Origin of the sequence: Saccharopolyspora terrae, assembly GCF_004348435.1 — a bacterium.
GTDB lineage: Bacteria > Actinomycetota > Actinomycetes > Mycobacteriales > Pseudonocardiaceae > Saccharopolyspora > Saccharopolyspora endophytica.
The window spans coordinates 1-56,804 of the sequence record NZ_SMKS01000020.1; the positions used below are offsets into that span (position 1 = coordinate 1).

General features: G+C 69.5%; 57 protein-coding genes (1 of these 57 running past the window's edge). 37 read left to right on the forward strand and 20 right to left on the reverse strand.

The window, feature by feature from the left end; translation table 11 throughout:
- Positions 1–163 precede the first annotated feature (163 nt).
- Both E1181_RS13775 and E1181_RS13780 read left to right on the forward strand, forming a co-directional pair.
- Positions 164–1,909 carry a proline--tRNA ligase gene (locus E1181_RS13775; protein WP_132674729.1) on the forward strand — a complete coding sequence of 582 codons (1,746 nt, stop codon included), beginning with the start codon at positions 164–166 and terminating at the stop codon, positions 1,907–1,909.
- An 81-nt stretch (positions 1,910–1,990) separates the two neighbouring features.
- Positions 1,991–2,824, forward strand: a complete 834-nt coding sequence (locus E1181_RS13780) for a phosphatidylinositol-specific phospholipase C/glycerophosphodiester phosphodiesterase family protein (protein ID WP_132674731.1) — start codon at positions 1,991–1,993, stop codon at positions 2,822–2,824.
- A 77-nt stretch (positions 2,825–2,901) separates the two neighbouring features.
- Here E1181_RS13780 and E1181_RS13785 read toward each other — a convergent pair whose 3' ends face one another.
- On the reverse strand, positions 2,902–3,312 hold the full coding sequence (locus E1181_RS13785; RefSeq protein ID WP_132674733.1) for a YjbQ family protein: 411 nt from the start codon (positions 3,310–3,312) through the stop codon (positions 2,902–2,904).
- Positions 3,313–3,369: 57 nt separating this feature from the next.
- Here E1181_RS13785 and E1181_RS13790 point away from each other — a divergent pair, with 57 nt between their 5' ends.
- Together E1181_RS13790 and E1181_RS13795 are read left to right on the forward strand one after the other, a co-directional pair.
- Positions 3,370–4,395, forward strand: coding sequence for an aminotransferase class V-fold PLP-dependent enzyme (locus E1181_RS13790; protein WP_132674735.1), 1,026 nt, complete (start codon positions 3,370–3,372; stop codon positions 4,393–4,395).
- A gap of 61 nt (positions 4,396–4,456) precedes the next feature.
- The gene (locus E1181_RS13795) at positions 4,457–5,299 is read left to right on the forward strand and encodes a hypothetical protein (RefSeq protein WP_235876750.1); all 843 of its coding nucleotides are present in this window, start codon (positions 4,457–4,459) and stop codon (positions 5,297–5,299) included.
- A 29-nt stretch (positions 5,300–5,328) separates the two neighbouring features.
- Here E1181_RS13795 and E1181_RS13800 read toward each other — a convergent pair whose 3' ends face one another.
- Entirely contained in the window at positions 5,329–5,778 is a 450-nt protein-coding gene (locus E1181_RS13800; RefSeq protein WP_132674737.1) for a ferritin-like domain-containing protein, read from the reverse strand.
- On the reverse strand, positions 5,775–6,263 hold the full coding sequence (locus E1181_RS13805) for a hypothetical protein (RefSeq protein ID WP_132674739.1): 489 nt from the start codon (positions 6,261–6,263) through the stop codon (positions 5,775–5,777). The genes E1181_RS13800 and E1181_RS13805 overlap by 4 nt, the downstream gene beginning before the upstream one ends.
- 266 nt (positions 6,264–6,529) lie before the next feature.
- Here E1181_RS13805 and rimP point away from each other — a divergent pair, with 266 nt between their 5' ends.
- The 7 genes from rimP to E1181_RS13840 all read left to right on the forward strand — a co-directional run bounded on the left by rimP (position 6,530) and on the right by E1181_RS13840 (position 13,915).
- Positions 6,530–7,087 (forward strand): ribosome maturation factor RimP, encoded by a 558-nt coding sequence (rimP, locus tag E1181_RS13810; RefSeq protein ID WP_132620751.1) that lies wholly within the window; start codon positions 6,530–6,532, stop codon positions 7,085–7,087.
- A complete protein-coding gene (gene nusA / locus E1181_RS13815; RefSeq protein WP_132674741.1) occupies positions 7,084–8,154 on the forward strand; it encodes a transcription termination factor NusA in 1,071 nt (356 codons plus the stop codon). The genes rimP and nusA overlap by 4 nt, the downstream gene beginning before the upstream one ends.
- A 149-nt stretch (positions 8,155–8,303) precedes the next feature.
- On the forward strand, positions 8,304–8,582 hold the full coding sequence (locus tag E1181_RS13820) for a YlxR family protein (RefSeq protein WP_235876758.1): 279 nt from the start codon (positions 8,304–8,306) through the stop codon (positions 8,580–8,582).
- A gap of 92 nt (positions 8,583–8,674) precedes the next feature.
- Complete coding sequence (gene infB / locus E1181_RS13825; RefSeq protein WP_132674743.1) at positions 8,675–11,656, forward strand: translation initiation factor IF-2; 2,982 nt, start codon at positions 8,675–8,677, stop codon at positions 11,654–11,656.
- Positions 11,657–11,720: 64 nt separating this feature from the next.
- A complete protein-coding gene (locus tag E1181_RS13830) occupies positions 11,721–12,014 on the forward strand; it encodes a DUF503 domain-containing protein (RefSeq protein ID WP_132674745.1) in 294 nt (97 codons plus the stop codon).
- Positions 12,015–12,286: 272 nt separating this feature from the next.
- Entirely contained in the window at positions 12,287–12,793 is a 507-nt protein-coding gene (gene rbfA / locus E1181_RS13835) for a 30S ribosome-binding factor RbfA (RefSeq protein ID WP_132674747.1), read from the forward strand.
- Positions 12,794–12,922: 129 nt separating this feature from the next.
- Positions 12,923–13,915 (forward strand): DHH family phosphoesterase, encoded by a 993-nt coding sequence (locus E1181_RS13840; protein ID WP_132674861.1) that lies wholly within the window; start codon positions 12,923–12,925, stop codon positions 13,913–13,915.
- A 116-nt stretch (positions 13,916–14,031) separates the two neighbouring features.
- Here the strand turns inward: E1181_RS13840 and E1181_RS13845 are convergent, their stop codons facing one another.
- Positions 14,032–14,571, reverse strand: a complete 540-nt coding sequence (locus E1181_RS13845; RefSeq protein ID WP_132674749.1) for a CGNR zinc finger domain-containing protein — start codon at positions 14,569–14,571, stop codon at positions 14,032–14,034.
- Between the two features lie 67 nt (positions 14,572–14,638).
- Here E1181_RS13845 and E1181_RS13850 point away from each other — a divergent pair, with 67 nt between their 5' ends.
- The 10 genes from E1181_RS13850 to E1181_RS13895 all read left to right on the forward strand — a co-directional run bounded on the left by E1181_RS13850 (position 14,639) and on the right by E1181_RS13895 (position 25,206).
- Complete coding sequence (locus E1181_RS13850) at positions 14,639–15,964, forward strand: MATE family efflux transporter (protein WP_132674751.1); 1,326 nt, start codon at positions 14,639–14,641, stop codon at positions 15,962–15,964.
- A 45-nt stretch (positions 15,965–16,009) separates the two neighbouring features.
- Positions 16,010–16,918: a tRNA pseudouridine(55) synthase TruB gene (gene truB, locus E1181_RS13855; protein WP_132674753.1), complete on the forward strand. Its 909-nt coding sequence runs from the start codon at positions 16,010–16,012 to the stop codon at positions 16,916–16,918.
- 187 nt (positions 16,919–17,105) lie between these two features.
- A complete protein-coding gene (locus E1181_RS13860) occupies positions 17,106–18,092 on the forward strand; it encodes a bifunctional riboflavin kinase/FAD synthetase (RefSeq protein WP_132674755.1) in 987 nt (328 codons plus the stop codon).
- Positions 18,093–18,214: 122 nt separating this feature from the next.
- Positions 18,215–18,697, forward strand: coding sequence for a helix-turn-helix domain-containing protein (locus E1181_RS13865; protein ID WP_132674757.1), 483 nt, complete (start codon positions 18,215–18,217; stop codon positions 18,695–18,697).
- 18 nt (positions 18,698–18,715) lie between these two features.
- On the forward strand, positions 18,716–19,276 hold the full coding sequence (gene thpR / locus E1181_RS13870; RefSeq protein ID WP_132674759.1) for an RNA 2',3'-cyclic phosphodiesterase: 561 nt from the start codon (positions 18,716–18,718) through the stop codon (positions 19,274–19,276).
- Positions 19,277–19,407: 131 nt separating this feature from the next.
- Positions 19,408–19,695, forward strand: coding sequence for a 30S ribosomal protein S15 (gene rpsO, locus E1181_RS13875; RefSeq protein ID WP_246537959.1), 288 nt, complete (start codon positions 19,408–19,410; stop codon positions 19,693–19,695).
- A 254-nt stretch (positions 19,696–19,949) separates the two neighbouring features.
- Positions 19,950–22,193 carry a polyribonucleotide nucleotidyltransferase gene (locus E1181_RS13880; RefSeq protein WP_132674761.1) on the forward strand — a complete coding sequence of 748 codons (2,244 nt, stop codon included), beginning with the start codon at positions 19,950–19,952 and terminating at the stop codon, positions 22,191–22,193.
- Positions 22,194–22,296: 103 nt separating this feature from the next.
- The gene (locus E1181_RS13885; protein ID WP_132674763.1) at positions 22,297–23,637 is read left to right on the forward strand and encodes a M16 family metallopeptidase; all 1,341 of its coding nucleotides are present in this window, start codon (positions 22,297–22,299) and stop codon (positions 23,635–23,637) included.
- 359 nt (positions 23,638–23,996) lie between these two features.
- Positions 23,997–24,740, forward strand: coding sequence for a 4-hydroxy-tetrahydrodipicolinate reductase (gene dapB, locus E1181_RS13890; RefSeq protein WP_268952462.1), 744 nt, complete (start codon positions 23,997–23,999; stop codon positions 24,738–24,740).
- Positions 24,741–24,756: 16 nt separating this feature from the next.
- Complete coding sequence (locus tag E1181_RS13895; RefSeq protein WP_132674867.1) at positions 24,757–25,206, forward strand: hypothetical protein; 450 nt, start codon at positions 24,757–24,759, stop codon at positions 25,204–25,206.
- A 14-nt stretch (positions 25,207–25,220) separates the two neighbouring features.
- Here E1181_RS13895 and E1181_RS13900 read toward each other — a convergent pair whose 3' ends face one another.
- Positions 25,221–26,396, reverse strand: coding sequence for an FAD-dependent monooxygenase (locus E1181_RS13900; protein ID WP_132674765.1), 1,176 nt, complete (start codon positions 26,394–26,396; stop codon positions 25,221–25,223).
- 87 nt (positions 26,397–26,483) lie between these two features.
- Between E1181_RS13900 and E1181_RS13905 the strand changes: the two genes are divergently transcribed.
- The 6 genes from E1181_RS13905 to E1181_RS13935 all read left to right on the forward strand — a co-directional run bounded on the left by E1181_RS13905 (position 26,484) and on the right by E1181_RS13935 (position 32,931).
- The gene (locus E1181_RS13905; protein WP_207922143.1) at positions 26,484–27,050 is read left to right on the forward strand and encodes a TetR/AcrR family transcriptional regulator; all 567 of its coding nucleotides are present in this window, start codon (positions 26,484–26,486) and stop codon (positions 27,048–27,050) included.
- Between the two features lie 412 nt (positions 27,051–27,462).
- The gene (locus tag E1181_RS13915) at positions 27,463–29,283 is read left to right on the forward strand and encodes a hypothetical protein (protein WP_235876751.1); all 1,821 of its coding nucleotides are present in this window, start codon (positions 27,463–27,465) and stop codon (positions 29,281–29,283) included.
- A 215-nt stretch (positions 29,284–29,498) separates the two neighbouring features.
- Positions 29,499–31,112, forward strand: a complete 1,614-nt coding sequence (locus E1181_RS13920) for a hypothetical protein (protein ID WP_235876752.1) — start codon at positions 29,499–29,501, stop codon at positions 31,110–31,112.
- Between the two features lie 8 nt (positions 31,113–31,120).
- Complete coding sequence (locus tag E1181_RS13925) at positions 31,121–32,359, forward strand: YeeE/YedE family protein (RefSeq protein ID WP_132674771.1); 1,239 nt, start codon at positions 31,121–31,123, stop codon at positions 32,357–32,359.
- Positions 32,360–32,403: 44 nt separating this feature from the next.
- Positions 32,404–32,595: a hypothetical protein gene (locus E1181_RS13930; protein ID WP_132674773.1), complete on the forward strand. Its 192-nt coding sequence runs from the start codon at positions 32,404–32,406 to the stop codon at positions 32,593–32,595.
- 69 nt (positions 32,596–32,664) lie between these two features.
- Positions 32,665–32,931, forward strand: a complete 267-nt coding sequence (locus tag E1181_RS13935; protein ID WP_132674775.1) for a hypothetical protein — start codon at positions 32,665–32,667, stop codon at positions 32,929–32,931.
- Positions 32,932–33,240: 309 nt separating this feature from the next.
- On the opposite strand, the gene E1181_RS13940 is transcribed toward E1181_RS13935, so the two are convergent.
- Positions 33,241–33,735, reverse strand: a complete 495-nt coding sequence (locus tag E1181_RS13940; protein WP_235876753.1) for a VTT domain-containing protein — start codon at positions 33,733–33,735, stop codon at positions 33,241–33,243.
- Positions 33,736–33,760: 25 nt separating this feature from the next.
- Positions 33,761–34,324: a GNAT family N-acetyltransferase gene (locus E1181_RS13945; protein WP_132674777.1), complete on the reverse strand. Its 564-nt coding sequence runs from the start codon at positions 34,322–34,324 to the stop codon at positions 33,761–33,763.
- Positions 34,325–34,402: 78 nt separating this feature from the next.
- Between E1181_RS13945 and E1181_RS13950 the strand changes: the two genes are divergently transcribed.
- Positions 34,403–35,626 carry a winged helix-turn-helix domain-containing protein gene (locus E1181_RS13950; RefSeq protein ID WP_132674779.1) on the forward strand — a complete coding sequence of 408 codons (1,224 nt, stop codon included), beginning with the start codon at positions 34,403–34,405 and terminating at the stop codon, positions 35,624–35,626.
- Between the two features lie 266 nt (positions 35,627–35,892).
- Here the strand turns inward: E1181_RS13950 and E1181_RS13955 are convergent, their stop codons facing one another.
- Entirely contained in the window at positions 35,893–36,861 is a 969-nt protein-coding gene (locus E1181_RS13955; protein ID WP_165944622.1) for a DUF4097 family beta strand repeat-containing protein, read from the reverse strand.
- A 30-nt stretch (positions 36,862–36,891) separates the two neighbouring features.
- Positions 36,892–37,497, reverse strand: a complete 606-nt coding sequence (locus E1181_RS13960) for a toxin-antitoxin system HicB family antitoxin (RefSeq protein ID WP_132674781.1) — start codon at positions 37,495–37,497, stop codon at positions 36,892–36,894.
- Positions 37,498–37,639: 142 nt separating this feature from the next.
- On the opposite strand from E1181_RS13960, the gene thyX reads away from it, so the two are divergent.
- From thyX to E1181_RS13985, 5 genes are all read left to right on the forward strand, one after another.
- Positions 37,640–38,392, forward strand: a complete 753-nt coding sequence (thyX, locus tag E1181_RS13965) for an FAD-dependent thymidylate synthase (RefSeq protein WP_132674783.1) — start codon at positions 37,640–37,642, stop codon at positions 38,390–38,392.
- Between the two features lie 304 nt (positions 38,393–38,696).
- Positions 38,697–39,323: a TIGR03085 family metal-binding protein gene (locus tag E1181_RS13970; protein ID WP_132674785.1), complete on the forward strand. Its 627-nt coding sequence runs from the start codon at positions 38,697–38,699 to the stop codon at positions 39,321–39,323.
- A gap of 136 nt (positions 39,324–39,459) precedes the next feature.
- Entirely contained in the window at positions 39,460–40,392 is a 933-nt protein-coding gene (gene dapA, locus E1181_RS13975) for a 4-hydroxy-tetrahydrodipicolinate synthase (protein WP_132674787.1), read from the forward strand.
- A gap of 7 nt (positions 40,393–40,399) precedes the next feature.
- On the forward strand, positions 40,400–42,124 hold the full coding sequence (locus E1181_RS13980) for a ribonuclease J (protein WP_235876754.1): 1,725 nt from the start codon (positions 40,400–40,402) through the stop codon (positions 42,122–42,124).
- 379 nt (positions 42,125–42,503) lie between these two features.
- Positions 42,504–42,692, forward strand: coding sequence for a hypothetical protein (locus tag E1181_RS13985; RefSeq protein WP_132674789.1), 189 nt, complete (start codon positions 42,504–42,506; stop codon positions 42,690–42,692).
- 61 nt (positions 42,693–42,753) lie between these two features.
- Here E1181_RS13985 and E1181_RS13990 read toward each other — a convergent pair whose 3' ends face one another.
- From E1181_RS13990 to E1181_RS14015, 6 genes are all read right to left on the reverse strand, one after another.
- Positions 42,754–43,578, reverse strand: coding sequence for an ESX secretion-associated protein EspG (locus E1181_RS13990; protein WP_132674791.1), 825 nt, complete (start codon positions 43,576–43,578; stop codon positions 42,754–42,756).
- 3 nt (positions 43,579–43,581) lie between these two features.
- Complete coding sequence (locus tag E1181_RS13995; protein ID WP_207922144.1) at positions 43,582–44,742, reverse strand: hypothetical protein; 1,161 nt, start codon at positions 44,740–44,742, stop codon at positions 43,582–43,584.
- Positions 44,743–44,809: 67 nt separating this feature from the next.
- Positions 44,810–45,385: a DUF3558 family protein gene (locus E1181_RS14000; protein WP_165944623.1), complete on the reverse strand. Its 576-nt coding sequence runs from the start codon at positions 45,383–45,385 to the stop codon at positions 44,810–44,812.
- A gap of 40 nt (positions 45,386–45,425) precedes the next feature.
- On the reverse strand, positions 45,426–45,746 hold the full coding sequence (locus E1181_RS14005) for a hypothetical protein (RefSeq protein WP_132674797.1): 321 nt from the start codon (positions 45,744–45,746) through the stop codon (positions 45,426–45,428).
- Between the two features lie 268 nt (positions 45,747–46,014).
- A complete protein-coding gene (locus E1181_RS14010; RefSeq protein ID WP_132674799.1) occupies positions 46,015–46,215 on the reverse strand; it encodes a DUF397 domain-containing protein in 201 nt (66 codons plus the stop codon).
- Positions 46,216–46,230: 15 nt separating this feature from the next.
- Positions 46,231–47,091 carry a helix-turn-helix domain-containing protein gene (locus E1181_RS14015; RefSeq protein WP_132674801.1) on the reverse strand — a complete coding sequence of 287 codons (861 nt, stop codon included), beginning with the start codon at positions 47,089–47,091 and terminating at the stop codon, positions 46,231–46,233.
- Positions 47,092–47,237: 146 nt separating this feature from the next.
- Between E1181_RS14015 and E1181_RS14020 the strand changes: the two genes are divergently transcribed.
- Positions 47,238–47,468, forward strand: coding sequence for a hypothetical protein (locus E1181_RS14020; RefSeq protein WP_132674803.1), 231 nt, complete (start codon positions 47,238–47,240; stop codon positions 47,466–47,468).
- A 109-nt stretch (positions 47,469–47,577) separates the two neighbouring features.
- On the opposite strand, the gene E1181_RS14025 is transcribed toward E1181_RS14020, so the two are convergent.
- A complete protein-coding gene (locus E1181_RS14025) occupies positions 47,578–49,113 on the reverse strand; it encodes an acyl-CoA synthetase (protein ID WP_132674805.1) in 1,536 nt (511 codons plus the stop codon).
- Positions 49,114–49,171: 58 nt separating this feature from the next.
- Entirely contained in the window at positions 49,172–50,299 is a 1,128-nt protein-coding gene (locus E1181_RS14030) for a DUF5938 domain-containing protein (protein WP_132674807.1), read from the reverse strand.
- Positions 50,300–50,463: 164 nt separating this feature from the next.
- Here E1181_RS14030 and E1181_RS14035 point away from each other — a divergent pair, with 164 nt between their 5' ends.
- Complete coding sequence (locus tag E1181_RS14035) at positions 50,464–51,726, forward strand: RNA-guided endonuclease InsQ/TnpB family protein (RefSeq protein WP_132674809.1); 1,263 nt, start codon at positions 50,464–50,466, stop codon at positions 51,724–51,726.
- A gap of 12 nt (positions 51,727–51,738) precedes the next feature.
- On the opposite strand, the gene E1181_RS14040 is transcribed toward E1181_RS14035, so the two are convergent.
- Positions 51,739–52,542, reverse strand: a complete 804-nt coding sequence (locus E1181_RS14040) for an SDR family NAD(P)-dependent oxidoreductase (protein ID WP_132674811.1) — start codon at positions 52,540–52,542, stop codon at positions 51,739–51,741.
- A 188-nt stretch (positions 52,543–52,730) separates the two neighbouring features.
- Between E1181_RS14040 and E1181_RS14045 the strand changes: the two genes are divergently transcribed.
- Positions 52,731–53,363, forward strand: a complete 633-nt coding sequence (locus tag E1181_RS14045; RefSeq protein WP_132674813.1) for a TetR/AcrR family transcriptional regulator — start codon at positions 52,731–52,733, stop codon at positions 53,361–53,363.
- 590 nt (positions 53,364–53,953) lie between these two features.
- On the opposite strand, the gene E1181_RS14050 is transcribed toward E1181_RS14045, so the two are convergent.
- Both E1181_RS14050 and E1181_RS14055 read right to left on the reverse strand, forming a co-directional pair.
- Positions 53,954–55,528, reverse strand: a complete 1,575-nt coding sequence (locus tag E1181_RS14050) for an alpha/beta hydrolase (protein WP_132674815.1) — start codon at positions 55,526–55,528, stop codon at positions 53,954–53,956.
- Positions 55,529–55,654: 126 nt separating this feature from the next.
- The gene (locus E1181_RS14055; RefSeq protein WP_408009830.1) at positions 55,655–56,491 is read right to left on the reverse strand and encodes a lysophospholipid acyltransferase family protein; all 837 of its coding nucleotides are present in this window, start codon (positions 56,489–56,491) and stop codon (positions 55,655–55,657) included.
- A gap of 93 nt (positions 56,492–56,584) precedes the next feature.
- Between E1181_RS14055 and E1181_RS14060 the strand changes: the two genes are divergently transcribed.
- A protein-coding gene (locus E1181_RS14060) for an FtsK/SpoIIIE family DNA translocase (RefSeq protein WP_207922146.1) crosses the window boundary here: on the forward strand, positions 56,585–56,804 show its beginning. 2,270 nt of this gene lie beyond the right edge of the window; the window shows 220 of its 2,490 coding nt (coding positions 1–220); it begins with the start codon at positions 56,585–56,587; its stop codon lies off the right edge, out of view.

Genomic DNA, 56,804 nt, shown 5'->3' on the forward strand with positions numbered 1-56,804 from the left:
GGCTCGGGTGGGGTTCTGGTGGGAGTGGGTATTCGTTTGACCTGGTTGTTTGGGGTGCGGGAGCATGGGGACTCCGCTTCATCCGCAACCGCGCACCACTGCGAGTCGGCGTGGTCGCTACCCTGCCTGTATTCCCATTGGGCCGAACTAGGAGCCAGTAGCCGTGATCACGAGGATGTCGACGTTGTTCCTGCGTACGCTGCGCGAGGATCCGGCCGACGCCGAGGTGCCGAGCCACAAGCTGCTCGTGCGGGCCGGCTACGTGCGGCGCATCGCGCCGGGCATCTACTCGTGGCTGCCGCTGGGTCTGCGCGTGCTGCGCCGGGTCGAAGAGGTCGTGCGCCAGGAGATGGACGCCATCGGCGCGCAGGAGATCCACTTCCCCGCGCTGCTGCCCAAGGAGCCCTACGAGGCGTCCAACCGCTGGACCGAGTACGGGCCGAACCTGTTCCGGCTCAAGGACCGCAAGAACGCCGACTACCTGCTCGGGCCCACCCACGAGGAGCTGTTCACCCTCACCGTCAAGGGCGAGTACAGCTCCTACAAGGACTACCCGGTCATGCTGTACCAGATCCAGACCAAGTACCGGGACGAGGAGCGCCCCCGCGCCGGCATCCTGCGCGGCCGCGAGTTCGTCATGAAGGACTCCTACTCCTTCGACATCGACGACGAGGGCCTGTCGACGTCCTACCAGCGGCACCGCGACGCCTACATCAAGCTCTTCGACCGGGTGGGTCTGCGCTACGTGATCGTGGCGGCCACCTCCGGTGCGATGGGCGGTTCGGCGTCGGAGGAGTTCCTCGCCGAGAGCCCCACGGGTGAGGACACCTTCGTCCGCAGCACCGAATCCGGTTTCGCCGCCAACGTCGAGGCCGTGGTCACCCCCGCGCCGCCCGCGGAGTCCATTGAGGACAAGCCCGCCGCGGAGGTGCACCACACCCCGAGCACGCCGACCATCGAGTCGCTGGTCGACTTCCTCAACACCAACACCGACCGCAAGTTCACCGCTGCGGACACCCTGAAGAACGTGCTGGTCAAGACGCGCCAGCCGGGTTCGGACGAGTGGCAGCTGCTGGCGATCGGCGTGCCCGGCGACCGCGAGGTCGACATGAAGCGCCTCGAAGCCTCGCTGGAGCCGACCGAGGTCGCGCTGCTCGAAGAGCCCGACTTCACCGCCAACCCGTTCCTGGTCAAGGGCTACATCGGCCCGAAGGCGCTGCAGGAGAACGGCGTTCGCTACGTCGTCGACCCGCGCGTGGTCACCGGCACGGCTTGGGTCACCGGTGCGGACAAGACCGACCACCACGTGCTGGACCTGGTGTGCGGCCGGGACTTCACGCCGGACGGCACGATCGAGGCCGCCGAGGTCCGCGAGGGCGACCCGTCGCCCGACGGCAAGGGAACCCTGGTCGCCGCGCGCGGCATCGAGATCGGCCACATCTTCCAGCTCGGCCGCAAGTACGCCGACGCCTTCTCGCTGGACGCGCTCGGTCAGGACGGCAAGCCCAAGCGGATCACCATGGGCTCCTACGGCATCGGCGTGTCCCGCCTGGTCGCGGCCATCGCCGAGCAGAGCCACGACGACATGGGCCTGGCCTGGCCGCGCGAGGTGGCCCCGGCCGACGTGCACGTGGTCATCGCGGGCAAGGACGAGACCGTCCGGGCCCGCGCCGAGGAGATGGCGGCCGAGCTCGACGCGGCCGGCGTGCAGGTGATCCTCGACGACCGCACGGTCTCGCCGGGCGTGAAGTTCGCCGACGCCGAGCTGGTCGGCATCCCGTCGATCCTGGTGGTCGGCAAGGGCCTGGCCAACGGTGTCGTGGAGGTCCGCGACCGGCTCTCCGGCGAGCGCACCGAGGTCGCCGCCGACGACGCGGTGGCGCACCTGATCGACGTCGTGCGTGGCTGAATCTCGTCAGCGCACGCCCTGACCAGGGCGATCGCACTAGCCTCCGGTGGTGATCAACTGATCATCACCGGAGGCTTTGTCATGCGGTCCCTCTCACGTTTCCTCCTGCCCGCGCTGGCGGCGCTGACACTGGTCGCGCCCGTCGCGGCCCACGCCGCACCGGCCGCCGACGTCGCACCGTTGGCCCAGGCCCACGCGCACAACGACTACCTGCACGAACGTCCGCTGCTGGACGCGCTGGACCACGGGTTCACCAGCGTCGAGGCCGACATCTACCCGCTGGGCGACTCGCTGCTGATCGGCCACGACCCCTTCCAGCTCAACCCCGACCGGACCATCGAGTCGCTGTACCTGGACCCGCTGGTGGAGCGGCTCAACGCCGGAGGCGGCAGCATCTACCCGGGCCACGACACCGACTTCCAGCTGCTGGTCGACTTCAAGACCTTCGGCGAGGACGGCTACAAGCGGCTCGACGAGATCATGCGCGACCCCGAGTACGCGGGCCTGTTCACCCACTACGAGAACGGCACCGTCACCGAAGGACCGGTGACGGTGGTGATCTCCGGTGAGAAGCCGACCGAGTTCATCGAGGGCCAGACCGACCGCTACGCGTTCCTCGACGGCGGCACCGGCGGCTCGATCGGCGCCGATCCCCAGCTCGTTCCGCTGGTCTCCGACGACTGGACGCAGGTGTTCACCTGGAACGGCTCCGGCGACATGCCCGCCGAGGAGCGCGACGAGCTGGAGCGCATCGTCAACGACGCGCACGCCGCCGGTCAGCGCGTCCGCTTCTGGGCCACGCCGGACAGCGCGGGGACCGAGCGCGACGCGGTGTGGACCGTGCTCAAGGAGGTCGGCGTCGACCACATCAACACCGACGACCTCGCCGGACTCCAGGAGTTCCTGACCAGCTGAGAGTCTCTGCCGGAGTCGAATTTCACGCGAAATTCGGGACCGAGGTCTCGGGGTCGAATTTCGCGCGAAATTCGACCTCACCCGGCCAGGAAGCTCAGCCGCACCTTCCGGACCGGGTTGTCGACGTTGGTGTCCACCAGGCACACCGACTGCCAGGTGCCCAGCGCCATCTGCCCGCCCAGCACCGGGATCGTCGCGTAGGGCGGCACGAACGCGGGCATCACGTGGTCGCGGCCGTGACCGGGCGAGCCGTGGCGGTGCCGCCATCGGTCGTCGCCGGGCAGCAGGTCGCGCAGGGCGGTGAGCAGGTCGTCGTCGCTGCCCGCACCGGTCTCGATGATCGCCAGTCCCGCGGTCGCGTGCGGCACCCACACGTTGAGCAAACCGTCGCCGGCCCCGGCCGAGCTGAGGAACCGCCGGCACTCGTCGCGCAGATCGCGGACCACTTCGCTGCTACCGGTGCGGATCTCGATCTCTTCGCTGTGCATGCCCCAACCGTAGGCAGAGATCACCGCCGAGGCCTGATCGGTGCGAGGATGGTGGTCATGCGGAAGGCTTTCGACGCGAGTTTCGACGTCCCCGACGGCTACCTCAACACCGCGAGCATCGGCATCCCGCCGACCGACGCCGTCCGCAAGGTCTCCGAGGCGGTGGAGCGCTGGGGCCGCGGCTCGGACCGGCCGGGCGACTTCGACGAGCACGTGGCCACCGCCCGCGACGCCTTCGGCCGCCTCATCGGCGTCCCCGCCGACCGGGTCGCCATCGGCGCCAGCGCTTCTCAGGTGATCGGCCTGGTCGCGGCCAGCCTGCCCGACGACGCGCGGGTGCTGGTGGCCACCGACGACTTCACCAGCGTGCTGTTCCCGTTCGCCGCCCAGGCCGACCGCGGCGTCACCGTCACCGAGGTCGACCTGGACGAAATCGGCGAGCGCGCACCGGAATTCGACCTCGTCGCGGTCAGCGCCGTGCAGTCCAAGGACGGCCGCATCGCCGACTTCGAAGGGCTCCAGCTGGCCAAGCAGGAGCACGGCACCCGCGTGCTGCTCGACGTCACGCAGGCCGCCGGTTGGATGCCGCTGCGGCTCGACTGGGCGGACTGGGTGGCAGGCGCCGGGTACAAGTGGCTGATGGCCCCGCGCGGCTCGGCCTGGCTGGCGGTCCACCCCGACGCGCCGCGACCCGTTCCGCACAGCGCCAACTGGTACGCCGCCGAGGACCCGTGGGAGGCCACCTACGGCCTGCCGCTGCGGCTGTCCGGTGACGCGCGCGGGCTGGACATCTCGCCCGTGTGGCTCGCGCAGGTCGGCGCGGCGGCGTCGATGGAGTGGCTGGCCGGTCTGGACCTGGCCGGAGTCGCCGAGCACTGCAGCGGCTTGGCCGACGGGTTCCGGGCGGAGCTCGGGATGCCGGCGGCCGGGTCGGCGATCGTGTCGGTGGCAGGCCAGGATGCCGTGGCCAAGCTCACGGCCGCCGGTGTGGCCTGCGCCAGCCGCGGGGGCCAGGCCAGGGTGTCGTTCCACCTCTACAACACCGCCGAGGACGTCGAAAGGGCGGTCCGCGCACTGCTCTGATCAGCGCAACCGGGTATCGGGTTGTCCATCCCGTAATCCACAACCGCTACCGTAGGCACTCGTGTCAGACCGACAGGGTGTGCCTGAAGACGTGACGGGAGCGCACGGCAACACGCAGCGTGATACCGCGCCGTTGAGGCGGGACAACGCCTACATCAGGCAGGACCGCCAGGTGGCCGCACCGACCCCGGAGCACGCCACCAGGCCGGTGATCACGCATTCGCCGACGCCGCAGCAAGCGCCTCACCCGGCGCCGCAGCAGCCGTACCCGGGCACCAGCAGACAGTCCGCGCCGCCGCCCCCGCCGCCGAGGCAGCAGCGGTCGCAGGGCGTCACGCCGATGGGCTGGGCGCTGCGGGGACTCGTGCTGCTGCTGATCGCGGTCGTGTCCGGACTGATCTGGAGCGCCATCAAGCCCGATGACGAGGTCGCCGCGCCGCCACCGCTGAAGCTGCGCTACGACTTCACCCTGGTCCGCAAGGAGGAGGCGTTCCAGGGCTGCAAGGGCGTCTCGACCGACTCCATCCAGAACTTCTTCAGCAAGCAGGAGTGCGACCACCTCACCCGCGCGCTCTACACGACGACCCTGCCCGACGGCCGCCGCGTCCTCACCTCGGTGATCACCGTGCTGATGCCGACGCCGCAGTTCGCCACCCAGCTCAACGAGCTGACCACCAAGGACGGCACCGGCAACATCCGGGACCTGGTGGACGACGAGCGCGACGGCACCAGCGACATGCCCGACCTCGACGACGCGGCCTACGCCTCGGGGCGGCAGGACCGGCTGGTCGTGATCGGTGACTCGGCGTTCTACGGCAAGTCCTCGAAGAAGGACCCAGCGCTCAGCGACGTCACCAACGAGGCCCTCAAGCTGGGCTGGCCCCAGGACCAGGCGCCCAAGTGACCGGGCCCCTCAGCCGGCACCGCGGCTGACTACGCCCGTTGGCCGGGGAATTTCTCCGCGGCGGGCTGGCGTCCCAGCGTCAGCCGCCAGCGGGTCGCCCTGGTGGCGGAGGTCGTCAGGCCGTCCAGCGCGGCGCTGCGCATCCCGGCGTCCTCGGTGCTGTCGAGCACGGAGCGCCAGCCGACCTGGCAGTCGCTCTCGGTGGTGATCAGCAGCTCGATCGCCTTCGACTGGTCGGCCACGTCGCCGCCGACGTCGTAGGCGGGCTGGGCAGGGGTCGGTGTCAGGCCCGCCTGCCGCATCGCCTGCTCGGCGGTGTCGCGCAGCCGGGTGTGCGCGTCGACGGCCTCCTCGATCGCGCTGCGCACGCGTGCCTCGCCGACGAAGGCGTTGGCCAGCCCGTAGACCCACAGGGCCGCGTGCTCGGCGCCCAGCGCGTCGCCGAGGGCCTTGGCGGCCTGCTCCGAGATCTCGCTCAACCCAGCACCTCCTGCAAGCACGCACAACTCGCGGACACCGACGCCACCATCCCCGCGCGGTAGCCGGACAACCCGGGAACGAGCTTCGCCGCCTGCTCCTGGCCCTCGCGCACGGCCGCGCGCAGCGCGTCGGCGGCGGCTTCGGCGGAGGCGGGCGCCTTCTTCGGGGCCGGATCGGGCACCGACGGCGGGTCCTCGGGGTCGCGCGGCGCGACCCGGTCGATCTCCCGCTGCAACGCGCTGGCGTGCGCCGTTCGCGCCGCGGCGAGCTCGCGCGCCGTCTCGGCCATCCCGGAGTGCCTGCGGGCGATCGCGTTCGCCAGCGCGGCATCGGCCTTCGCGGCGGTCGCCAGCGGCAGCAGCTGATCGGGCTCGTCGGAGCCGGTGCCGCACGCGGCCAGCACGGCCACTGCGGGCGCGGCGGCGAACAGCCGCAGAACACGTCGGCGCTCGATCACCGGCAGGGATGCGCGGGGGAGTTCCACGACGACCTATCCTGCCAGGCACCGCGATCAACGCGCGCACCCTGGGTGCCACCGCAGGGGCGGTGGGACCGGTGATCCATTCAGGGCTGTGCGCAATCCGCCGATCGTTAAGGTCCCGCGTCGCGCTCGGGTGCGGGCGGACGCGATACCCTGGGCGACCGCGGCCGGAGCAGACCGGACGCGGGCGGTTCGTGCCCGCGATTCGGGCCCGGATCGCGATGCATGAGGTCTTCTGAGACCACGAACCGAAACCTAGGAGTGCCAACGTGTCCAGCCCGCCGCGTGGTGAGATCACCGCGCAGCTGGAGCCCGTCGTCGCCGAGGCCGTCGCCGAAAAGGGCTTCGACCTCGAAGAGCTCGACGTGCAGCAGGCCGGTCGTCGCCGGCTGGTCAAGGTCGTCATCGACTCCGATGACGGTGTCGGCCTCGACGACATCACCGAGGTGAGCCGCTCGGTCGCCAAGGTTCTGGACGCGCACGAGCACGTGCTGGCCGGCTCCTACACGCTGGAGGTCACCTCGCCCGGCGTGGACCGGCCGCTGACCAAGCAGCGACACTGGAAGCGCGCCCGCAACCGGCTGGTGAAGATCCGGCTGACCAGCGGCGAGCAGCTGGTGGCGCGGGTCGGCAGCGCGGATGATGAGAGCGTGCAGGTGCTGGTGGGCGCTGAGATCCGCCAGGTGGCCTACCGTGATGTGGAGCGCGCGGTGGTCGAGGTGGAGTTCCAGCAGCCACCGGCGGAAGACCTGGTCAAGCTGGAGCGGGCTGCGAGCGGCGTTTCCCAGCAGGGGGACGACCGGGAAGACACGGAGGAGTCGAGGTGAACGTCGACATCGCGGCGCTGCGGGCGATCGAACGCGACAAGGACATCCCGTTCGAGACGGTCCTTGAAGCGATCGAATCGGCACTGCTCACCGCATACCGTCACACCGAGGGGCACCAGCCGCACGCGCGGGTGGAGGTCGACCGCAAGACCGGCATCGTGCGGGTCATCGCGCACTCCCTCAACGCCGACGGCAGCGTTTCCGAGGAGTGGGACGACACCCCGGAGGGGTTCGGGCGGATCGCGGCGACGACCGCGCGGCAGGTCATCCTGCAGCGGCTGCGCGACGCGGAGCACGAGCGGACCTTCGGCGAGTTCGCCGCCAAGGAAGGCGAGATCATCGGTGGCGTGATCCAGCGCGACGCGCGGGCCAACTCGCGCGGCATGGTGATCGTGCAGATCGGTGACAGCGAAGGCGTCATCCCCGGTGCCGAGCAGGTCCCGGGGGAGAACTACGAGCACGGCACCCGGATCAAGTGCTACGTCTACGGCGTGGCGCGCAGCGCCCGGGGTCCGCAGATCTCGCTGTCGCGCACCCACCCGAACCTGGTCCGCCGGCTGTTCGCGCTGGAGGTCCCGGAGATCGCCGACGGCACCGTGGAGATCCCGGCGGTCGCGCGCGAGGCCGGGCACCGGTCGAAGATCGCGGTGCGGTCCACGGTCAGCGGCGTCAACGCCAAGGGCGCCTGCATCGGCCCGATGGGCGCGCGGGTCCGCAACGTGATGAGCGAGCTGGGCGGCGAGAAGATCGACATCATCGATCACTCGGACGACCCGGCGACCTTCGTCGGCAACGCGCTGTCGCCGGCCAAGGTGGTCTCGGTCGAGGTGGTCGACGAGCGCACCAAGACCGCGCGGGTGATCGTGCCGGACTTCCAGCTCTCGCTGGCGATCGGCAAGGAAGGCCAGAACGCGCGGCTGGCGGCCCGGCTGACCGGCTGGCGGATCGACATCCGCAGCGACGCCGACCCGTCGTCGCCGACCACGACGAGCGGCCAGGCACCCGTCCAGCCGACCGGTCCGGACCCGGCGGTTGAGGGACTGCCCACCGTGGGTTCGGCTGAGTGACGCCCTCGGGTTAGAATCGTTAACGAGGCTCGACGCGAGGGGAGCGATCAATCCACACGAGTGCACCCGGGAATGGCCAGCGCCATGTGCCGGTTCGTACGTGCGTGGGTTGTCGTACTCGGACGTCGGCCGTTGAGCTGCTACGCGTGGTGGCTGAGGTCGGTGGTTCGGGTCCCGTCGCGGTTCCCGATCCGCGGCATCGGCGACCGGGTCGGGGAGCCTGGCTGCACCCTGACCCGGCTTGCCTTCGTCTAGCCGAACGGCGCCGGGCTTTTCCGCGGGCACTTCGAGTGCCGGGATCTCTCGACACCTCAGCCGTGCAACACCACTTGAGTGCCGGGCAACCGCCCGCGGTGGCTCAGGACATGACCGACGCGGGATCCGTCCCGCGCCAGGCAACCGAAGGAAAGCAGGTCGACCCGTCATGAATCAGCCGTGAAGCTGAAGCCATGAACGCGCATCGGCGATAGGACGAGGTCGAGCGGGACTGCCGCCCGGCCTCACCCAGATGAGGAGAGCAGTGGCAGGCAAGGCCCGCGTACATGAGCTCGCTAAAGAGCTCGGTGTCACCAGCAAGGAAGTACTGAACAAGCTCGCCGAGCAGGGCGAGTACGTCAAGTCTGCGTCCTCCACCGTGGAAGCCCCGGTGGCTCGCAGGCTCCGTGACGCATATGTCAAGTCGTCGAAGAAGAGCGGCGACAACGGCAAGCCCTCTCAGAGCGACAAGGCTGTCAGTACCGGAGGGGCGGCTGGATCGTCAGCCCCCAAGCCTGGACCCAAGCCCGGCCCGCGCGCCGAGGCACCCAAGCCCGGCCCGAAGCCGGGTCCGAAACCGACCCCCAAGCCCGAACCGAAGGCCGAAGAGCCGGCCCCGGCCGCTCAGGCGGAGCCGAAGGCCGAGGCTCCCAAGGTCGAAGAGCCCAAGTTCGAGCAGCCCAAGGCCGAGCCCCAGGGCGACAAGCCCAAGGGCGACGCCAAGCCCGGCCCGAAGCCGGGTCCCAAGCCCGCGCCCAAGGCTCCGGGTGGCGACGGCGATGCCGCGCGCCCGAAGGCGCCCAAGCCGGGTCCGAAGCCCCCGCGCGTCGGCAACAACCCGTTCGGCGTCGGCCAGGGTGCTCCTCAGCAGCGCCCGGGTCGTCCCGGTCCGGGTCCGCGTCAGGACCGCGGTGGCCAGCAGGGCCCCGGTCGCGGTCGTGACGACCAGCGCCGTGGCGGTGGCCAGGGTGCCGGAACCGCTCCTGCCGGTGGCGGCAACAACGCCCCGCGCGGCGAAGGCGGCGGCGGTGGCGGCGGCGGTTCGCGCCCGAACCCGGGCATGATGCCTCCGCGTCCGAACCCCGGCATGATGCCTCCGCGTCCGGCCCGCGGTGGGCCCGGCGGTGGCCCTGGCGGCGGTCGTGGCCGTGGCGGTCCCGGCGGCGGTGGCGGCGGCGGTGGCGGCGGTCGTCCCGGTGGCGGTGGCGGTGGCTTCCGTCCCGGTGGCGGTGGCGGCGCTCCGGGTGGAGCTCCGGCCGGCGGTGGTTTCCGCGGTCGTCCCGGCGGCGGTGGCCGTCCGGGCGGTCCCGGTGGTCGCGGCGGCACGGCTGGTGCCTTCGGTCGCCCCGGCGGTCCCGCGAAGCGCGGTCGCAAGTCGAAGCGGCAGAAGCGCCAGGAGTACATGGAGAACATGCAGGCGCCGTCCGTCGGCGGCGTCCGCCTCCCGCGCGGTAACGGCGAGACCCTTCGCCTGCGCCGCGGTGCTTCGCTGACCGACTTCGCCGAGAAGATCAACGCCAACCCGGCTTCGCTGGTGCAGGCGATGTTCCACCTCGGTGAGATGGTCACCGCGACCCAGTCCGTCTCCGACGAGATCCTCGAGCTCCTCGGCCAGGAGATGAACTACAAGGTCGAGATGGTCTCCCCGGAGGACGAGGACCGGGAGCTGCTGCAGTCGTTCGACATCAACTACGGCGACCCGGGCTCCTCCGAGGAGGAGCTGGCCGCCCGTCCGCCGGTCGTGACCGTCATGGGTCACGTCGACCACGGTAAGACGCGGCTGCTGGACACCATCCGGAAGGCGAACGTGCAGGCCGGCGAGGCCGGCGGCATCACGCAGCACATCGGTGCCTACCAGGTCGTCACCGAGCTGGAGGGCAACGAGCGGCCCGTCACCTTCATCGACACCCCTGGTCACGAGGCGTTCACCGCCATGCGTGCCCGCGGTGCGAAGTCGACGGACATCGCCGTGCTGGTGATCGCCGCGGACGACGGCGTCATGCCGCAGACGGTCGAGGCGATCAACCACGCCCAGGCCGCCGGTGTGCCGATCGTGGTCGCGGTCAACAAGATCGACGTCGAGGGTGCGAACCCGGACAAGATCCGCCAGCAGCTCACCGAGTACAACCTGGTGGCCGAGGAGTACGGCGGCGAGACGATGTTCGTCGAGATCTCCGCCAAGCAGGGCACCAACATCGACGGTCTGCTGGAAGCGATCCTGCTGACCGCCGACGCCTCGCTGGATCTTCGGGCCAACCCGAAGATGTCGGCGCAGGGTGTCGCGATCGAGGCGCACCTGGACCGCGGTCGCGGTCCGGTGGCCACCGTGCTGGTGCAGCGAGGCACGCTGCGCGTCGGTGACTCGGTCGTCGCCGGTGACGCGTACGGCCGCGTTCGCCGCATGATCAACGAGAACGACGAGGACGTCACCGAGGCGATGCCGTCTCGTCCGGTCCAGGTCATCGGCTTCACGTCGGTGCCCGGTGCCGGTGACTCCTTCCTGGTGGTCGACGAGGACCGGGTCGCCCGGCAGATCGCCGACCGCCGCGGGGCCCGCATCCGCGAGGCGCAGAACGCCGCCAAGCGCAAGCGGGTCAGCCTCGAGGACCTGGACAAGGTGCTCAAGGAGACCAACCAGCTGAACCTGATCATCAAGGGTGACAACTCGGGTACCGTCGAGGCGCTCGAAGAGTCCCTGATGAAGATCGAGGTCGGCGAAGAGGTCGAGCTGCGGGTCATCCACCGCGGCGTCGGTGGCATCAACGAGTCCGACATCAATCTCGCCACCGCGGAGAACACCATCGTCCTGGGCTTCAACGTCCGGGCCGAGGGCAAGGCGGCCGAGGTCGCCAACCGCGAGGGCGTCGAGATCCGGTACTACTCGGTGATCTACCGCGCCATCGAGGACATCGAGCAGGCCCTCAAGGGCATGCTCAAGCCCGAGTACGAGGAAGTCGAGCTCGGTCGCGCCGAGATCCGCGAGGTCTTCAAGTCCTCGAAGGTCGGCACGATCGCCGGTTGCATGGTCACCGACGGCATCGTCAAGCGGAACGCGAAGGCGCGTCTGCTGCGGGACAACGTGGTGGTCGCCGAGAACCTCAGCATCAACTCGCTGAAGCGGTTCAAGGAAGACGCCACCGAGGTCCGCGACGGTTTCGAGTGCGGTCTGACCCTGGGGTCGTACAACGACCTCAAGGTGGGCGACATCATCGAGCCGTACGAGATGCGCGAGAAGCCTCGCGACTGACACCGCACCTGCGCAGGGGGTCCGCAACGGACCCCCTGCGCGGGCTCGGGGGAAGATTCCGCCCATGTACGTCGGTGCGCTCGAACTGGACGTGCTCTTCGGTGACGTCCACTCGTTGAAGCAGAAGCGGGCCGTGGTCCGGCCGGTCCTGGCCGAACTCCGCCGCCGCTTCGAGGTCGCCGTCTCCGAAGCAGGCGACCAAGACCTCCACCGCCGCGCTCAGCTCGGAGTGGCGGCGGTCTCCGGCGACGCCGCGCACGTGCGCGAAGTCCTGGAGGCGTGCGAGCGGTTGGTAGCCGCCCGCCCCGAGCTGGAGCTCCTCTCCGCCCGCCATCGCATGCTGGGACCGGAGGACTAGGTTCATCGGTGGTGCCTGTGCTCAGCGCGGGTGGGGGAACCTGAGCGGCTCCGTGGTCTCCGCGCCACTGCTTGTGCATTCCGCTTACCCGAGGGGTGGACAACGGCGTCGCGGCGTGCTCGCCACGAAACCGCTCAGAAACCCCCGGCGGTGCGAGCTGCTCAGGTGCTCACCAGAAGGGGAAAGTGGCTCCGCCACTTCGAGAACGATGTTGGACCCACCCGCCGGAGCACCGCGGGTGTCGAAGCTTTCTTGCAAGAAGGAGGTGCGTCGTGGCTGATACGGCGCGCGCCCGCAGGCTGGCCAAGCGCATCGCGCAGATCGTCGCGTCCGGGCTGGAGCACGAGGTCAAGGACCCGCGACTGGCGATGGTGACGATCACCGATGCGCGAGTCACCCCGGATCTGCGGGACGCCACGGTCTACTACACCGTCTTCGGCGACGACGCCGACTACGCCTCGACGGCGGCCGCGCTCAACAGCGCCACCGGCGTGCTGCGCTCCCGGGTCGGCGACCAGACCGGGGTCCGGTTCACGCCGACCCTGACGTTCGTCGCGGACACCGTCCCGGACCAGGCCCGCCGGATGGAGGAGCTGCTCGCCAAGGCCAAGGAGGCCGACGACGAGGTCGCACGACTGGCCTCCGGTGCGGTCCCGGCCGGCGACGCGGACCCCTACCGCACGAGCGCTGACACCGAGGATGATGATGACGACACCGACGGTGTCGATGACGAGGACTTTTCCGACGCCGATGTGCGTCGTGGCCCACAAGGTGGTTGAGTCGCGGCGCCGAATCGGGTGCGTTGGTCATCGGTGGCTCTGACAGGGCCGCCGATGACGTGGAGGTGACGTGTGCGCGGGCAACCCGAGACCGCCGGCCAGCAGGGCGACCCGGAGACGGGCGAGTCCCTGCGAGAGGCCGTCGCGGCAGCTGCGGGCAAGCTCGCGGCAGCACCGGACGTGACCCTGTTCGGGCACGTCAACCCCGATGCCGACGCCCTGGGCAGCGCGCTCGCGCTGGGCAGGGCGCTGAAGAAGCGCGGTAGCGAGGTCCGGGTGTCCTTCGGGCATCCGGACAAGCCCGCGCACTCGCTGCGCGACCTCGACGTCGACGGGCTCATCGTGCCCCCGTCGGAGGTTCCCCCCGCGCCGCCGCTGCTGGTCGTGTGCGACTCGGGCAGCCTCGGTCGGCTGGGCAGGCTCGCCGACCGCGTCAAGGGCACCATCGCCGCGGGTGGTGAGGTGATCGTCCTCGACCACCACATCGCCAACACCCGCTACGGCACCCTGCACGTCCTCGACGAGTCCGCCGAGGCCACGGTGCTGCTGGTGCTGCGGCTGCTCGACGAGCTCGGCGCGGAACTGGACCTGCCGACCGCCCGCTGCCTGTACGCCGGGCTGGTCACCGACACCCGCTCGTTCCGGCACGCCAGCGCCGAGGTGCACCGGGTCGCGGCCCGGCTGCTCGATGCGGGCGTCGATCCCGAGGCGACCACCAAGCCGCTGCTCGACACCCACCCGTTCGGGTTCCTGGGCATGCTCGCCGGTGTGCTGTCGAAGGCCGAGCTGGAGCCGTCCGCGGCCCAGGGCCTGGGCTTCGTGCACACCACCGTCCGCAAGGACCAGTCCGAGGGGTTGGGCAGCGAGGACGTCGACAGCGTCATCGACCTCATCCGCACCACCGGTGAGGCCGAGGTCGCGGCGGTCCTCAAGGAGATCGGCCCCGATCACTGGTCGGTGTCGCTGCGCGCGAACAGCCGCGTCGACGTCAGCCACGCGGCCAACGCCTGCGGAGGCGGCGGCCACCGGCTCGCCTCCGGCTTCACGGCTCGCGGCGAGGAGCACGAGATCCTCGCCGGGATCCGCAAGGCCCTCGAAGAAGCCCCTCTCCTCGGCCCCTGAGGCTCGCCCTCCCGCGAAGCCGTCGAATTTCGCGCGAAATTCGAAGGCTGAAGTTCGGGGTCGAATTTCGCGCGAAATTCGAAGTCCTCACCCGGTCGGGTTTCGTGCTGGCTGGGTCAGGAGCGCTTGCGAGCTCGGAACGCGGCCACGTGCATGCGGTTGGCGCAGCGCGGTGAGCAGAAGCGCTTCGCCTGGTTCGTCGAGGTGTCCAGGTAGTACGTCGAGCACCCCTCCGCCTCGCAGCGTCCCCAGCGGGCGGTGCCGTGCGCGACGATGCCCTGGGCCAGGCCCCACGCCGCCGCAGCGGCGACCTCGTCGACCGCGGGGGCGTCGGGGCCGGCGACGTGGACGTGCCAGTTGGGCGCTCCGTCGTGGCCGCCGTGACCGGAGAGCCGGGGGCGCGGGGGATGGGCGGCCAGCAGCGCGTTGATCTCGGTGCGGACCGTCTCGTCCTGGGCCGGCCCGTCCGAAGCCATCATGGCGGCCAGCGCCCGGCGCAGGCCCTCGGAGACCTCCCGCAGCAGGGGCAGGTCGGAGTCCCGGAGGCGGTCGGCCCACCAGGGCTCGTCGCGCAGCGCGGCGCGGACGGCCTCGACGTCGGTCAGCTCGGCGTTGGCGAGCCGGAGCGCGACCTCGATGTAATCGGCGCTGTCCACTGACGCTCCTTACCGCTACCCTGTGTCAGGGTCGAACCCATCAATCGCAGCTTACAAGGGAGATGACGTGTCCGAGGCCGGGGAACGCGTGTCACCGCGCAAGGTGCTGGGGCTCGCCGTCCCCGCGCTGGGCGTGCTGGCGGCCGAGCCGCTGTACGTGCTGGTCGACACGGCCGTGGTCGGTCACCTCGGGGCCGTCCCGCTCGCCGGGCTCGCGCTCGGCGGCACCCTGTTCACGCTGATCTCCAGCCAGCTGACCTTCCTGACCTACGGCACCACCGCGCGCACCGCCCGGCTGCACGGCGCCGGTCGGCGCACCGAAGCCGTCGCCGAGGGCGTGCAGGCCACCTGGCTCGGGATCGCCGTCGGCGTGGTGCTGCTGCTGATCGCCCAGCTGGTCGCCACGCCCGTCGCGGAGCTGCTGGCGGGGCCCGGACCGGTCGCCGACGCCGCCGGGACCTGGCTGCGCATCGCGCTCTGCGGAGCCCCGCTGGTGCTGATCACCATGGCGGGCAACGGCTGGATGCGCGGTGTCCAGGACACGGTCCGCCCGCTGCGCTACACGCTCATCGGCAACGGCGTGTCCGCCGTGCTGTGCCCGATCCTGGTCTACCCGATGGGCCTCGGGCTGGAGGGTTCGGCGATCGCGAACCTGATCGGCCAGAGCATCGCCGCCGCCCTGTTCATCCGCGCCCTGCTCGTGGAGAAGGCGCCGCTGCGCCCCGACGGGGCCCTGATGCGCGCTCAGCTCGGACTCGGCCGCGACCTGGTGCTGCGCACGATGGCCTTCCAGGTCTGCTTCCTGTCGGCGACCTCGGTGGCCGCCCGCACCGGGGCCGAGACGGCGGCGGCGCACCAGGTCGTGTGGCAGCTGTGGATGTTCCAGTCGCTGGTGCTGGACTCGCTGGCCATCGCCGCCCAGTCGCTGGTCGGCGCCGCCCTCGGCAGCGGTTCGGTGCCGCGCGCGAAGGCCGTCGCCAAGCAGGTGACCTGGTACAGCCTGGTGTTCGGGTGCGGATTGGCCGTGTTCTTCACCGCCGTGTCCGGCGTGCTGCCGTCGGTGTTCACCACCGATGCCGCCGTGCTCGCCGAGATGCCGCACGCCTGGTGGTTCTTCGTGGCGGTGCAGCCGGTGGCGGGCGTGGTCTTCGCGCTGGACGGGGTGTTCCTTGGCGCGGGCGACGCCGCCTACCTGCGCACCGCGACGATCCTCAGCGCCGTCATCGGCTACCTGCCGCTGATCTGGCTGGCGCTGGCCTTCGGCTGGGGCCTGGCCGGGATCTGGACCGGGCTGAGCCTGTTCATGGTGCTGCGGATGATCACGCTGCTGCTGCGGGCCCGCTCCGGCAAGTGGGCCGTGGTCGGCACGACCCCCGCGGCAGCGGCGGCCTGACCCTGGCGGAATCGCGCGGCGCCGGGTCGGGAATGATGGTTCGCCGTGTCCGCGCAATCCCGCAAACAGAGTCCCGCCGTTCCTCCCGGCCTGCTGGTGGTCGACAAACCGGCGGGGATGACCTCGCACGACGTCGTCTCCCGAGTTCGCCGCATCATGGGCACCCGCAAGGTCGGGCACGCGGGGACGCTGGACCCGATGGCCACCGGCGTGCTGGTGCTCGGCCTGGAGCGCGCGACCAAGCTGCTGGGCCACCTCGCGCTGGACACCAAGGCGTACCTGGCCACCATCACCCTCGGCGCGTCGACCACGACCGACGACGCCGAAGGTGAGGTCGTCTCCTCGGCCGACGCGTCCGGTGTGGACGAGACCGCGATCCGCGACGGGGTCGCGGCGCTGACCGGGGAGCTGGAGCAGGTGCCCAGCGCGGTCAGCGCGGTCAAGATCAACGGCCGTCGCGCCTACGACATCGCGCGCAGCGGGGAGACCGTCGAGCTCGCCGCCCGCCCGGTCACCGTCTCCCGCTTCGACGTGCTCGCGCTGCGGCGCACCGACGAGACCACCGAACTGGACGTGCTGGTGGAGTGCTCCTCGGGCACCTACGTGCGCGCGCTGGCCCGCGACCTCGGGGAAGGGCTCGGCGTCGGGGGACACCTCACGGCGCTGCGCCGCACCCGGGTCGGGCCGTTCGGGCTGGCCACGGCGCGCACCCTCGACCAGCTGGAGGAGACCCCCGAGCTGTCGATGGGGCTGGACCAGGCCGTCGAGACCGCCTTCCCCCGCCGCAACGTCGACGCCTCCACCGCTCGCGCGCTGTCGCACGGGCAGGTCGTGACCGCGGCCGGCGTCGAGGGGACCTACGGGATGTTCGACCCCGACGGCCGGGCGGTGGCACTCGTCCGCGACCGGGGCCGCACGGCCAAGGCAGTCCTGGTCATCATCCCCGGGAACTGACGGCGCGTTCACCCGACTGGATTGCCGATTCGAATTTCGCGCGAAATTCGAGCCCGAAAGTTCCGACTCGAATTTCGCGCGAAATTCGAATCGGGGTGGGACGCGGGAGTGCTCGGGCGGCTCCGGTGCGCGGGTTCGAAACCACCGCTGGGCGCGTGATCGTTCGGGGGAAGTAGGCTTCCGGGTCGTGCAGCGTTGGCGTGGTTTGGAGCAGCTTCCCGGTGGTTGGGGCCGTTGCGTGGTCACCATCGGTGTCTTCGACGGTGTGCATCGCGGTCACCAGAAACTCATCGCGCACGCGGTGCAGAAGGCTCGGCGGCGGGGCGTTCCCTGCGTGCTGATGACCTTCGACCCGCACCCCGCGGAGGTCGTGCGCCCGGGGAGCCACCCGGCGCAGCTGACCACGTTGCAGCGGCGGGCCGAGCTCGTCGAGCAGCTGGGCGTGGACGTGTTCTGCGTGCTGCCGTTCACCCGCGAGCTGTCCCGGGTGCCCGCCGAGGGGTTCGCGCACGAGGTCCTCGTCGAGAAGCTGCACGCCGCCGAGGTCGTGGTGGGGGAGAACTTCACCTTCGGCCACAAGGCGGCCGGCAACATCGACCTGCTCACCAAGCTCGGCGAGCGCTTCGGCTTCGAGGTCGCCTCCGACGCGCTGGTGTCCGGACCGGTGGAGCGCTCGGACGACGCCGATGGCACGTCGGTGACGTTCTCCTCCACCTACATCCGCGCGTGCATCGACGCGGGTGACGTGGTGGCCGCGGCCTCGGCGCTGGGACGCCACCACCGCATCGAGGGCATCGTGGTGCGCGGCGCGGGTCGCGGCGGCAAGGAGCTGGGCTTCCCGACGGCCAACCTGTCCACGCCGGACTACACGGCGATCCCCGCCGACGGCGTCTACGCGGCGTGGTTCACCCACCGCAGGCGTGGCGCGTCCCAGCCGGGACCGGCGATGCCGGCTGCGGTGTCGGTGGGCAGCAACCCGACGTTCTCCGGAACCGAGCGCACCGTCGAGGCCTTCGTGCTCGACGTGGACGCCGACTTCTACGGCGAGCACGTCGATCTGGACTTCGTGCAGCGGCTACGGGCAATGGAGCGCTACGACTCGGTGGACGCGCTGATCGACCAGATGAACGCCGACGTCGCCGAGACCCGCCGAATCCTCGGGGTGCGGGAGTGAGCTCCGCCGCCGGGAGGAACAGGTTTTCGGATTCTCGACCCCGTGCGGCCGGTGAGCTGGCAGGATTCGAGTCCGGATCATCCCGGGTTCGTCGGGGTGGCGGTCACGCAGGGGGAGCGAAGGTGACGGAGAGCAGCAGCGTCCAGCGAAATCTGGCTCTGCAGCGGCAGTGGTACGGCGAGCCGCTGGGAGACCGGGTGCGCCGACTGGTCGTCGCCTTCCGCATCTCGCAGGCCCAGCTGGCCGACGTGCTCGGCATCAGCGCTCCCATGCTCAGCCAGGTGATGAGCGGCCGCCGCGCCAAGATCGGCAACCCGCAGGTGCTGGCCCGGCTGGTGATGCTGGAGCGCAAGGTCCTCATCCCGGGCGTGGCCGCGGGCGAGTCGGACGCGATCAAGCAGGCACTGGAGGACGTGCGCCAGTCGCAGCCCTCGGTGGGGCGCGACAACCTGCCGGTCAAGCAGACCGCCAACGGCGAGCAGATCGCCTGGCCGGTGCTGCTGGAGGTCGCCAAGCCCACCGAGCTGGAGGCCGCGGCCTCGTTATTGGAGGGCCGCTACCCACGCCTCGCAGGGCTCCTGCGTCGAGCCGCCGACAGCGAGTAGCCGGGCCATACTCGCGGGATGCGGCTGTTCACCGCGCTGTGGCCCTCCGATGAAGCGGTCCGGCACCTGTCGGAGGCGATCTCGGCCCTCGACCGGGCGCGGGTGACCGAGGTGACGGCGGGCGTGCGCAAGTTCCGCTTCACCCCCGCCGAGCGCTGGCACCTGACGTTGCGCTTCCACGGCGACGACGCCGACCCGCAGCGCGTCGCCGACCGCCTCGACCGCCGCATGGCGCACATCACCGCAGCACCGCCCGCCCTGCGCCTGACCGGCTCGGGAACGTTCCGGGGAGTGCTGTGGACGGGCGTGGAACCGGCCACCGAGTCCGACCGGCTCGCGCTGCGGGAGCTGGTGCGCGCGGCCGGTGGCGACCCGCACGGGTTCCGGGCGCACCTGACCATCGCGCGGTGGGCGTCCGGCCGTGCCGACCGGCGGTCGATGCCGGGGCTGCTCGCCGGCTACACCGGTCCCTGGTGGACCGCCGGAGAACTCGCGGTGATGCGCAGTGACCAGGGCGAAGGCGGTCCGGTGTACCGGGCGGTGCACCGCGTGCCGGTGACGCGCGCTGCGTCGGGGTAACCCAGGGGAGCAGGGCTTCCCTGTTATCCTGGCCTGTGGAACGGCTGCAGTCCGTGGTGGCCGATTTCCGGGGTAACCAGTCCTCACGGCGGTGGCGCCGCACGGCAGCTCGCCGCCCACAGACACGGGACATGCAGAAGGAGTATTTCGTGGCGCTGTCCACTGACGAGAAGAAGCAGATCCTGGCCGAGTACGGCCTGAAGGACAACGACACCGGTTCGCCGGAGGCCCAGGTGGCCCTGCTGACCAAGCGGATCACCGGCCTGACCGAGCACCTCAAGCAGCACAAGCACGACCACCACTCGCGTCGTGGTCTGCTGCTGATGGTGGGTCGTCGCCGTCGTCTGCTCAACTACCTGACCAAGGTGGACATCGAACGCTACCGTTCGCTGATCCAGCGACTCGGTCTGCGTCGTTGACATGACACCGGGGGGAGTGGCCACGGCCGCTCCCCCCGGTGCGTAAAACCGGGCGGTGCCTCGCAGGCGCCGCCAGCAATTCAATAGAGCGCTCACGGTGGCAAGCACTGGGTGCAGGCGTCCGCCGGTCCTCGGTAGTGGCTGCCGGGCAAGTCGTCACGAGACGGTCCCGGGAGCTTCGATCGATGGCCGGCCTTGTCGGATCACCGATCCGGATGCTCCTGCCGTGGGCGTTGTGACGATAGGGAGTCACCTTGACTGAAGCGATCGAAGAGGGCGTGTACGAGTCGACCGCCGTGCTGGACAACGGCGCGTTCGGAACCCGTACCGTCCGTTTCGAGACCGGCCGGCTCGCCAAGCAAGCCGCCGGGAGCGTCGTCGCCTACCTCGACGACGAAACCATGCTGCTGTCGGCCACCACGGCCTCCAAGCAGCCGAAGGAGCACTTCGACTTCTTCCCGCTGACCGTCGACGTCGAAGAGCGGATGTACGCCGCGGGTCGCATCCCCGGCTCGTTCTTCCGCCGCGAGGGCCGGCCGTCCACGGACGCGATCCTGACCTGCCGCCTGATCGACCGCCCGCTGCGCCCGTCGTTCGTCGACGGCCTCCGCAACGAGGTCCAGGTCGTGGTCACGGTCATGAGCCTGAAGCCGGGCGACCTCTACGACGTGCTGGCGATCAACGCCGCGTCGGCGTCCACCCAGGGTTCGGGTCTGCCGTTCTCCGGCCCGATCGGTGCCACCCGCATGGCCCTGATCGACGGCCAGTGGGTCGCGTTCCCGACGCACGAGCAGCTCGAGCGCGCCGTGTTCGACATGGTCGTCGCGGGCCGCATCGTCGGTGACGACGTCGCGATCATGATGGTCGAGGCCGAGGCCACCGACAAGACCATCGACCTGGTCGCCGGTGGCGCCCAGGCGCCGACCGAGGAGATCGTGGCCGCGGGTCTGGAGGCGGCCAAGCCGTTCATCCGCACCCTGTGCGTGGCCCAGCAGCAGCTGGCCCAGGCGGTCGGCAAGGACACCCAGGACTTCCCGGTGTTCCCGGCCTACCAGGACGACGCGTTCACTGCCGTCGAGCAGGCCGTGTCCTCCGAGCTGGCCGAGGCGCTGAAGATCGCCGGCAAGCAGGAGCGGGAGACCCGCCTCGACGAGATCAAGGCGTCGGTCCTGGAGAAGGTCGGCACCGGCGAGGGCGAGGCGTTCGAGGGCCGCGAGAAGGAGATCGGCGCGGCGTTCCGCTCGCTGACCAAGAAGCTGGTCCGCCAGCGCATCATCCGCGACCAGGTCCGCATCGACGGCCGCAGCCTGACCGACATCCGCAGCCTGTCCGCCGAGGTCGGCGTGATCCCGCGGACCCACGGTTCGGCGCTGTTCGAGCGCGGCGAGACCCAGATCCTGGGTGTCTCCACGCTGAACATGCTGCGGCTGGAGCAGACCATCGACTCGCTCTCCCCGGAGACGACGAAGCGGTACATGCACCACTACAACTTCCCGCCGTACTCGACCGGTGAGACCGGCCGGGTGGGCAGCCCGAAGCGTCGCGAGATCGGCCACGGAGCGCTGGCCGAGCGCGCGCTGATGCCGGTGCTGCCCTCGCGCGAGGAGTTCCCGTACGCCATCCGGCAGGTTTCCGAGGCGCTGGGCTCCAACGGTTCGACCTCGATGGGCTCGGTCTGCGCCTCGACGCTGTCCCTGCTCAACGCGGGTGTGCCGCTGAAGGCGCCGGTCGCCGGCATCGCGATGGGTCTGGTCTCCGACGAGGTCGACGGCAAGACCCACTACGTGGCGCTGACCGACATCCTCGGTGCCGAGGACGCCTTCGGTGACATGGACTTCAAGGTCGCGGGCACGAAGGAGTTCGTGACCGCGCTGCAGCTGGACACCAAGCTGGACGGCATCCCGTCCGAGGTGCTGGCGCAGGCGCTGGGCCAGGCGCGCGACGCCCGGTTCACGATCCTGGAGGTCATGGCCGAGGCGATCGGCAAGCCCGACGAGATGAGCCCGCACGCCCCGCGCGTGACCTCGGTGACCGTCCCGGTGGACAAGATCGGCGAGGTCATCGGGCCGAAGGGCAAGATGATCAACTCGATCACCGAGGAGACCGGCGCCGAGATCAGCATCGAGGACGACGGCACCATCTACGTGGGTGCGGCCGACGGCCCGTCCGCGGAGGCGGCGATCGACAAGATCAACGCCATCGCGAACCCGCAGCTGCCGAAGGTCGGCGAGCGCTTCCTGGGCACCGTGGTCAAGACCGCGGCGTTCGGCGCGTTCGTCTCGCTGCTGCCGGGCAAGGACGGTCTGGTGCACATCTCCAAGCTGGGCAACGGCAAGCGCATCGGCAAGGTCGAGGACGTCGTGAACGTCGGCGACAAGCTGCGCGTGGAGATCGCCGACATCGACAACCGCGGCAAGATCAGCCTCGTGCTGGTCAACGACGAGGAGGAGAAGTCCGGCGAGGGCGAGGCCGCTCCGGCCGAAGCCTCCGCCGAATGATCCTCTGATCTGAGATCGCGATGCGGCCCGTCCCGGTCACCCGGGGCGGGCCGTATTGTCGTGAGTGCGCGGGGGATCGCGCGGAGGCGACGAGAACAGGGTTATGAAGCAGCAGAAGCAGACAGCCGGGCACCTGCAACGTCCCGGGACCACCCGGGTTCTCGGCGACAACGGTTCCGCGGAAGTGCGGCGGACGGTGCTGCCGGGCGGGTTGCGCGTGGTCACCGAATCGGTTCCCGGCGTCCGTTCGGCATCGGCGGGCATCTGGGTCGGGGTCGGTTCGCGCGATGAGACCAGGGCGCAGGCCGGTGCCGCGCACTACCTGGAGCACCTGCTGTTCAAGGGGACGGCGAAGCGGACGGCCGTGGGCATCGCGCAGGAGATCGACGCCGTCGGCGGTGAGCTCAACGCGTTCACCTCCAAGGAGCATACCTGCTACTACGCGCACGTGCTCGACGAGGACCTGCCGCTGGCCATCGACATGCTCTGCGACGTGGTCTTCGACGCGATCAACGACGCCTCCGACGTGGACGTGGAGCGCAGCGTGGTCCTGGAGGAGATCGCGATGCGCGACGACGATCCCGAGGACCTGCTGCACGAGCTGTTCTCCACGGCCGTGCTCGGCGACAGCCCGCTGGGGCGCTCGGTGCTGGGCACCGAGGAGTCGATCAGCGACATGACCCGCAACCGGGTGCACGGCTTCTACCGGCGCAGCTACCAGATGCCGAAGATGGTCGTGGCGGTCGCGGGCAACGTCGAGCACGCGAAGGTGGTGCGGCTGCTGCGCAAGGCGCTGGGCGACCGCCTGACCGGCGACCAGCGCCCGGAGGCGCCGCGCGGCGGCAGGATCCGGCTGCCCAAGCAGGAGCGGCTGGTGCTGCAGCCCGACGACACCGAGCAGACGCACCTGCTGATGGGGTGCCGGGGCCTGGACCGCTACGACGAGCGGCGCTTCGCGCTGGGCGTGCTCAACGCGGCCCTCGGCGGCGGGATGAGCTCGCGGCTGTTCCAGGAGATCCGCGAGAGCCGGGGCCTGGCGTACTCGGTGTACTCGTCGAGCACGGCCTACTCGGACGCGGGCACGTTCTCGGTCTACGCGGGCTGCACGCCGGAGCGCCTGGGCGAGGTCGCCTCGGTGATCCGCTCGGTGCTCGCCGACGTCGCGGCCGGGGGCCTGTCGGCGGAGGAGGTCGATCGGGGCCGCGGCCAGCTGCGGGGTGGTCTGGTCCTGGGGCTGGAGGACAGCGCGGCCCGGATGAGCCGCATCGGCAAGACCGAGCTCAACTACGGCCGCCACTACACGGTCGAGGAGACCCTCGCCAAGATCGAGGCGGTCACGCCCGACGACGTCGCGACCCTCGCCCGGGAGCTGCTCAACCGGCCCTTCACCACCGCCGTCGTGGGCCCGTACAAGACGCCGGAGGACCTCCCGGAGGGCGTGTAGCACCGAACCCGGCGGTGTTGGCCGAACCCGGAATACCGCCGTAATCCGAACCCGGAATACCGCCGTAATCGGGGGTCTGAGAACTGCGGCAATCCGGTCAGGGTGGTGGGGGCGTTGGGTGAATCCACTCGATGCCGCGTTCGCCTCCTAGGGTGGGGCCGTCGGTGATCGATGCCTCTTTCGTCCGGGCGGTTCGGATCCGAACTGCCCGGGTCCTGGACCCAGGTGCGCACGGCCGCCGGGCTCGTGCGGATCACCGGGATGGTGTCCGTCACCACGTGGGGTGGGTCGTCGGGTGGCCGCACGCACGATGCCTAGACTTCGGGTGAGCAGCGTCGGTGCGGAGAGGTGTTTCCACGGTGATCAAGGTTGGTGTGCTGGGCGCCCGCGGGCGGATGGGTTCCGAAGCGGCGCGAGCCGTCGGCGAGGCCGCCGACACCGAGCTGGTCGCCGAGGTCGACCAGGGCGACCCCATCGAGCGGCTGGTCGAGTCCGGCGCGCAGGTCGCCGTTGACCTGACCCACCCCGACTCGGTGCTCGGCAACATCAAGTTCTGCGTCGAGAACGGCATCAACGTCGTGGTCGGCACCAGCGGACTCGGACCGGCCGAGCTCGACTCCATCCGCACCTGGCTGGCCGCCAAGCCGGAGGTCGGCGTGATCGTGGCGCCGAACTTCGCGATCGGCGCGGTGCTGTCGATGCGGTTCGCCGAGCTGGCCGCCAAGTACTTCGAGTCCGCCGAGATCGTCGAGCTGCACCACCCGAAGAAGGCCGACGCGCCCTCGGGCACCGCAGCGCGCACCGCGCAGGTGATCGCGAAGGCCCGCGAGGAAGCCGAACTCGGCGAGATGCCCGACGCCACCACCAAGGACCCCGACGGAGCGCGGGGCGCCGAGGTCGACGGGGTGCGGGTGCACGCGGTCCGGATGACCGGCCTGGTCGCGCACCAGGAGGTGCTCTTCGGGACCGAGGGCGAGACCCTCACCATCCGCCACGACTCCTACGACCGGCGTTCGTTCATGCCGGGCGTGCTGCTGGGCATCCGCGAGGTCCCCAGCCGTCCGGGACTGACCGTGGGGCTCGACGTGCTGATGGGGATCTGAGGTGGCCAAGCAGCTGATGACGGCGCGCACCGCCGCGTTCGTCGTCGCGCTCGTGCTGCTGGCCTACCTGCTGCTGATGGGCGGCCGCGCGATCACGATGATCTCCAGCGGTGAGCCGGTCTTCATCGCGCTCGGCTTGGCGATCCTGGTCTTCCCCGTGCTGGGCGCGGTGCTCGTCGCCGACCAGCTGCGCTTCGGCGCCGCCACCGAGCGGCTGGCCCGCAGGCTCGACGACGAGGGCGCGCTGCCCGACGTCTCGCACCTCCCGCGCCGGCCCTCGGGCCGGGTCGAGCGGGAGGCCGCCGACGCGTGGTTCGACGCCAAGCAGTCCGAGCTCGAAGCGGCGCCGCAGGACTGGCGCCGCTGGTTCGCCCTCGCGCAGGCCTACGACCTCGCCGGTGACCGCAACCGGGGCCGCAAGGCGATGCGCAAGGCGATCGACCTGGAGCAGGACGACAAGGCCTGAGCCGCAGCAGCACCTCAGGCCGATGCGGCGGCTTCGGCGTCGTGCTCGTGGATCCACTGCAGGGTCTCGTGGACGGCGGCGAGGCGCCTGTTGCGGTCGTCGGCGCCGGGACCGTCGGGCAGGTGCAACATCGCCGAGGCCACCCACGAGCTGCGCTGGATCGAACGAGTGCGCGCGCGGCGCAGGTGCTCGTAGCGCGGGAGCGCCTGGTGCGGCTCGTAGCGGTGCAGCAAACATGCGAGGGTGGCCGCGTCCTCGATGGTCTGATTCGCGCCTTGGCCGTGGTGCGGCAGCATCGCGTGCACGGCGTCGCCGAGCAGCACGATCCCGTTCCGGTGCCAGCGGTTGAGCGGTGTCTGCCCGAACAGGGCCCATCGCTTGTGAAGACCGGTCGCCGCCACCATCTCCCGCACGCCGGGGTGCCAATCGGCGAAGGGCGCGCAGAGCCGTTCGGGGGAGATCTCCTCGACCCAGCTGGGACTCGACCACTCCGACGGCTCGTCGACCACCGCCAGGAAGTTGACGAAGGAGCCGCCGCCGATCGGGTAGTGCAGCACGTGGGCGCCCGGGCCCATCCAGAACTGGATGGCGCCGGGGTCGGGCAACGACGGCATCGAGCCGACCGGGATCAGTCCGCGAAACCCACTGGTGCCGGAGTACACCGCCGGTTCGGCATCGGTGACCCACCGGCGCACCGTGGAATGCACTCCGTCCGCGCCGACGACGAGATCGGCGCGGGCCGTGGTCCCGTTGGCGAACTCCAGCTCGTAGCCCTCGCCCTTCGCGGACAGGTCGATCAGCCGGTGGTCGAGGCGGAGGGCGTCCTGCCCGCATGCCTCGGCCAGGGCGATCTGGAGATCCGCGCGGTGCACGCCGTAGTACGGCGCGCCGAAACGCGCGGTGTAGTCATCGCCGACCGGGTAGGAGACGACGCGCTCGCCGCCACGCCAGTCCCGGTAGATCAACTCGGTGGGCACGGCGCTGCCGGCCGCCAGCCTGTCCCGCAGGCCGAGGCGGTGCAGCACGTGCGTCCCGTTGGCCGAGAGCGCCACCGCCGCACCCACTTCGCGCAGCTCCGCGACCTGCTCGTAGACCGCGGCTTCGATGCCTCGGCGCCGCAGCGCCACGGCGAGCGTGAGGCCACCGATGCCGGCGCCGATGATCGCTACCGATGTTGACCTGGTTGGCATGGCCGTCCCTGGCAGTTGTGTCCGACAGCTGTGTACCGGTCGGTACGTCGTTTGCACCGTAGTTGTACCGATCGGTACGGTCAATGGGTGAGTTCACGAGGCGACAAGCGGGCCGAACTGCTGCGCAAAGCGGTCGACCACCTGGCCACGCACGGCATCGCCGACCTGTCCTTGGCTCCCATGGCCGAGAAGCTGGGCACCAGCAAGCGCATGCTGCTGTACTACTTCGGCAGTCGGGATGTGCTCATCGCCGAGGCGATCGCCGCCAGTCGCCCCGACATCTCGGACCTGTTCCACGGCGTTCGCGATCTCGATGGGCTGGAGCGGGCTGCGTGGGCGTTGTGGGAAGCCATCACCCGCGGGCGGCAGCGGCGTCCGATCCGGATCCTGTTCCAGGTGCTGAGCTTGGCGCCGACTCAACCGGAGCGCTACGCCGAGCTCGCCGCCGACACCGTCACCGCGATGGTCGAACCGCTGGTGCCCGTCTACTGCCGCCTCGGGTTCGACGAGCACGACGCGCGTGCCCGCGCGAGCCTGCTCATCTCCGGTCTGCGCGGCTTGTGCTTGGACCAGATCGTCACCGGCGACACCGCGCGGATCGAGACCGCGGCCGGCGTGCTCATCCAGGCCGCCACCGCTCCGATGGCGAGTTGATGTGCGCGGGGTCGTCGTTCGCCGGGGCGCAACGCAGAATCGGTCACTTTATTTCCGGTTCACCAGGGGGTGTACCGCCGTTCGGGCTACCGATTCGATTTACCAGGCGATTCTCAGAAACTGATTCGTCAAGATCCCACGACGTGGTTGAACGTTGACACCACGTGGGCGCTTCTTGATTATTACTGGCATGTCCAGGTTCGCCTGTCTGGTGGCTCGCCTGCATGTCGATCTCCGACAGCAGGCCAGCGCGCTCTGTCACGCCTAAGGGACCTCTTTCTCTCGCCGCTGCAAGGCGTTTTCTCTCTCTCCGAGTAGTTCACGACGACGCACGTTCGGAAAACCGCGCATTCCGAACGCGCGCATTCGTCGTGCCCGATTTCGGAATTCTCCACGAAAATCCGGAGCACACATGAAGAAGAGTCTTCGAAGACTGCCCATCGGGCTGGCTGCCATAGCCCTGGCGGTCGGTTCGGTCACGTTGCCGGTGCAGGACGCCTACGCCGATGTCGACGTCTCCTCGCAGTCCGTGAAGGGTGCGGACGGCAAGGACTACACCGTCACCAACCACGTCGTGAAGAGCGCGCTGGAGAAGTCCACATCGGACGGCAAGCCCAAGGAGTGGCTGGTCGTCTGGGCGGGCGACGAGAACATCGCCGACACCGCGGTGGCCGACGTCCGCAACCTGCCGGGCTCGCTGGCCGGCGGCACCGGCAAGGTCGCCAACGCCCTGCCGGGCCCGGACTTCCTGGCGATCATCGACGCGACCAAGGGCTCACCCGGCTACGGCCAGGTGGTCAACACGGTCACCGTCGGCCCGCTGGTCGAGAACGAGCCGCACCACATGCAGTACGTGTGGCACAAGGGCGACACCATCTTCGCCGGTGCGCTCTTCGGCGCGGCGACCTACGCGTTCGACGTGACCTCGCTGCCCAACGTCAAGCTCAAGGGCATCAGCCTGCCAACCCAGACGCCAGGCGGCTCCGTTCCCGACGCGTACTGGACGCTCAAGGACGGCACCGCCTACGGCACCTACATGGGTGGCCCGGTGGCTCCGGGGCCGTACCGCTACTCGGACGGCTCGGTGCACCTGGGCAACGGCTTCGCCGGCAGCCCCGGCGAGGTCGTCCGGTTCGACGAGAACGCCAAGGTGCTCTCCGAATCACCGGCCGCCACGCCGGGCGGGGACAACGAGAAGCTGTGCGACAACCTGCCGCGGATCGGCACGCCGACCTGCGCCAACCCGCACGGCATCCAGGCACGCGAGGACCTGAACACCCTGGTCACGGCCGACTACACCGAGCCGCGCAACATCATCCTCGACCCGGTGAAGGCCCCGTCGCCGTACCTGCGGCGGCCGACCGTGCGGACCTGGGACATCTCCGACCGCAACCACCCGAAGCTCAAGGCGGTCAGCTACCTCCCGAACGGCCCGCGGGCCAACCCGGAGGACCCGCTGCACCAGGAGCAGCGGGCGGTCATGGAGACCACGGTGACGAACCTGCCCGGCCACAAGGGCGCTTTCGCCCAGACCATGCAGGGCGGCGCGGTGTTCTACACACCCGACATCACCGCACCGGAACCCCACTGGCGCCAGGTGTTCGACGACGGTGCCGCCGTCGTGAACTTCGACAAGGCCAACGACCGCAACGGCGGCAGCTCCAACGGCGGCTGGATCCAGACCAGCCCGGACGACCGGTTCCTGTACCGGGCGATCCAGGGGCGCGCTGCGGGCACCTTCGGCGAGGACGACCCGGGAACCACGGGTGGCGTGTACACATTGGACATCCAGAAGCTGGTCAACTCCGGCGACGATTTCCAGTGCAACATCGACACCATCGCCGAGTCCGAGCACGGTGGCGCCGAGGCCGACTGCCCGACGGTGGCCGGCACGACGCCGATCAACCCGGGCAAGGCCGCAGGCGGTCCGCACTGGGGCGGGTACGACAACTTCGTGCTCGGCCCGGACGGCAAGTACACCGAGACCCAGACGCCCGGGCGTCTCGCGGTGTCGAACTACTTCGTCGCGCGGTCCGGCAACGACGGTGACCACAAGGTCAACATGGTGAACCTCGGCCCGGACGGGAAGGTTTCGCTCGACGACACCTTCCGCGACGAGGTGACCGGTGAGCCCGGCGTCAACTTCAACCGGCGGTCCTGGCCGCACGGCGAGTTCGGCAACGCCAAGCCTCACTCCGAGCTGTTCGTGGTCTCCGACAGCGACCTGAAGTAGTTCGCGCGGAGTCTCCACCGGACACCTGGGCTCAGCGGCGAGAAGGGTGGCCGCCCTCGCGGCGGCCACCCACCTCCCGAAGCGGTGTTGCGGGATCGCCTTGCTCGGCGGTGCGGGCCGAGTCCCGCACCTGAAGCGGCGGTTACCGCCGCACGCCCCAGCTCCTGAACCTCTTTCGACGAGAGCGGACGTAACACATGCACACCCACACCGGAGTGTCCAGTGTGGACTACCTCGCGCTGGTGCTGCGCGTGCTGCTGCTGACCGGGACCGCGCTGGTCGCCGGCATCGGTCTGCTGCGCGCCGGAGCGGTGATGCGCCCGTGGTCCGCCTGGATCGCAGGCGTCGGCACCGCCGCGCTGGCCGGGTTGTCCGCCGTGGTCCTGCACATCAACACCGGTTTCGCCATCGCGCACGTGGTGCTCGCCTTGGCGGTACCCCTCGCGCTGCGCTGGCGCGGCCCCTCGACCTTCCTGGGATTCGGCCTTGCGCTGCTGCTCATCGCCGAAGCCGCGCTCGGCCACACCTCGCTGGCCTTCTTCCTCGACACGATCTTCGTCGCGGTCGCCGTCGTCTGGTTCGGCCTGGCGCTGGCCAAGACCTGGCGCCCCGACAGCGGACTGCGTCCGCGACCCATCGCGCTCACCGGAGCCGTCGCGCTGGTCGGCGCGGGCATCGGGCAGCTGGTGCTGTCCGGCGTCTTCGACCGCAGGCTGTGGAGCACCGGCTACGGGATCACCGTGCTGGTGCTGGTCATCGGCGCCGTCTCCGTGCTGGCGGTGACCTTCGTGCTGCGCGAGGAACGGCGCGTCTACCGCGTCGGCGCGATCGGCGTGCTCGCCGTCGTCCTGGCCTGGGCCACGCTGCCGGGCATCCCGCTCCCGCACGACCTGCCCGTCCCCGGCATCGCCCGGCTCGCCCAAGCCGCCGGAACGCCGGTGCTGGTCAGCCCGCACCGCACGGGCCGCAACCTGGTGCACTTCCCGGAAAGCGCCGGACAGGGCATCACCGTCGAGCAGGGCGACCGGATCGCCCGAGCGGTCCCGATCCCCGGCGCCTCCGGCACGTGGGCCGAGGTCGACCTGCCGCCCGGCAGCAGCGACCTGGTCATCTCCCGGGCAGGCGACACCGGGACCGTCGAGGTCGACGCCGGTGACCTGCCCGAGGTGCCCGGTGCGGCCGATCCGGAGTGCGCCGGCGCCGCCCTGGGCGGCATCACCGCCGGTGCTCCCGCCCCGGTGACCTGCCCGGACACCGAGCTGCTCGCCGAGGACGCCGACGCGCTGCGCAAGCAGGTCTCGTACCTGGCGGATCTGAAGGTGCCCTCGCTGTCCGTCGTGGGCGACGACACACCGCGCGGCAAGGCGGCGACCGACGTCGTCCTCGCCGAAGCCGCTCACCGCGGCGTTCCCATCAGCGACACCCCCGACGGGGCGCTGCTGCAGGTGTCGGGCTGGGAGAAGGCGTCCCACACCTTGGGACGTGTGAACTTCCTCTACGGAATGCACCTCGCACCTTGGCTGTTGCACGCTCCGGTGGTGAACTCGACCGCGGGTGCGGCGTTGCCGCTGCGCTTCGACCCGCGCGACCGCAACGCCCTCACCTACGGCATGACCCAGGCGAGCGCCTTCGGCGACCCGCCGTCGCTGTCCGGATACCGGGAGTGGGCGCGCGCCCGCGGCGAGAACATCGCCGGCGAAGTCACCGTCTACGCATCCGCCCAGGTCGACGTCATGCAGATGGGCGGACACGAGCATGGCGGAAACCTCGGCCAGTGGATCCCGCAGGGGACGATCGTGGCCATCTCAGGTCCGCTCACGGAGAAGTAGGAGTGCAGATGTCTGTTGTGGACGTTGAAAGACCGGCCCCACCACCGGTGCGCACGGCACCGCCCGCGCAACGCGGAGTCGTGGCCATCGGCATCGCGATCGCCGTCGTGCTCGGGCTCGCCGTGGCCAACGCGGCCGGGTGGAAGATGACCGTGCTCTACGGCGTCGGCCTGGCCCTGGGACTGGTGCTGTTCCACTCCCGGTTCGGGTTCACCTCGGCGTGGCGCCAGCTGATCACCGTCGGGCAGGGCCGCGCCATCCGCGCCCACATGCTCATGCTGGGCGTGGCGGCCGTGCTGTTCGCCGGGATCCTCGGCAGCGGGTACTCGCTGTCCGGCACGCCCGAACCGCAGCTCCAGACCGCCGGGCTCGGCGTCGTGTTCGGCGCGTTCCTGTTCGGCGTCGGCATGCAGGTCGGCGGCTCCTGCGCCTCCGGCACGCTCTTCGCGGTCGGCAGCGGCCAGACCGCGATCATCTTCACCCTCGGCGGGTTCATCGTCGGCTCGGTGTTCACCGCGTTCATCTCGCCGTTCATCAAGAGCGTGCAGAGCATCGGCCCGAAGGTCTCGCTGGCCGAAACGCCGCTGGGCTACGCCGGTGGAGTGCTGATCACCCTGGTCATCATCGGTGTCGTCGTGGGGGTGTCGCTGCTGGTCGAGCGTCGCCGCACGCCTCCGCCGATCGACCAGCCGCCGATCGCCAAGGGCGTGCTGCGCGCCCTGCGCGGTTCCTGGCCGCTGTGGGTCGGCGCGGTGCTGCTGGCCGCGCTCAACGCGGTGACGCTGTTCGTCTCCGGCAGCTCGTGGGGCATCACCTCCGCGTTCGGACTGTGGGGCGCGAAGATCCTCGGCTGGATCGGCGTCGACGTCTCCGGCGCCCCGTTCTGGCAGGACCCGGAGAACGCCGCGAAGATCACCGCGTCGGTGCTCACCGACCGGATCTCGGTGATGGACTTCGGGATCATGGCCGGCGCGCTGATCGCCGCCGCCCTCGCCGGTGCCTTCACCCTGCACCGCAAGATCCCGTGGCGCATGGCCGTCGGCGCCGTGCTCGGCGGAATCCTGATGGGCATCGGGGCGCGCTTCGCGGGCGGTTGCAACATCGGCGCCTACTTCTCCGGCGTCGCCTCGTTCAGCCTGCACGGCTGGCTGTGGGGCGTGATGGCCATCGTCGGCACCTACGCCGGTGTCGCGCTGCGACCGCTGTTCGGACTGGGCAACCCCAAGCCCTCGGACGCCGTCTGCTGATCTTCCACCGGCTGTGGCCGGTGGTGGGGAAAAGGAGGAACAACATGTCCAAGTCCGTCCGCCGTGCCGCCGCTTCGGTGACCATCGCCGTGAGCGCCGTGCTGCTCACCGGCGGCGTCGCCAACGCCGAGTCGGTGTGGGTCCTGCCGGGTGTCGACCTCGGAGCCGTGCTGACCCCGACCGTGCAGCTGCCCACCCAGCTGCTGGCTCCCGTCGTCGCGCTCCTGGCCGGCTGACCAGCTAGTTCGGACCCGCCGCGTGGCCCGCGCACCGCGCGGCAGGTCGACCGAGAGAAGGGAACCCGCATGAAGCACACCGCATCCCGCGCCATCACCGCCTCGCTCCTGGCCGGAGCGGCCCTGTGCACCGCAGCACCGGCGGCTCTGGCGGCACCGGAAGCCCCGGTTGCCGTCACCGCCCAGGACGGCCCGGCCGTCGTCGACGAACCCGACACCGGCGACCTCAACAACAAGTGGACGTTCGCCCCTGTCGGAGTCCCGGTCTTCGGCCTGATCGACTCGGTCCTGGGCGTCCCGGCCCGCCTCGGCCTCCCGGCCCTGCCGAACTCCTGACGAGGCTCTCCCCGGAAAACGACGCCCCCTCGCACCCCACGGCGAGGGGACGTCCCCACGTTTCGACGAGCAACCCAACCCAACCACCCCACCCAGCAAACCCGCCTTCCAGACCCGATTTCAGCGGAAGTCCAGAGCCGGATTTCCACTGAAGTCGGGAACCTGATTTCAGTGGAAATCGGAGGCGGAGTCTCCGTCGGAGTCCGGGTTCGGGGGCCGGTGGGAGTCGGCTCGGGTTTCCACTGAAGCTGGGGGCCTGGTTTCAGTGGAAATCGGGGGCGGAGTTCCACTGAAATCGGGGGTCTGTGGTTAGAGCCAGGCGGCCATCGCTGCTGGGGCTGCGGCCAGGGCGCCGAAGCGGGCGAAGCGGCCGATGAAACCGGTGATCAGGAACGTCGACACCGGGACCTTGGCCCAGCCGGCGATGATGGCCACCGCCGCGAACGGGGGAAGGCTGGCGGCGGCGCTGATCAGCAGGATCGTGCCCGCCCAGACGGGGCGGGTCCGGCAGTTCTCGCGGAACTGGTCCAGCCACGCCTTCCAGCGGCCCTTGGTCTCCGGCTTCTCCTTCTTCTCCCTGCGCATGAACGCGGGAAGGCGGATGTTGCCCCTGGCCGCGTAGTAGTGGAGGAGCTTTCCGCCGATCTGACCCGTGGCGATGACCAGCGCGAGGACCCACCAGGGGATGTCGGGTTCCTTGAGCACCAGGCCCACCGCGAACAGCTCGACGCTGATCAGCGGGAGGAGCGCGGAGGCCACCGACACACCGAACGTGGTGGACAGCAACCCGATGATGGTCAGCACTTTCGGCTCCCGAGAGGGCAGGCGTTCAGTGGTGCTCGAACTCGAATTCCAGCGGACCGGTCAGGCGCATCTCGCGAAGCGGGCGCCCACCCGCGTCCAACGTGCGCACCGTACCGTCCGGTGACCACCCCGCAGCGCGGTAGAACGACAGCGACGCCGAGTCCGACTCCGGAACCCACGCGATGCCACGCGTCGCACCGTGCGCGGCGAACCGGCGACCCATCGTGCCGAGCAACCGTCCGGCGTGACCCCGGCGACCCCACCGCGGCTCCACCAGCAGCGAGCTGACCAGCACCGTCGTCGACGCGTCATCGGGCAGGGAACCGTCGGCGGCGGCGACTTCGGACTCCGGGGCGGGGCCTGCGACGCAGAAACCCACGGTCCAGTGACCCTCGATCGCGAGCAGCACGGTGGCCGCGCCGGAGGTGACGGCTTCACGCCACTCCTGCTCGACCTCGGCGCTGTCCAGCCCGGCCAGCACGGCGGGGGAGAGGATCTCGGCGTAGGCGGTCTGCCACGTCTCGACCTGAATGCGTGCGATCTCGGCGGCGTCGGACGCCACTGCTTCGCGCACATCGGCTTCAGCCATGCGCGACAACCTAACGTGTCGGTTCCGAGTACCCGGCAGCAGTCCGCGTTGTCGGGGAGTGCTGGCACGATCGCCCGGGTGCAGACCATCAGCAACGACACGGCACGACGAATGGCTTTGGCGGCGCAAGGCTTCGCCGACCCGCGACCGCGCGGCGCGGTGACCCGGCGGCACCTCCAGCGGGCCCTGTCCCGGACCAAGCTGTTGCAGCTGGATTCGGTCAACGTCGCGGTGCGCGCCCACTACATGCCGCTGTTCAGCAGGCTCGGCGCCTACCCGGCGGAGCTGGTCGACACCGCTGCGTGGTCGCACACCGCCCGGCAGCCTCGGATGCTCGTCGAGTACTGGGCGCACGAAGCGTCGCTGATCCCGGTCGAGGACTGGCCGCTGCTGCGCTGGCGGATGCGCGAGTACGGCGGCGCCTGGCGCAAGCGCTCCCGCGAGCTGCTGGAGCAGAACCCCGAGCTGGTCAACGACGTGCTGAACGCCGTCAAGGAACTCGGCCCGATCGGTGCGGGCCGGCTGGAACGCGAGCTCGGCGGCGGTGAGCGGCAGGGGCGCGGCCCGTGGTGGAACCGCACCGACACCAAGCGGGTCTGCGAGCTGCTGTTCGCGATGGGAGAGCTGACCACCGGCACCCGCCGAGGTTTCGAGCGGCTCTACGACCTGCCGGAACGCGTGCTGCCCGCCGAGGTCCTCGCGCACGAGCCCGAGGACGCCGAAGCCGTTCGCGCACTGGTGGAGCGCTCGGCCGAGGCCCTGGGCATCGGCACCGAGACCGATCTGCGCGACTACTACCGGCTGGCCCCGGACCAGTCGAAGCAGGCGGTCGCGGAGCTCGTCGACGACGGCGTGCTCGAACCGGTGGTGGTGCACGGATGGCGTCAGCCCGCCTACCGCCACACCGAAGCCCGCGCTCCCCGCAAGGTCGCCGGCCGGGCGCTGCTGTGCCCGTTCGACCCGCTGATCTGGGAGCGCTCGCGCGCCGAGCGGATCTTCGGCTTCCGCTACCGCATCGAGATCTACGTTCCCGAGCCCAAGCGGCAGTACGGCTACTACGTCTTCCCCTTCCTCCTCGACGGCGAGCTCGTCGCCCGCGTCGACCTCAAGGCCGACCGGGCGGCGGGCGTGCTCCGGGTGCCCGGAGCGTTCCTGGAACCCGGCCGCGACGCCGCGCCCGTCGCGCCCGAGCTGGCCGCCACCCTGCGCGAGATGGCGACCTGGCTCGGACTGGACGACGTCGTAGTAGGCGAACGAGGCGACCTAATCCGCCCGCTCAACGCCGAACTCGGAAATGATTAGTAGGGACTTCCTTTGCGTGGCGGTGCGGGTGGCGGAACCTGAGCGGCTCCGTGGTCTCCGTGCGCCGCTCCTGATGTATGTCCAATACACGGCGTCGCGGCGTGCTCGCCACGAAGCCGCTCAGAACCCGCGGCGGTGCGAGTTGACTGCCACACCTGGAACAGCGGCTTCGCCGCGCATGAACAGCTCCTAGGCGCTGTTTCGGGTGTGGTCTCAGCTTTCGGCTACCCGTACCGACACGAGGGCCGTTCCTCATCCGTTCTTCATCAGCTGGCGGTGGTGAGCACGGCGTCGCCGCTGCCGGTTCTGCCGAAGATGCGCAGGGTTGGTTCGGTTTCTGGTCGCTGGTCGGCGACGTCCAGGTCGCTGCGCGCGGCACCGGTGGACGAGGTCAGGTCGACCTCGGCGCTCGTGCCCCGGTGGACCGACACCTGCAGCTCGCCAGACCCGGTGATCAGCTCGATCTGCCCGTCGACCGCGTCGGCGAGGGTGATGTCACCGCTGCCGGTGCGCACCAGCACGTCGTCGGAGACCTCGCCGAGCCAGATGGCACCCGACCCGTTGGCCACCGAGGACGGTGCCTCGATGACGCCGACCTCGACGTCACCGCGCCCGGAGCGCGCGTGCACGCCGCCGCGCATGGCGCCCAGCCGGAGGTGCCCGGAGCCGCTGCGCACGGTGGCCCGGTCGGTGGCCTCCTCGATCGAGACGGTGCCCGTCCCGGCCTGCACGTTGACCTTCCCGGCAGAACCGGACACGGCGACCTCGGCGGACCCGCTCTGCACGCCGACCTCGGAGCCCAGCGGCGCCGTGACCCGCACCGCGAGCGGAACTCCGCGCAGCGGTGCGTTCGACGGCGCCCGCACGACCAGCCGGCCGCCGGACATGTCGATGCGCGTGCGGCGCACGGCCTCGATGATCGGCTCGCGCGGCAGGTTGCTCAGGTCGAGCCCGCCGCGGCCGCCGGGCGTGCCGAACTGCTCTGTGACCCAGCTCAGCAGCCCGGACAACCCGTTCTGCCAGTCCTGCCCGCCCGCGCTCGGGTCGTGCCGGACCTCGACGTGGGTCATCGCCGTGTCGGTCAGCTCGACCACGACCGAGCCGCGGTTGTTGCCGATGTCGATGCGGATCGGAGCGGCGGAGTCGAAGTCCTGGCTGCGCAGCAGATCCGTCAGTTCTTCCTCGGCCTCGGACCACTCCTGGTCGAGGTCGGGTTCGTCGTTGTTGTCGGTCATCTCAACTCGCCCTTCCGCCATGTGACCGGATCAGCCCTGCACCCAGCCGCGAACGCGGGAGCCGCCGCCTTCGCCACCGGGCCAGCCGCCGAAGTCGGGCCCGTCCCACGGTCCGCCGCGACCACGCCCGTGGCCGTGACCGCCGTGCCCGTGTCCGCCGCGTCCGCGACGCGGCCTGTCCCACGGGCCCCCGCGTCCGCCTCCGCGCAGCGCGCCCTGCACGGCCTGCGCGACGAAGGTGTTCAGCGACACGCCCTGGGCGGACGCGGCCTGCTCGGCCTGGGACTTGATCTCCTCCACCAGCCGCAGGGTGATGCGGCTGATGTCGCCGTTGTCGCCGCTGGGCGGCGGAGGCGGCGGTGGTTCGGTCTCGTCCTCGGTGTGCGACGGGCTGCCGCCGCCGCTGACCACGACGCGGACGTCGCGGCCGTCCAGTCGGAGGTCCACGACCTGGCCGTCGAGGCTCGTCGTGACCTCGGCTGCCAGGTCGGACAGTGCGTTCATGATCGCCAGCCGTGCGGCCGGCTCGATCGCGCCGGACAGCACCGCCGCCGTCTGCCGCGTCTGGTCGTCGCCGGCGGCAGCGGCGGAGGTGAGGTCTTCGCGAAGCTGGTCGATGTACGGGTTCAAGTCCATGACACCACTATGGCGGCATCCGTGACGTCATGCAAACACCCGATGGTGTCAACTGGCGTCAGGCGATCTTGTCGGGCCAGCCGGTTAGGCTTTCGGGCAACACATGGGGAGTCGTGAGAAGCAGGAAAGGGGCACGCCCGTCGTGACCGAGATCGTGCGGCCGAAAGTGCAGCTGATCGGCAAGACCGAGTTCTTCCCGCCGGAAGACGTGGACTGGTCGACCGACGCCGACGGTGGGCAGGCGCTGGCCGAGTTCGCCGGTCGTGCGTGCTACCAGTCGTGGCGCAAGCCGAACCCGGCGACCGCCACCAACGCCGGATACCTCAAGCACATCCTGGAGGTGGGTCACCTGTCCGTGCTGGAGCACGGGACGGTGTCGTTCTACCTGACCGGGATGTCCCGCTCGTTGACCCACGAGCTGATCCGCCACCGGCACTTCTCCTACTCGCAGCTCTCGCAGCGCTACGTCCCGGAGCGGGACGCGGCGATGGTCGAGCCCGACGTCATCGCCGAGGACCCGGAGCTGCACGAGAAGTTCGTGCAGGCCGCCGAGGCGAGCGTGCAGGCCTACAGCGACCTGCTGGCGGCGCTGGAGGAGAAGTTCGCCGACGAGCCGAAGATGACGCTGCGCCGAAAGCAGGCCCGGCAGGCCGCCCGCTCGGTGCTGCCCAACGCCACGGAGACCCGCATCGTGGTCAGCGGCAACTACCGCGCTTGGCGGCACTTCATCGCGATGCGCGCCTCCGAGCACGCCGACGTGGAGATCCGCGGCCTGGCGGTGGAGTGCCTGAAGCAGCTCCAGAAGGCCGTGCCGAACGTCTTCAGCGACTTCGAGATCACCACGTTGAAGGACGGCACGGAGGTAGCCTCCAGCCCCTTCGTCACCGAAGGCTGACGAACGCCTGATCGGTGGTCTGTTTGCTTGGCGGTGCGGGTGGCGGAACCTGACACGCCTTCTGGACTCCGGTGCGCCACTCCTGATGCATGCCAATGCACGGCGTCGCGGCGTACTCGCCAGAAGACGTGTCAGAACCCGCGGCGGTGCGGGCTGCGAGGGTGGCTCCTCACGCCTCGCGGCTGCGCCGCTTGCGCCCGTCGAAGTTTGAGGAACGGCACCCGTGGGACACCGCGGGTGCCGTTTTCGTCTCGATCGCGGACACGTCCGACGCTCGGGAAGATCGGCGTTTAGAGTGGGCGCCATGGGTGTCGCCAGCGAAGAACGCCAGCTGTTGTGCGAGCTGTTCGAGCAAGTCGGCCCGGACGCGCCGACGCTGTGCGAGGGGTGGACGACCAGGGACCTCGCGGTGCACCTGGTCGTGCGCGAACGCCGTCCGGACGCGTTGGCGGGCCGGCTGATCAAGGCGCTGGCCGAGCGCGGTGAGCGCGCCGAGCAGGAGCTGCGCGAGCTGGCCTGGCCGGAGCTGGTCGACCAGGTGCGTCAGGGGCCGCCCAAGTGGAACCCGATGAGCATCGGCGGGGTCGACGAGACGGTCAACGCCGCCGAGTTCTTCGTGCACCACGAGGACGTGCGCCGCGCGCAGCCGAACTGGCAGCCGCGCCCGTCCGACGAGACCCGCGACGAGGCCCTGTGGAAGTCGCTGGGCCGGGTCGCGCGGATGTTCTACGGCCGCAGCCCGGTGGGCGTGGTGCTGCGCCGCACCGACGGCACCGAGATCCCGGCCAAGCGCGGCCCGCGCACGGTGCGCATCATCGGCGAGCCCAGCGAGCTGCTCCTGCAGGCGTTCGGCCGGCGTGAAACCAAGGTCACCTTCGAGGGCAACGAGGCCGACATCATGGCCATGCAGGACCTGCGCCGCTCGTTCTGAAAAACTGCTCGTCAGAGCACCGCTGAGCCGAAAGAAACACGGCCGTTCGAGCCCCTCGGGAACGCCTTTCCGGCGGGCTCGGTTCAGCTCGGTCCGGCTGTCTTCAGCAGGTCACTGACCAGGTAGCGTCAGGACCATGACCGACTGCCCCACCGCCATTCCGGGCCGCCCGTTCGGCCGCGTCCTGACCGCCATGGTCACGCCGTTCGACGAAGACGGAAAGGTCGACCTCAAAGTGGCGCAGGAGCTCGCCGCTTACCTGGTCGACAACGTCGGCAACGACGGGTTGGTCGTCAACGGCACCACCGGTGAGAGCCCCACCACCACCGACCAGGAGAAGGAACAGCTCCTGCGCGCGGTGGTCGAGGCCGTGGGCGACCGGGCGACGGTCGTCGCCGGTGCCGGCACGAACAACACCGAGCACTCCGTGGAGCTGGCGCGCTCCGCTGAGAAGGCCGGTGCGCACGGCCTGCTGGTCGTGACCCCCTACTACTCCCGGCCGCCGCAGGAAGGCCTCTACCAGCACTTCTGGACCGTCGCCGACGCGACCGACCTGCCGGTGATGCTCTACGACATCCCGCCGCGCAGCGTGGTGCCGATCCAGGTCGACACCCTCAAGCGGCTGGCCGAGCACCCGCAGATCGTCGCGGTCAAGGACTCCAAGCACGACCTGTGGGCGGGCAGCGAGGCGATGAACGACGCGGGTCTGGCCTACTACTCCGGCGAGGACCCGCTGAACCTGCCGTGGCTGTCGGTGGGTGCGGTCGGCTTCGTCAGCGTGATCGGCCACGTGGTCGGCGACCGGCTCCGCAAGATGCTCGACGCCTACGAATCCGGTGACGTCGCAAGCGCTCTGGAAGTCCACAAGGGACTCCTCCCGGTCTACCGGTCGATGAACTTCGTCGGTGGCGTCATCTTCGCCAAGACCGCTCTGCGGCTGTGCGGCTACGAGACGGGGCAGCCGAGGCTGCCGCTCCCGGCCGCCACCGAGGAGCAGGTGCGGTTGATCACCAGTGACCTGTGGGATGCTGGTTTGGTATTGGTCAACCCGGACGCAGCACAGAGGTGACACAGCGTTGAGCGCACAGGCGACAGCCACCGAGTACCACCCGGTGACGCCGACTTCGTCGGCACCACCACGCCCGTTGGCCGAAGGTGGTCTCAGGGTCGTCGCGCTCGGTGGCATCGGCGAGGTCGGCCGGAACATGACGGTCTTCGAGTACGAGGGCCGGCTGCTGATCGTCGACTGCGGCGTGCTGTTCCCGGAGGACGACCAGCCCGGCGTGGACCTGATCCTGCCGGACTTCGGCGCGATCGAGGACCGGCTGGACGACATCGAGGCCCTGGTCCTCACGCACGGCCACGAGGACCACATCGGTGCGGTGCCGTTCCTGCTGCGGCTGCGGCCGGATTTGCCGGTGGTCGGCTCGAAGTTCACGCTGGCGCTGCTGGCGGCCAAGTGCCGCGAGCACCGGCTGAACCCGCAGCTGATCGAGGTCGCCGAGGGCCAGCGCAGCGCGCACGGCTCCTTCGACCTGGAGTTCTTCGCGGTCAACCACTCGATCCCGGACGCGCTGGCGGTGGCCATCCGCACGCCCGCCGGGGTCGTGCTGCACACCGGTGACATCAAGCTGGACCAGCTGCCGCTGGACAACCGGCTGACCGATCTGGCGGGTTTCTCCCGGCTGGGCGACGAGGGCGTCGACCTGTTCCTGGTCGACTCCACCAACGCCGAGGTGCCGGGCTTCGTCACGCCGGAGCGCGAGATCGGCCCGGTCCTGGACCGGGTGATCGGCAAGGCGACGCAGCGGGTCATCGTGGCCTGCTTCGCCAGCCACGTGCACCGCGTGCAGCAGGTGCTGGAGGTCGCGCAGACGCACGGCCGCAAGGTCTGCTTCGTGGGCCGGTCGATGGTGCGCAACATGGGCATCGCCTCTGATCTGGGGATGCTGGACGTGCCGGAGGGCCTGCTCGTCGACCTGGACCAGGCGCTGGAGATGCCGGAGTCCGAGGTCGCGTTCGTCTCGACGGGGTCGCAGGGCGAGCCGCTGTCGGCGCTGTCGCGGATGGCGCGCGGCGAGCACCGCCAGATCGGCATCCGCGCCGGTGACACGGTGGTGCTGGCGAGCTCGCTGATCCCGGGCAACGAGACGGCCGTGTTCGGCGTGGTCAACGGCCTGGTCCGGCTGGGCGCCCAGGTGGTGCACCAGGGCCACGCGAAGGTCCACGTCTCCGGTCACGCTTCCGCCGGCGAGCTGCTGTACCTGTACAACGCGGTGCGCCCGAGCAACGTGATGCCGGTGCACGGCGAGTGGCGCCACCTGCGCGCGAACGCCGAACTGGCCCGGTTGACGGGTGTTCCCGCTGATCGCGTGGTCATCGCCGAGGACGGCGTGGTGGTCGACATGGTGGACGGCATCGCGAGCATCGCGGGCCGCGTCGAGGTCGGTCACGTCTACGTCGACGGCCTGTCGGTGGGCGACGTCGGCGAGTCGACGCTGTCGGACCGGTTGGTGCTGGGTGAGGGCGGTTTCATCGCGATCACCGTCGCGGTGGACGCGACGAACGGGCGCGCGGTCTCGTCGCCGACGATCTCCGGCCGCGGTTTCTCGGACGACCCGAAGGCGCTGGACGAAGTGGTGCCGCTGGTGGAGATGGAGCTGGCGCGCACCGAGGCCGAGGGCATCACCGACACGCACCGCATCGCGCAGTCGGTGCGGCGGGTCGTGGGCCGCTGGGTGGCCGAGAAGTACCGCCGCCGCCCGATGATCGTGCCGAACGTGCTTCCCGTCGGTTCCTGATCTCGTAGCTTGAACGGGGTGGCTCGGAAATCCTTCCGGGCCACCCCTTCGCACGTCCGCATCACCCCGGGTAACCGGGCTTGGCTGGGTGGACATCGTGATCGGTGCTCGTTTCCAATCGCCCGTTACCCGGTCGTGCGGGAGTCCTCTGAGGAATGCCCGATTTCGCCGTGCACGCTGGGTGTTTTCGAACACCTGACGAGTGGAGTCCGTGGCACGTTGGCGTGATCCACCGAGCTGGGTGGCAAGTCCGCTGCCAGGGTGAATTCCGCCGGTTCGAGCTCGCTTCGTTCCGCTGGAAAACCACTCGCAAGATTGGGGTCTGAAGGTGCGTACTTCCGCTCGACTTTTCGGCGCTGCCGCCGCTGCAACTGCACTCATGGCCATCGGGGGCCCGGCATTCGCTGACAGCTCGGACAACGACGGGGTCAACCTGCTCAACGACAACAACGTGAGCGTTCTGCCGGTTCAGGCGTGCGGCAACAACGTCGCGGTCCTGGGGGCTGCGGCTCCGATCGCGTCTCCGCAGGACAGCGCCTGCGTCAACGCGCCGATCACCGAAGGCTGAGCCGACTCGGCACGTCGAAGAGGGGCTGATCTCCCGGGAGAGGTCAGCCCCTCTTCACGTCTCAGACGCGGGCAGCCGGGCGGGTGAGCAGCCGGATCATCTCGTTGATCGTCCCGACGAGCTTCCGCGAGTCGGCCGGTGCCAGCGTGTACCACTCGCGGCCGTCGCGACCCGGCTTGCGCTGGGCCACGTAGCAACCGGCTTCGGTGGCGAAGAACTGCAGGTTGAACGGCAGCGAACGCGTCCGCCGGACCTTCTGGTCGTAGGCGCGCACGGTGATCAGCCCTTCCAGTCCGCGCTTCGCGGTGAAGGCGTTCATCAGCGTTTTCGCCTGCGCACCGCGGACTCCGGCGTAGCCCAGCGCCGAGGACAGGGTCCGCGCGGAGCCGCCCATCCGCGTGGTCACCTGCTCCAGGTGCGCGTAGGGGATCGACACCGACGCGTCCTCGGCGGCGGTGACCTTGCCGAGCAGGTTGATGGCGTTGCCCGCCGGACCACCGTGCTCGTGCCGCTTGATGCGGATGTCCCGCAGGTCGTCGGGGGTTTCGCCGTCGGCCTGGTACGCCTGGACGGTGCTGCGGCCGTACTCGACGAGCACGGCGTTGAAGTCCTCGCCCTCGCGCGCGTGGACCGCGACCCCGATCGCCAGCGGCGGCCGGGCCAGGAGGTGGACGGCCTCCTCGACGAACGGGTGCAGCTCGTCGCCGTCGAACAGGCTCTGCTGGATGAGCTGGCGCCGACCGAGTTCGGCCGCCTCGCGGCGGTCTTCGTCGGTGGCGTCCAGCGGCAACCAGCCGACCCGCAGCAGGGGGTGCAGCTGCAGGTCGAACCGGGTGCAGAGGTAGTTCGCGGCGGCGGGAGGCAGGCTCAGTTCACGCCTGGCCACGAATCACCGGCCTTGGTCGGCGTCACCGAAGACGGGTGGTGCGGTGCGCTGCATGTCGTTGGTGAACACGTCGTCCTGCTCGACGAGCCAGCCGGGACGCTGGTGCTCCTGCTCCTCGGACTCGCCCTGCTTGCCGCGCCCGGCACCGGCACCCGCCCCGGGTGCACCGGCCTGGCCACCACGACCGGCGGCACCACCGGAGGCGTTCGCGCCACCGGCACCACCGAGACCGCCCATCCCGGCCCGGCCACCGGCACCGCGACCCGCGGGCGCGCCTGCGCCTTCGGCACCGCGACGACCACCGGGGCCGCCGTTGGGGGAGAGGGCCCAGCGACCGTTGTGGGGGTTCTGCCGCTCCCACGCGCCGGTCTGCGGGTTCTGCCGGAACAGCGTCCCGTCGGGACCGCGCACGACACCCGGCGGAAGTCCGGGAGCCGTCGGGGTCGGAGTCGCCCAGGACGGGTTCGACGCGGCCGGCGCGGACGGTGCGTGCACCGCGGGCGCCGCGCTCGGAGCCGATGCCCAAGCCGACGACGTGCTCGACGGTGCGGAGTAGGCGCCACCCGAGTACGAAGAACCGCTGTCACCAGCGGAATACGTGCCCGAAGTCGGGTAGGACGACACCGGCGGAGCCGCGGGCGGCGGCTGGTCGGCGGGCTGGAACTCCGGCAGCCGCGCGATGACGCCCTCGGTCTGCTGGCTGTAGCGCTCCATGACCTGGTTGGCCTGCTGGTTGGTGTCCACGTAGGCCTGCTGCCGGTCCTCGTAGTCCGACATCCACCCGGTCACCGGGTTCGAGTCGAGACCCCAGTCCTCGACCCACCCCTTCTGCGGCGGGTCGAGAATGGCGCCCTGCCCGCTCGGCAGCGGATCGTCCTTGACCGGCAGAGCCTGAAAAGCCTCACGCTGGTAGGTGTTCTGCTCTTCCAGGGCGGCTTTGACCCCGCGCGAGGTCTCGGCCGCAGCCCGAGCGAGCGGCTGGATCTCGGAGATGGAGGCGTTGGCGGCCTCGGCGGCACGACCCGTGTGCGCGGCCTCCGCATCGCGCAGCGCTGCGGCGATGTCCTCAACCATCTGGTCGAACGCCTTCGCAGCGTTCTCCCAGCGCTTCACACCCTCGTCGGTGGGCGAGGGCAGGCTGGCGGCGTCCGGGGACCCGCCCATCTGCTTGCGGTATTCCTTAGCGCTACTCGCATAGCACATGTCGAGCATGTGTCTTGTCCCCCAATGGCTACTTCGAAGCAGGAAGGGTTGGAACGGCGGCTTCGAGCGCCTTCTGCGCGATGCCGCAGGCGTCTTGACTCGTGTCCATCACATGGGCCTGTGCGGACAAGATCTGACCTTCCTTCGTAGCGAGGAAGATGTCGCAAGTGCCGTCCTGCTTCGGGTCGCCCTGGTTGGCCCGCACCGACGGGTGTCCTGTGATGGAAAGTTCCTGGAAATCGACGTACTTCGACTTGTTGTCGAGGTACGCCTGGAGCGAGCGGCCATCGAGCGGAGTTAGCGACAGGCGGTTCTTGCCGTCTTCGGAGTTCCAGACGCACGGCGAGGGAGCTTCCGGGTCCAGCGGATCGGACTGCTCCTTGCCTTGCGGGGCAAGGCCGAGCCCGGTCGCGGCGTCGGCGGGCAGAAGGCCGCATCGGTCCGTCGCCATCGCGTCCTTCGGTGCGCTGATCGTGACACCGCTCGGCTGCTGCGTCTCCGGTGCGGGGGAGCCTTCGGTTCCACCACCACTACCGCCGCAGGAGGTGAGGGCGCTGCAGATGAAGGCTGCGCCTGCACAGAAGATCGCGCTGCGCTTGACCACTTCACTCCTCGTCGTCACGGTTCGGATCACGCCCGGCACATTAGCTTGCGACATGGCGCTGGACGTCACTTCCGTGCTCGTCCGCAGCCTGGTACTCGGCGAGGACCGCGTTGTAGGCGTCGATCTTCTCCTGAAGCTTCTTGGTCAGATTGTGCGCCGTCATCCGCAACGAGCCCGTTTCGCCCGCTGCCCGTTCGGTGATCGCCAGGCGCGCCTTGTTCGTGTAGGTGTCCTTGGCCGTCAGCTCGCCGGGCTCCACACGTGCTGCACTGTCGACCATGGCGAGGGCGTCGTCCCGGATCTTCTCCAAGCGTTTGATCGCACTCTGCAGTCCCGCAGGATCGACTACGAACCCGGCCACGGCGGTGTTCCCCCTACTTCGAATGACACGTCCGGCTGTGGTCCATCTTCTGTGATCAGGCTTGGTGATCACAGCGTTTTGGACCGGCGCACATTATGAACGCGATCACCCTACTGAGTGAGCCGATTCGGGGGTCGCGTCACCTGGATGTCGCAATCCACGAGCGGAGCTTCGCGCGGACCTGGGCGTTTCGCCTCGGTCGCCCGCTGGTGAGGACGTGCGAAGGGACGCCTCGGTGGTCGGAGGCGCCCCTCGCACGTAGTGCTCTTCAGCCCTTGGGGGTTTTGAGGTGGGTTAAGAAGGTGGACCAGGTGGTGCTGTCGAAGACCAGGGTTCCGCCGTTCCGGTCCTTGGTGTCCCGGACGCCGATGGCGGTGCTGGTGATCGCGACTTCGACGCACTCGTCCTGCGTCGCGCTGTAGCTGCTCTTGAACCACTTCGCGTCCGAGAGGACACGTCCTTCGATCATGGTGCGACCTCGCGTCTACTCCGAGTACTGATTGCGCACCGATCGTAGGACTTTCAGAGAGTCTTTCGGGGAGAGTGAAGCTGCCTGCAGCTGATCCCACAGTCTGGCGTAGGCCAAGACCGCGTCCTTGGCGTCCAAGTACCGTGCGTCGTCCAGGCATTCGACGTAGACGAATTCGAGCGGCGCGGCGATCCCGTTCGACGGGATGCGAAGCATGGTGAAGCCGTACGAGGTCCCGCCCGGAGGCGCTTCCACGTCGAAGGGCAGGACCTGGACGTTGATGTTGTGCTGCAGGGCCATCTCGGCGAGGTGGTCGAGCTGGTCGCGCATGACCTCGGGGGTTCCGACCCTGCGTCGCAGGCACGATTCCGACAGCAGGAACGAGGCGGTCGGCGGCTCGTCCCGCGTCAGGATCGCCTGCCGTTCCTGCCTCGCGGCCACGTTGGCGTCGATGTCCTCGCTCTCGCGCCTGGCCGAGGAGGTGTCCATCGCCCTGATGTACCCCTCGGTCTGCAGGATTCCCGGCACGATCTCGCCTTTGACCTGGCGGATCTCCTCGGCATCGGTTTCCAGGTCGACGTACATGCGGAACCACTCGGGGAAGACCGCGCGGTAATCGCCCCAGCGGCCCCGGCTGCTGCGGGTCTTGGCGAGCTCGAACATCCACTGCATCTCGTCGGGGTCGACCTCGTAGAACTCCAGCAGGAGCTTGAGATCTCCCTTGGAGATGCCGCCCTGGCCCAGCTCCAACCGGCTGATCTTGCCGATTCCGGCGTCCAGTGCGTCGGCGGCTTCGGCCTGCTCCCGGCCGGCTTTGATGCGCACGTGACGCATTTCGTTGCCGAGCTGAAGTCGCCGCACGGTGGGTGTCGCCATCGATCGCCTCCGAATCCGATCTTGTTCACTCGCAAGTGTTCCGGATTCGAGTTCGCGGGAACATCACTCGATTCGGCAATTCCATAATCCGCGATCGCAGATTTAAGTTGATCAGCACAGTCGATCTGACAGAGCGGAGTGCGCCGATGAACTTCGAGCCAGCGCGGCATTACTGGCTGCCGACCCCGAATCCGGATTCCGGCGTCTTCGCGCGCCACGCGTTCCGGGGACGTCGTTGGGAACGGCAGTCGGCCGACACGACCGTCTGCGGTGTCGAGGTCGCGATGGCCACTCCCACCGACCTCGACTGGGTCAGAGCCCCCACCTGCGGTGAGTGCAACCGAACTCTCATATCGGAGCTCAACGGTCGCACCTGAAGCCCGTTTCGACGCCGACTTCCCCCGACAGGCGTCGAAACCGCGAAAGGTCGGCCGGCGCGCCATCTCCCTCGCGCCGGCCGACCGCCCCCTCGCATGAGCACGCGGCTCAGGTTCGCAGGAGTTGTTTCCGGATCTCGGGTTTGAGGACCTTGCCGATCTTCGACCGCGGCAGATCGGGCCAGATCTCCAGCTGCTTGGGTGCTTTCACGCTGCCCAGCCGCTCCTTGACGAACGCCGCGAGCTCGCCGGACTCGGCCCGCCCACCGGCGCGCAGCTGCACCACCGCCGTGACCCGCTCGCCCCACTTCTCGTCCGGCAGGCCGAGCACGGCGCAGTCCTGCACGGCGCCGTGCTCGCGCAGGGTCTGCTCCACCTCGGCGGAGTAGACGTTGAACCCGCCGGTGATGATCATGTCCTTGGCGCGGTCGACGATGAACAGGAAGTTCTCGGCGTCGAGGTAGCCGATGTCGCCGGTGTGGTGCCAGCCGTGCGCGCTGACTTCCTCGGTGGCGGACGGGTTCTCGTGGTAACCGGCCATGACCAGCGGGCCGCGCACCACGATCTCGCCGCGCTCGCCCCTGGGCAGCAGCGCGCCGGACTCGTCCATGACCGCCACCTGCGTCAGCGGGCTCGGCCTCCCCGCGGACGAAAGCCGTTCCACCGCCACCGAACCGTCCTCGCGGAAGTGATCCGCCGGGGCCATCGTGGCGATCATGTTCGGCGCCTCGGTCTGCCCGAAGAGCTGGCCCAGCACCGGGCCGATCCGCTCCAAGGCCTCCCGCAACCGGGTCGGCGACATCGGGGCGGCGCCGTACCAGAGGCAGCGCAGCGAGCTCAGGTCCGTCGCGTCGAGGTCGGGGTGGTCGAGCAGCCCGTAGATCACGGTCGGAGGCAAGAACGCGTGCGTGATGCGGTGCCGTTCGATCAGCCGCAGGAACTCGCCCAGATCCGGCTCCGGCATGATGACGATCTCGCCGCCCAGCGACAGGATCGGCCAGGTCAGCACGCCTGCCGAGTGGGTGAGCGGAGCCAGCGCCAGGTACCGCGGGCGGTCGCCGAACGGGTAGCTCATCAGCGTCAGCGCGGTCGCCGTGGCCATGTTGGTCCCGGTCAGCCGCACGCCCTTCGGCTCGCCCGTCGTGCCACCGGTTCCGGCGAGCATGCACAGCTCGTCACCGGCGACCGCCGGGGCCTGGCGGCCGGGATCTCCGAGCTCGATCCAGTCGGCGAAGGTCAGCGCGCCGTCGACCTCCCCGTCCAGGCAGACCAGGGTGAGCAGTTCCGGCAGCTCGTGGCGGATGCGCTGCACCAGCGGAGCGAACCGCTCCTGGAACAGCAGGCAGCGGCAGCCGAACATCGACAGCAGCTGCCGGTTCTCCGCCGCCTCGTTGCGCGGGTTCACCGGGCACCACACCGCGCCCGCGCGGGAGATCCCGAAAACGCTGGTCAGGGCGAGCGGATCGTTGCCCGACAACACCGCGACGCGGTCTCCGGGCCGGATTCCCGAGGCCATCAGAGCCCTGGCCATCCGCCAGGACGAGTCCTGCACCTCGGCGTAGGTCAGCGATTCCCCGTTCGTGGTCAGGCAGGGCCGTTCGTCTCCGAGCGAAGCCCCTTTGTCCAGGTATTCGGCCAGCTGCACGGCTACCTCGCTGGGTCGGGCGTGCCGGTCGCCGGACGTCGGCGACCGGCACGGCGGATCACTGGTGGACTTCGACGATCGGGTTGAGCACGAGCCCGAAGGCTCGGAGCGTGCCCAGCAGCTCCCGGTGCCCGAACGCCTGGCAGCCGGAGGCGAAACCCGCTCGGCGGGGGCGGTCCTGCAGCAGGTGAGCGGCCGCGTGCGCGTTGAGCAGCGCGGTCTGCTTGTAGTTGCAGTTGCCGTGGATGACGCAGTGCGCGCGTCCCAGCGGGCCCGAGGCGTGCACCGAATCCAGCGAGGTGTTGATCCGCGGGTTCTCCCTCGGCGGCATCTCGCTTCGAACCTGCGCCGACGTGGCGTCGATGATCTCGTACTTCTCCTGCTCGGACTTGCCCTCCATCTGCTGGAGAGCCGCCGTGACGATCTGCGGGACGGCCTGCATCAGCTCGCGGTTGAACACCCCGCCCGAGGCACGGGCGTTGGCGACCCGGGGATCGTTGCGGAACCACACCGGGTGCGAGGTGCCGCCCCACGGCAGCGCGAGCCCGAGCTCGTGCTGGCCCGGAACGACGACCTCGGCCAGGCCGCCGTCGGCGGGCCACGCCACGTACTGGTTCTGCTCCAGGTAGAAGGCTTCGGCGAACGCCGCGTTGGTCAGGATCGTGTTGGTCGAGGCGACGGTCGGATACCCCTTCCAGAACACCTGGATGTCGAGGGTGTCCAGTCCGGGAGTTTCCAGGCAGATGTTGGCCGCGATCTCGCCGATGGTGTACATCTGCGCCAAACCGGGGGACAGCAGCAGGTCCTGGGCCGCGAAATCGGCGCCGTAGCGCTGTTCCACGTCGATCATCCAGTTCTGCTCGCCGTTGGTGTCGGTGTAGTGCGCGCCGATGTCCAGGCACGCCTGCACGACCTCGTGGCCGTAGCGGGCGAAGGGGCCGACCGTGTTGAGCACGACCTTCGCGCCGCGGAACTGCTCGGCCAGCGCCGAAGCGTCGTGCTCCACCTCGACGATCTCGTGCGGCACGGTCTCCACGCCGGGAACCGCCTCGACGGCTTCCTTGACGCGCTGGTGATCGCGGCCGGCGGCCAGGAACGGGATGTTGTACTCGCGCAGGTATTCGCAGATGAGGCGTCCCGTGTAGCCGGAAGCCCCGTAGACGACGACAGGCTTGTCAGTGCTCACGAATTCGTCCTTTCGCAGTGGAGAAGCGGGTCATTGGATTTCGGGGTGGATGCCTCGTCTTGGAGGACGGGGTGAAACGTGACTGCCGCGTGCGCAATGAGATCTGGGACTGTCGTAGCGATCGGTTTCTCATTTGTGTCGGTGTTGCGTGATAGATGATCTTTATGAGGACGGCGTACAAGGTCCGGGCGTATCCGGATTCTGAGCAGGCGGCCCAGTTGGGCCGCACGTTCGGTTGTGTGCGTCTGGTCTGGAACAAGACGCTCGATGCTCGGCACCGCGCCTACCACGCGCACGGCAAGAAGACCTCGTACAAGGAGACCGATGCCGCGCTCACGGCGTGGAAGAAGACCGAGGAACTGGCGTTTTTGTCCGAGGTCTCGTCCGTTCCGTTGCAGCAGACGTTGCGGCACCAGCACACGGCTTATGCGAACTTCTTCGCCGGGCGTGCGAAATACCCGCGTTTCAAGTCCCGCAACGGGCGCCAATCCGCGCACTACACGCGTTCGGCGTTCACCTTGCGTGGCGGACGCCTGAAGTTGGCCAAGCACGCGAAACCCCTGGTATTCGCGTGGTCCTGGGATGCCGGAATTCTGGCGAGTCTGAATCCGACGATGGTTATCGTGTCGCGGGAACCGGACGGGCGTTGGTACGTGACCTTCGCGGTGGACACCGAAGATCCCGAACCTGCCCCCGAGACAGGCAGAACCGTTGGCGTGGACCTCGGGGTGAAGGACTTCGCGGTCTTGTCCACCGGTGAGAAGGTCCCCAATCCGCGACATATGGACCGCAAGGCTCGCAACCTTGCTCGGTACCAGCGGCAGATGGCACGGAAGCAGCCTGGTAGCGCGAACCGGCGGAAAGCCAAGAACAAGGTCGCCCGCACGCACCGGAAGATTCGCAATGCGCGTGCTGACTTCCTGCACCGCGTTTCGACGCGCCTGGTTCGCGAACACGACGTGATCGCACTTGAAGACCTCAACATCGCGGGCATGAGCAGTAGCGCGAAGGGGACCCCGGACACGCCCGGTCGCAACGTGCGGGCCAAGGCCGGGCTGAATCGCGCGGTGAGGGACGCGGCGTTCGGAGAGTTCCGGCGCCAGCTGGAATACAAGGCCGAACGCGCGGGAAAGCGAGTCGTGGTCATCGACCGCTGGTACCCCTCCAGCAGGACCTGCTCCGCATGCGGGCACCTGCTGAAGAGCTTGACGCTGTCGGTGAGGCACTGGACGTGCCCTGACTGCGGCACCCGGCACGACCGGGACCACAACGCCGCGAAGAACATCCTTGCGGCAGGTCTTGCCGTAGCCGGGGAAACCCCCGGCGATGCCTGTGGAGCTGGTGTAAATCCGCAAGGGGCCTCCCCTCGGTCATCGGCTACGAAGCAGGAAACCCGTCCCGTGAGGTTCGGAATCCCCGGCCATTAGGCAGGGGAGACGTCAAATGCCCATGCCGCCGTCGACCGGGAGTCCTGCTCCGGTGATGTACTTGGCGGCTCCCGAAGCCAGGAACACGACCGCGTCCGCCATGTCGTCGACCTGCCCGAGCCGCCCCTGCGGCGTGAGGTCCACGACCGCCTTGGCGGCTTCCTCGGGGGAGGGGAACAGCCCGATCTCCGCGCAGTCGACGGCGAGCTGGTTGCCCATCGCGGTCGGGGTCAGGCCGGGGTAGATGCAGTTGACGCGAACCCCGTAGCCGAGCTTCCCGGACTCCGCTGCCGCGACCCTGGTCAGCCGGTCGATCGCGGACTTCGTCGCTGAGTAGATCGAGATCCCGGGGAAGGCGATGGTGGCCGCGACGGACGCGACGTTGACCACGGCGCCGCCGTTGCCGGCCGGACCGTCCGGGCGCATGGCGCGGAAGGCGTGCTTGAGCCCCAGCGCCGTGCCGAGCACGTTGACGTCGAGCATCGTGCGGACGTCGGCGGGTTCGAGATCGGCGATGAGGCTGGTGATCTCGACCCCGGCGTTGTTGACCAGCAGGTCGAACCCGCCGAGCGAGGCGATGACCTCCGGGACCGCCGAGGCCCAGCTGTCCTCGTCGGTGATGTCGAGCTTGACGAATTCCGCCGTGGCGCCCTTCGCGCGCAGCGACTCGGCGGTCTGCTTGCCCTCGTCGTCGAGCACGTCGCCGATGGCCACGGCGGCGCCCGCGGCGACCAGCGCCTCGGCCATGCCGGCTCCGAGACCGCGCGCACCCCCTGTGACCAGGGCTCTTCTTCCGGACAGGTCGTAACTGGTCATGCGGAATCTCCTCCTTGAGATCACTGCTGCGCGCTGCCCTCGGACCCGGGGTGCGAGTTGGGTCACACCATAGAAGCGTCTTTTGACAGTCGTCAAGAAATTCTTTGACAACTGTCAAAGGCGAGGGCGGGAGATAGACTGGCGGGCAGCCACAACGCCGGAACCAGCCAGCCGACAGGGACGAACCCGTGACCGAGGTCGCTGAAACCAAGCAGGAGCGGATCGCTCGCCGTCAGGTCGACAAGTTCGAGACGCGACGCAGAGAGCTCGCCGTCGCGACGCTGCAGACCCTCGCCGACCTGGGATACGCGCGCACGAGCCTGCGGGAGATCGCGCAGAACTCCGAGTTCTCGCACGGCGTCCTGCACTACTACTTCGCCGACAAGCGGGACCTGATCACCCAGGCGGTCCGGCAGTACGAAGAGGTCTGCGTGACCCGCTACGACGACGTCGTGGCGAACGCGGGCACGGCCGAAGAGCTCCGGAACGGCTTCGTCGACATGTTCTTCGGGACCCTCAAGGCCGACGCCCACCTGCACCGGCTCTGGTACGACCTGCGCAACCAGAGCCTGTTCGACGAGTCGTTCCGCAACGACGTGCTCGACATCGACGGCCGCAGGCAGGAGATGATCTGGCGCGTTCTGAGCCGCTACGCCGAACTCTCCGGCACCGAGCCGGCCACCTCGCAGGCGACCGCCTACGCGACCCTCGACGGCGTCTTCCAGCTCGCCCTGCTCCACCAACTGTCCGAAATGGACGACCAAGTCGCCGGCCTCGCCCAAGAACTCACCCGGTTGCTCGACCTCCTGGTCGCGAAATAACCGCCAGCGCGAGGAAAACCGGCCGGTTCGGTTCTGCTGGCATCGGCGTCGAAGTCCCCCGGGCCGCTAGTGCCACCTGGTACGCGCCGGGGGGTCTTTCGACTGACGCGATCTTCCAGCACAGGTGGACGGCGCTGAGGGGCCGTTTCCAGCGCACGATCATTCACGCGACCTGTGTGGCGTCGAGGCGAGTGCGCTCAGCCGAAGACGAGGGCTGCCAACCATCGCGCCCCTGAACATGCTCGACGCCTCAGGGTCACTGACTCCAACCGGCCAACAATCACCCCCAGGCTGGGTTTCCCGATTTCAGTGGAAATCAGGGCCCTGACTTCCACTGAAATCCCGGACGCTGGGCGACCGCCACGGGGCTGGGTGGTCCCACGACCCCGGATTACTGCCGTAATCAGGGACCGGATTACTGCCGTAATCCGGTGCTTTGGACAGGACCAGCGGCTCATCGATCCGCGGTTCCGGGCCGGATCCACCGTTCACCGGGCAGTCCCAGGAGGCCGGTCGGGCGTGGGTGTTGCGCAAAAGAAGAACGGGCCCGGTCTCCTGGAGGAGGTCGGGCCCGTTCTTCGTTGCGTCGGTCAGCGGTGGTTGGACTGCAGGGCTTCTCGCAGGACCGCTGGTTGGCCGTGGGCGGACTGGGTGCCCACGGCTTCAGGGGTGGGTTGCGGCAGGGGCTCGCACGTGGTGTCCGGGCCGTCGCCGGGCTGGCGGGCGGGGAGCTTGCCCGTCAGCAGGTAGTCCGCGATCTGGTCGTCCTCGCAGGCGTTCCCGCTCAGCGAGCCCGAGTGGGTGGTGCCGCCGGGGAGGCTGATGAGGCTGGAGTTCGGGAAGCGCTTGCGGGCTTCCAGAGCGCCCGGGAACGGGGTGGCGGCGTCGAGCTCCTCGCTGATGAGCAGCGCGCTCTCGACCTCGCTGCCGTCGACCTCGACCGGCTTGCCCGCCTTGGCGGGCCAGTTCAGGCACGGGGCGTTGTACCAGGCGTTGCCCCAGGTCTCGAAGGGCGCCTTGGCGTGGGTCTCCCAGTTGTCCTTGCGCCACTGCTCCCAGCTGGTCGGCCACTGGATGTCCGTGCACTGCACGCCCGTGTAGATGGCGTAGCCGTTGTCGTCGCCCGGGGCGTTGGTGTCGTCGTAGAGCGCCTTGGCCGGGGCCCAGTCGCCGTTGTTGACCCACGCCGAGAACGCCTGCGCGCGCTCCGGCCAGACCGACGTCGAGTACCCGGCCTGCAGGAACAGGTCCGTCCACTCCGACGAGCCGATCACACCACCGGCGGGCTGCTGGTCGAGCTCGGCGAGCTGGTCGTAGTACTGCTTCTCCACGTCGGCCGCGGTGGTGCCCAGGTGGTAGGTCGCGTCGTTGCGGGCGACCCAGTCGAAGAAGATCTTGATGTTGCGGTCGAAGGCCACGTCCTGGTTCAGGTTCGCCTGGTACCAGATGTCCTCGACGTTGACCACGCCGTCCATCACCACGCGCCGCATCCGCTCCGGGTGCAGCGTGCCGTAGACCTGGCCGAGGTAGGTGCCGTAGGAGAAGCCGTAGTAGTTGATCTGCTCCTGGCCCAGCGCCTCGCGGATGCTGTCCATGTCCTCGACCGAATCGGTGGTCTTGATGTGGTCGAGGAGCTTGCCCGCGTTGCCGCACGCCTTCGCGTAGCCCTCGGTGCGCTCCAGCCAGGTCTTCTCCAGCTCGGGAGTTGGCACGTAGTGCGGGCGGTCGTAGCTGAAGTAGTTCGGGTCGCACGACAGCGCGGGCTCACTGCTGCCCACACCGCGCGGATCGAAGCCGATCCAGTCGTAGGCCGCGCCTGCGTTCTTCGGGACGTACGAGCCGAGCACGCTCAGGTTCAGCCCGGAACCGCCCGGACCACCCGGGTTGACCAGCATGACTCCCTGGTACTGGTCCTCCGGGACGGTGTGCTTGATGCGCGAGACCGCGAGCTTGATCTGCTCGCCCGCCGGGTCGGCGTAGTCCAGCGGAACCGAGACCTTGCCGCACTCGGCACCGGCCTTCTGCAGGGACTCGCTCTCGCACGGGCCCCACTGGATCGGTGCCGGGGTGAATTCGGGTGCCGGCGCGGCGGATGCCGAGCCGACCGTCGGCGATAAGCCGATCAGCAGCCCGAGCGCCAGCGCGGTGGTGGCGACTTTTTTCACGAATCGTCCTCGTCTGTCCGAGTTCTCGCCGGTGACGGCGATGCAGTGTGGACAGTTAACGAGATCGAATCGGTTCAGGGATCGTGATTGGCGAAAAATGGTCGAACCGGCCGCGTTTCCGCTCGGTTACCGGCTCAGCCAGGGGGAGGGCTTGTCGGTGACCGGGCGGGTCGGGTCGTGGTGCAGCGGCGCCTCGGGCTCGTCGATGCGCAGCGGGATCAGGCCCTCGGTGATGGCGCGCATGATGCGGTCGCGGGCGCGCGCGGCGTCGCCGACGCGATCGGCGGCCAGGTCGGAGAGGTCCACGGGAGCGCCGAAGTGGACCCGCATCGTCGGTCGCCGCACGACCGCCCGCAGCCACGACGAGAACAGAACCCACAGGTCGCGGGCGCTTTCCACGCGGACCATGCCGTAGCACATGGCCTCGTGCGCGCCCCACTGGCTGATCGGGATCACCGGGGTCCCGGCGGCCAGCGCCATCCGCGCGACACCGGTCTTGCCCCGCTCGGGCCACATGTTCGGCTCCAGGGTGAGCCGTCCCTCCGGGTAGACCAGAACCGGATTCGCGTCCTCGGTGAGGGCGTTGACGACCTTGCCCAGCGCCTCGCCCGCGCTCGCCTTGCCCCGGTCGGCGCGGACGTGGCGGCCGGCGCGCATGATCGAACCGATCACCGGAGCGTCGAACAGGCCTCCCGTGGCCACGAAGCGCGGCGAGATCCTGCGCTCCCGGCAGGCCGCGATGAGCACCAGCGGATCCAGGTTGCCGATGTGGTTGGCCGCCATCAGCAACGGCTTCCCGCGCAGGTCATCCGGCACGTCGCCGGTGATGACCAGCCGCCCGGTCAGCGCGATCACCGCGCGGTCCACGCGCATCAGCGCACGCCACAGCCTCGGCGTGGCGCGGAACAGGTTCTCGCGGTCGCTTCGGTGTGTCGGCTCCGGGCCGCTGGGCAGGGCAACCATGATGGGCAAGGATCTCATGGCTTGTGCGCCGGAAGGGCGCGAACCCCTGTGGTTGTTGTGACGGGAGAGGCGGGTGCCGATACCGTGTGGGGCATGGCGAGCCGGACAACTAACGGGGGGCGGGGCTCGTCGCGCGGCAAGGCGGCGACGCAGCGTAGCGGCTCCGCCGCGAAGCGTGGCAGCTCCTCCGCGGGGGCGAAGGGCAAGAGCACCGCCTCCAAGGGGCAGAGCAAGCCGAGCCCCAGGTCGACGCACGCGCCGCGCAAGACGCCCGCGAAGCGCACCCCCGCCAAGAGCACCAAGAAGCAAGGTG

What these genes read in the sequence shown, in the direction of transcription:
- E1181_RS13780 (WP_132674731.1), top strand. Translation starts at nt 1,991, where the DNA reads ATGCGGTCCCTCTCACGTTTCCTCCTGCCCGCGCTGGCGGCGCTGACA.
- E1181_RS13785 (WP_132674733.1), bottom strand. Translation starts at nt 3,312, where the DNA reads ATGCACAGCGAAGAGATCGAGATCCGCACCGGTAGCAGCGAAGTGGTC.
- E1181_RS13790 (WP_132674735.1), top strand. Translation starts at nt 3,370, where the DNA reads ATGCGGAAGGCTTTCGACGCGAGTTTCGACGTCCCCGACGGCTACCTC.
- E1181_RS13830 (WP_132674745.1), top strand. Translation starts at nt 11,721, where the DNA reads ATGTACGTCGGTGCGCTCGAACTGGACGTGCTCTTCGGTGACGTCCAC.
- thpR (WP_132674759.1), top strand. Translation starts at nt 18,716, where the DNA reads ATGCGGCTGTTCACCGCGCTGTGGCCCTCCGATGAAGCGGTCCGGCAC.
- rpsO (WP_246537959.1), top strand. Translation starts at nt 19,408, where the DNA reads ATGCAGAAGGAGTATTTCGTGGCGCTGTCCACTGACGAGAAGAAGCAG.
- E1181_RS13885 (WP_132674763.1), top strand. Translation starts at nt 22,297, where the DNA reads ATGAAGCAGCAGAAGCAGACAGCCGGGCACCTGCAACGTCCCGGGACC.
- E1181_RS13895 (WP_132674867.1), top strand. Translation starts at nt 24,757, where the DNA reads ATGACGGCGCGCACCGCCGCGTTCGTCGTCGCGCTCGTGCTGCTGGCC.
- E1181_RS13900 (WP_132674765.1), bottom strand. Translation starts at nt 26,396, where the DNA reads ATGCCAACCAGGTCAACATCGGTAGCGATCATCGGCGCCGGCATCGGT.
- E1181_RS13915 (WP_235876751.1), top strand. Translation starts at nt 27,463, where the DNA reads ATGAAGAAGAGTCTTCGAAGACTGCCCATCGGGCTGGCTGCCATAGCC.
- E1181_RS13925 (WP_132674771.1), top strand. Translation starts at nt 31,121, where the DNA reads ATGTCTGTTGTGGACGTTGAAAGACCGGCCCCACCACCGGTGCGCACG.
- E1181_RS13930 (WP_132674773.1), top strand. Translation starts at nt 32,404, where the DNA reads ATGTCCAAGTCCGTCCGCCGTGCCGCCGCTTCGGTGACCATCGCCGTG.
- E1181_RS13935 (WP_132674775.1), top strand. Translation starts at nt 32,665, where the DNA reads ATGAAGCACACCGCATCCCGCGCCATCACCGCCTCGCTCCTGGCCGGA.
- E1181_RS13945 (WP_132674777.1), bottom strand. Translation starts at nt 34,324, where the DNA reads ATGGCTGAAGCCGATGTGCGCGAAGCAGTGGCGTCCGACGCCGCCGAG.
- E1181_RS13955 (WP_165944622.1), bottom strand. Translation starts at nt 36,861, where the DNA reads ATGACCGACAACAACGACGAACCCGACCTCGACCAGGAGTGGTCCGAG.
- E1181_RS13960 (WP_132674781.1), bottom strand. Translation starts at nt 37,497, where the DNA reads ATGGACTTGAACCCGTACATCGACCAGCTTCGCGAAGACCTCACCTCC.
- E1181_RS13970 (WP_132674785.1), top strand. Translation starts at nt 38,697, where the DNA reads ATGGGTGTCGCCAGCGAAGAACGCCAGCTGTTGTGCGAGCTGTTCGAG.
- dapA (WP_132674787.1), top strand. Translation starts at nt 39,460, where the DNA reads ATGACCGACTGCCCCACCGCCATTCCGGGCCGCCCGTTCGGCCGCGTC.
- E1181_RS13985 (WP_132674789.1), top strand. Translation starts at nt 42,504, where the DNA reads ATGGCCATCGGGGGCCCGGCATTCGCTGACAGCTCGGACAACGACGGG.
- E1181_RS13995 (WP_207922144.1), bottom strand. Translation starts at nt 44,742, where the DNA reads ATGGGCGGGTCCCCGGACGCCGCCAGCCTGCCCTCGCCCACCGACGAG.
- E1181_RS14010 (WP_132674799.1), bottom strand. Translation starts at nt 46,215, where the DNA reads ATGATCGAAGGACGTGTCCTCTCGGACGCGAAGTGGTTCAAGAGCAGC.
- E1181_RS14015 (WP_132674801.1), bottom strand. Translation starts at nt 47,091, where the DNA reads ATGGCGACACCCACCGTGCGGCGACTTCAGCTCGGCAACGAAATGCGT.
- E1181_RS14020 (WP_132674803.1), top strand. Translation starts at nt 47,238, where the DNA reads ATGAACTTCGAGCCAGCGCGGCATTACTGGCTGCCGACCCCGAATCCG.
- E1181_RS14035 (WP_132674809.1), top strand. Translation starts at nt 50,464, where the DNA reads ATGAGGACGGCGTACAAGGTCCGGGCGTATCCGGATTCTGAGCAGGCG.
- E1181_RS14040 (WP_132674811.1), bottom strand. Translation starts at nt 52,542, where the DNA reads ATGACCAGTTACGACCTGTCCGGAAGAAGAGCCCTGGTCACAGGGGGT.
- E1181_RS14055 (WP_408009830.1), bottom strand. Translation starts at nt 56,491, where the DNA reads ATGGTTGCCCTGCCCAGCGGCCCGGAGCCGACACACCGAAGCGACCGC.